Raw genomic sequence first — 57671 nt, 5'->3', positions numbered from 1 at the left:
GCCCATACGGCGCCGGAGGCCAGATGCAGGAAGTCGAACAGCACCGTCGCGTATTTCGGCGAGAAGACCGATGCGTGCCCGCTCCAGCTTTCGACGGCCAGCATCGCCGCCGCCCAGAGCGCCCGGAGCGCCGGGTGGAGCCGGACGAACAGGAACCCGAGCAGCGCCAGCGCCGCCAGCGCGATCCATTCCTTGCCCACGGCCGTATCGAGGAAGAGCTTGCCGTAGTCGCTCGACGGATAGCCCTTCAGAATCTCGCGCGCATGGACGAAAACGTACAGGAGCACCGCCACGAGCTGCGTGCGCAGCGCGATCGGCTCCCATTTCTTCCGGATGTCCGCCAGCGCCCCGCCGCGGTTCCCGGCGGCGAGCCACCAGAACATGAGTCCCGCCGTCCACAGCAGCGCCGCGTAATACAGCGAGCGGACCGCGTAAATAATGAATTGGTTCGTCGTCAGCCCCGTCGCCGCGCCGTGGCCTTCGTGCCCGAGCGCCTTGTGCGGGTCGAACGCGGAAGCGTCGACGCCCTGCGGCGGGTTGCCCACGACGAAGACGTACGAGCCGCTGACGGGATGGCCGTCCGCGGAAACGATCGCGTACGACACCGTGTAGACGCCCTCGCCCAGCTTGGGCAGCGCCAGCTTCAGCGTCCGATGGTCGGCGCTCGGCACGGGATCCGCCTGCGTCACCCGGCGCGACTTGTCGTCCAGCACCTCCAGCGAGCCGACCTTCGCTTCGATCGCTTCATTAAAGGCGAGCTCCGCTTCCTTGGGGCTCTGCTCGTATTTGGTATTCGGCTCCGGCACCGAGCGTTCCAGCTCGGCGTGCGCGAGCGCGGCCGAAGGCGCGCCGGCCAGCAGGATGCCGAGCCATAGCGCGAACACCGCCGCCGCGAAGGCGCGACGGATCGGTTTACGTCGTCCAATCATGCGTCCGAGCAACATCTCGTAACGTCACGTCCCTTCCTTCTGTTCCATGCGCCGGTTTCAAACCGGTCGCCAATATAAGCCTAGTGTACTAGAGCGAATCGCCGAGCACCAATCGTAAATTCAACTTTTGTTTGAACGAATCCGTTTCCGCCCTGCCGCGGCGAATCCCCGATCCGGATCCGCGTCGAAATCCCTATTATTGTCACGACACATCCGCGGCCCGAAATGCTATAATTGTTTTTTGCTCGCCGCCTTTTATTTTGCCTTCGGGGACGCCGGATCGACCGTTTGCGAAAAGGCGCCGCTGCGAGCTTTCATTGATTTTTCATGTAGAAAACGGGCTTTCCGGAGGGCCCGGATGTCGAATTGTTTAGCTTGACTATCACTATATCTCGGTGTAACGTAGGAAAGTACTTACAACATATTGTGTATTACGGGTTGTCGGACGACAACCTTCGACAAGGAGTGGCTCTGCCCGTGGATATTATTAAAAGGAATGGTCAGAAGGAAGAACTCATCTTTTCCAAGCTGAAGAAGGTCATCGATTTCGCTTGCCAGAGCTACAGCGACTGCGATCCTTTGGAGCTGGAAACGGCCTTGCTCCCCTATTTCCGCAACAACATCACGACCAAAGAAATCCAACGTACGCTGACGCAAGTTGCAGTCGAGAAAACGAGCATCGAAGAGCCGAACTGGCAATATGTCGCGGCCAAGCTTCTCGTGTACGATCTCTATAAAGAATCCGCCATCAACCGCAAATACGGCTACTTCGGCTACGGGGACTTCTACTCCCTCATCACGTACCTGACCGACAAGGGCTTATACGGCAGCTACATACTGGACCACTACACGCGCGACGAAATCCGCGAGCTCGGCAACTACATCGTGCCGGAACGCGACTACCTGTTCAATTACATCGGCCTGAAGACGCTGTCCGACCGCTACCTCATCAAGAGCTTCAACGGCGACGTGCTCGAGCTGCCGCAAGAGCTGTTCATGGGCGTTGCCATGCACCTGGCCATGAAGGAAGACGACAAGCTGGCTTGGGCCCGCAAGTTCTACGACGTGCTGAGCCGCCTGCAGATGACGGTGGCGACGCCGACGCTCGCGAACGCGCGCAAGCCGTTCCACCAGCTGTCGAGCTGCTTCATCGACACGGTGCCCGACAACCTGTGGGGCATCTACAACGTCGACTCCAGCTTCGCCCAAGTATCCAAATTCGGCGGCGGCATGGGCATCTACATCGGCAAGGTCCGCAGCCGCGGCTCCAACATCCGCGGGTTTAAAGGCGTCGCCGGCGGCGTCGTCCCTTGGATCAAAAACTATAACAACACGGCGGTCGCGGTCGACCAGCTCGGCGTGCGCTCCGGCGCCGTCGCCGTCTACCTCGACGTATGGCATAAGGACATTTTCGACTTCCTGAACCTGAAGACGAACAACGGCGACGACCGCATGAAGGCGCACGACATCTTCCCGGGCGTCTGCATCCCGGACTTGTTCATGCGCAAGGTGCAGGAGCGCGAGACGTGGTGCCTGTTCGATCCGCACGAAGTGCGCGGTTACATGGGCTTCTCCCTCGAAGACGCTTGGGGCGAAGAGTGGGAGCGCCGCTACGAGGAGTGCGTGAACCATCCGGAGCTGTCCCGCGAGGAAGTGCCGGCGATCGAGATCATGAAGCGCATCCTGGCAAGCTCCTTCGAGACGGGCACGCCGTTCGTGTTCTATCGCGACACGGTCAACCGCGCGAACCCGAACAAGCACAAGGGCATCATCTACTGCTCGAACCTGTGCACGGAGATCTGCCAGAACATGAGCCCGACGGAATACATCACGACGACGCACGAGGACGGCATCATCACGACGCAAATCAAGTCCGGCGATTACGTCGTCTGCAATCTCTCCTCCCTCAACCTCGGCCGCACGCGGTCCAAAGAAGAGATCGAGGAAGTCGTCAGCTGCCAAATGCGCATGATGGACAACGTCATCGACTTGAACCATTATCCGATTCCGCAGGCGGAAATCACGAACCAGAAATACCGCGCCGTCGGCCTCGGCACGAGCGGCTACCATCAGTGGCTGGCGCTGAACGGCATCGCGTGGGAATCCGACGAGCACTTGGATCGCGCCGACGAGCTGTACGAATGGATCAACTACTGCGCGGTCAAAGCGTCGATGGAGATCGCCAAGGAGAAAGGCGCGTTCCGCGTCTTCGAAGGCAGCGAATGGCAGACCGGCGCTTATTTCGAATCGCGCGGTTACGATGCCCCGCACTGGCAGAAGCTAAAGCAGGACGTCGCCGAGCACGGCGTGCGCAACGGCTGGATGTTCGCCATCGCGCCGACGGCTTCGACGTCGCTGATCGCCGGCTCCACGGCGGGCATCGACCCGATCTTCAGCAAGTTCTTCGTCGAAGAGAAGAAGAACGCGGTCATTCCGCAAACGGCGCCGAACCTGAGCGAAGAGACGTTTTGGCTCTATAAGGAAGCGCACCATATCGACCAGCACTGGAGCATCAAAGCGGCGGGCCGCCGTCAGCGCCACATCGACCAAGCGCAGTCGTTCAACCTCTACATCACGCCGAACTACACGGCGAAGGAGTTCATGGACCTGTACATGGCCGCGTGGGAGAACGGGCTCAAGACCGTGTACTACTGCCGCAACAAGAGCTTGGAAGTGGAAGATTGCGTCAGCTGCAGCTCGTAATCTTGCCTTGAACATAAGCGGCCCCGCGAACGGGATGGGTTCGGATCGGAGCTGGCTTGCGTGCCCTGTCGGATGACGGGGCACGCGGCATTCGCGGCTGCGGACACATAAGCCTCATACGGCCAGCGGGGCAAGCTATTCAATGGGATCATGGAAGCATTGCAGCACTCTTAGGTAGCAGGAACAGAAGGAGGCAGCCCATTTCATGGAACTGCAGAAGAAAAAACTGTTTAACGAGGAAGGCGACCGCGACTGGGGCAAGCGCCGCATGATCGGCGGCAACACGACCAACCTCATCGAGCTGAACAACGTCAAATACGACTGGGCCACGAAGATGTACCGGACGATGATGAACAACTTCTGGATTCCGGAAGAAATCCCGCTGTCCCAGGATGCCAAGGACTACAAGAACCTGTCGCTCTCCGAGCGCAACAGCTACGATAAAATCATCAGCTTCCTGATCTTCTTGGATTCGCTGCAGACGGCGAACCTGCCGAACATCAACGAGTACATCACCGCGCCGGAAGTCAACCTCGTGCTGACGGTGCACACGTTCCAGGAAGCGGTGCACAGCCAGTCGTACTCGTACATCCTGGACAGCGTCTGCTCGCCGGAAGTGCGCGACCAAATCTACAATCTGTGGCGCGAGGACAAGAACCTGCTCAAGCGCAACCGGTTTATTACGGATCTGTACGAGAACTTCATCGCGAACCCGTCTTCGCAAAACCTGATCAAGACGATCATGGCCAACTACATCCTGGAAGGCATCTACTTCTACAGCGGCTTCAGTTTCTTCTACGCGCTCGGCCGACAAGGAAAAATGCTCGGAACGGTATCCGAGATCAAATACATTCAGCGGGACGAACTGACGCATCTCGCGTTGTTCCAAGGCATCTTCCGCGAAGTCCGCAAGGAGAACGCGGAGCTGTTCACGCCGGTTCTCATCGAGGAGCTGCGCCAGATGATGCGCACGGCCGTCGAACACGAGATCGAGTGGGGCAAGTACATCACGAACAATCAGATCCCGGGCCTGACCGACGAGATCATCGATGCGTATATCAAGTTCCTGTCGAATGAGCGGCTGCGCAAGCTGAACCTCGACATCCTGTACCCGGAAATCACCGAGCACCCGATGAAATGGGTCGAGAGCTTCAGCAACATGAACGGCATGAAGACCGACTTCTTCGAGCAAAAGGTCACGAACTACAGCAAGTCGTCCAACCTGAACTGGGGCGACCTGTAGGACCGCTTCCTCCTCCGACGCCTCGTACGCGCCTGCCGCGCGTACGAGGCGTTTTTGCGCCGCGTGTCCTTCGGATGAGAAAAAAGCAAGCGTCAGGAGAGTTTTCTCCGTCCGCTTGCTTCGGTTTCCGGCTTGAGCCTCGGTATGCCGGTGTGCACCGCCAACGACATCCGCTCGATGATTTTCGTTTTGATTTTGACCGTGACCGGTTTCTTCCCGCCCTTGCCGTGCATTCGGTCGAGCAGCGTCTGCATCGCCCGGCGCGCGTGCTCGTCCGCCGGCTGAGCCACCGTCGTCAGCGGCACCGGCAGCATCTGGGCCAGCTCCGAATCCGAGAAGCCCGACAGCGACAGGTCCTCCGGCACGGTTTTGTTCATCCGAGCGGCCGTATAATAGACCGCCGCGGCCAAATAATCGTCTCCGCACGCCACGGCGGTCAATTTGCGGTTCGCCTTCAGGAAGCCTTCCATCTCGGGGTTGCCTTCCCAGTAATGCGTTTGGCTGTTCACCCGTTCGACCACCAGGATGTACTGGCTTTGTACCGGTATCTCGTGGTCGATCAGCGCCTTCAAATATCCCTTGTAGCGTTCGTCGATGCTGCTGACGCCATGAATCGGATTCGTGACGAAGCCGATCTCCCGGTGCCCCGCTTCAATGAACCGCTTGACCATGTCGTACATGCCCTGGAAGGAGTCGTGCACGACGAAATCCATGGCCGCGCCGGTAAACAACCGGTCGATCAGCACGATCGGAAAGCCCGTTTCGCGCAGCTCGAGCGCCGCGGGACTCATCGTTTCCCGGCCGCGGGCAAACAACAGGATGCCGTCGACTTCGCCCGCCAGCTGCTTCAAGGAAGCTTCCTCGTCGGCCGCATCCTTGCTCAGCCGTATCATGAGTTCGCTATCGAAAGCGCGCGCCGCCGTCTCTAACGCCGAAACGAGGCGCGACGTATACGAATCCAATACCGGCAGCACGAAGGCAATGCGTCTTCTCGCGTCCCCTCTTGCACCGCCTGCGCTTGCGTCCGCGGCGGAATCCGGGATCTCCGTTCCGTCTTCGTTCAATCGCGCCGACTCCGCCTCTGCCAGAAACGTCCCCCTCCGTTTAAGCCGGTAGACGCGTCCCTGCCGGGCCAGCAGGTCGAGCGCCAGCTTCGCGGTCATGCGGCTGATGCCGAACATGGCGGCCAGCTCCGCTTCCGAAGGCACGGGATCGTGGGGTTTCAGCATGCGCGTTTGAATAATCCGTTCGACTTTAGCTGCCGTTTCCCGATACAAATGCTGACGGTTCGTTCCTCTGACCAATCCCAATCACCTACATGTCCTTGCATGAATATTCAAATCGTACCCCCTCTCGCCGTCTTTCTCAAGCCACCGAGGGGTGAAGAATTTGTAAATCCGAAACAAACGATAAGGCAGTACGTCTATTCCGACCGGGGCACGTTTTCGGAAAAGCCGCTTCATGGTACAATAATAGAAACGAAACAGCGGACATGCCCAAGCCAATATGCAGCGGAACAGAGACGGCTTGTCTTCGTTCCGCCCCTGATCGCGCATTCCTTCGCGCGTTCGGGCATCATCTCGAGCGGAATGACGCAGACTATGCTCCAAGGCAGGCTGCATCGCATTCATCGCGGATCGTTCCGCCGCTTAGTCCGTTCATTCAATCGCGAGGCGGCATACCGCCTGGTTTTGGCGTCCCGTCTCCGCAGTATCGGAAAACGAACATCGCAGCATCCGTACGACCGCTCAGACTAAAGTCCAGCCGCAAAACTGGACTATGGCCGTTATCACGCTTTCCGGACATCCATGTACACTTGATGAAGAAAGAACGTGGAAATGAGGGGTACTACATATGTCTCAACAAATCTATGTCATTAACGCGGCGCTTGCCGTCTTGCTGCTGCTCCTCGCGTTATGCGCGGGATTTCTGTCGGGCAATCTCGCCTTGCGCAAAACCGTCGACTCGCTGCAGCGCGGCTCCATCGCCACGCTCGCGCTCCTCGGCGCCATGACGCTGATCGCGATCGGCAAAGTCACCATGCTGATCGCGACCTACTCGTACCGCAGCTGGTTCGTCCTGGATTCGGCGCTGCTGTTCCTGACGCTGATTATGGCGCCGACGGCCGCCATCGCGTTCTTCTCCCTGCCTCGCCTGCTGCAGCTGTCCAAGCTTCAGCCCCGGGAAGCCGGAACGGCGGTCAGCCGCACGAAACGCCGCGCCGCCTCCGAAGTCGGGCTCGTCGTGCCGATTCAGGTGCTCGTCATCGAAGCGCTGCTCTACGCCGCGATCAACGTCTTCCCGCTCGGCATGGCGCTGCGCAAGGAAGTGCTCGTCATCGGTCTGCTCGTGCTGATGTCGCCGGCGCTCCTCATCTGGCGGCAGTCCATTCGGCGCCGCCGCATCCACCGTGACGACGGGACGTCGACGATACATTTCATCAAACGGGTCGTCTTCATTACCATGGCATTCATGCTGCTGGCCTTCGGCATTATTCATACGATGAACAACGCCAAAACGCTCAGCGAACCCGCTGAGCGTGACGAAACGCTGCAATTATCCGTCTCTCCCGCCTTCACCGGCAGATAGCCTTAGGTTCGCTATCCCCGCCGGCTTGCGGCATAGTCCGGCCAATTGTCGTCTTGAATGGCCGGACAGCCCCGCGGCCCCTCCCAGACGTAGACCCAGCCGGACCTTGCCGGCGCTTCCGCATCCGCGGTCCACACGCGATCGTAATCGTTCTCCTCTTCGATCCCGTTATACTCCTCGAGCGCATCCATCGCTTGCAAGCCGCGGTCGCCGACCGTGATCCAGAGGCCCCTAACGCGAGATCCCTGCGCATGCGCCAAGCCGTCCCGGACGAGCGCGGGATACGCCCCGCAATCGACGAGCCTCCCGCGAACGACGCCGGACACGGCCTGCCGGATATGGGCCGCCGCGACGGCATGATTGGGCTGGCCCGGCAACAGCGACCCATAAATGAATACGCGGTGTTCCCGTTCGGCCATCGGCGGCGGCCCCCTTCCCGGACTCGGTTAAGCCGTTTGGCTGCGGTGGCGGAACCAATTTTCGAACAGATTGGCCGGTATCGGCTGCGTGTAGTAGTAGCCCTGCGCTTCCTCGCAGTCGCGTTCGCGGAGGAACTTGATCTGTTCGTCGTTTTCCACGCCTTCGGCGGTGACCTTCAGCTTTAGATTTTTGGCCATGGACGTGATCGTCGCCACGATCGCGGCGTCGCTGCCGCCCTGCGTCAGGTCGTTCACGAAGCAGCGGTCGATTTTGAGCTTGTCGATCGGGAACCGCTTAAGCGAGCTCAGCGAGCTATAGCCCGTGCCGAAATCGTCGATGCTGATCTGCACGCCCAGCTCCTTCAGGCTGGCCAGCGTGTCGGCCGCGAATTCCACGTCGCTCGTCATGCTCTCCGTGATCTCCAGTTCCAAGTAGTTCGGCGGCATGCCGCTCTGCTCCAGAATCGCCTTGATCCGCTCGGCCAGCTGATGCTGCCGGAATTGGCGCATCGACAGGTTGACCGACATCATCATCGGCGGCAGCCCGGCGTCCTGCCACGCTTTGTTTTGCCGGCAGGCGGCGCCGATCACCCATTCCCCGAGCTGGAGGATGAGCCCGTTCTCTTCCGTGAGCGGAATGAACTCGCCCGGCGGCAGCAGCCCCCGCTTCGGATGCTGCCAGCGCACCAGCGCCTCCACGCCGACGACCTGGTTGCTGCGCAAATTGACGAGCGGCTGGTAGGCCAGCGAGAACTGCTCTTCGTCGATCGCGCACCGCAGATCGCTCTCCAGGCGAAGGCGGTCATGCGCCTTGCGATTCATCTCCGGCGCGTAGCTGGAATACTCGTTGCGGTGCGCCTTGGCGGAATAGAGCGCCGTGTCCGCGTTCTTGAGCAGCGCCTCGACGCTGTCGCCGTCCTGCGGGTAGAAGCTGATGCCGAGGCTGATCGTGACGTGATACTCCGCTTCCCCCAGGACGAACGGCGCGTCGAACAGGCCCATGATCGACTTCGCCTGGCGCTCGACCGGTTCGCCGCCGGACTCGGCGCACGGCAGCAGCATGGCGAACTCGTCGCCGCCCATCCGGTAGACGCGCATCGCCGGCGCCGCGTGCCGCAGCCGCTCCGACACGGCTTGCAGCATCTGGTCGCCGAAAGAGTGGCCGAGCGCATCGTTGATCGTCTTGAACCGGTCGATGTCGAGCAGGAATACGGCGACCCGGCCGTTCGTCTGCTGCGCGCGCTGCAGCTCTTCGTGCAGCTGTTCCTTCAGCAGCCGGCGGTTGGACAGGCCGGTCAGCTCGTCGTGGTACGCGAGGAAGTGAATGCGGGATTCCGTCCGCTTGTATTGCCGGTACGGCTCCTCGACCGTGACGTAGTAGACGCCCTTCAACAGGAAGTAATAGCCCGCCAGCTTGTACGCATGGCCGATCAGCATATCGCTGTCGTACTGGCCGAAGCTCAGCATGAATTGCAGGTCCGAGAGGAGGAAAAACACGAGCGATTGAAGGATCGTGAGCACCGTCTGCGGCCGCTCCGCCCGGTTGCGGTACAGCACGAGGACGATCGTACCAAGATAGCCGAACGCGATGAGGCTCTGCGCGCCGATGCGGAGCGCCGTCGCCGAACGGCCGGCGAACAGCCCGGCCTGCCCGTCGAGGAGGAAATAGCTGCCCGACGCCATGCACGCGAGCGCCACGGCTGCGGCGAACGCCGGCAGCCGGCGGGCGGCCGGAACGAGCGCGTCGCTTCGGCGGAAGACGAGGCACAAGCCGGCGGCTCCGGCCAGCTGCGCGGACATCGTGAAGAGCTCCGAGAGCGTCAAGTCGCCGAGCGGCCGGAAGAACGGCATCCCCGGATAGGTCAGCACGTGCAGCAGATCGAATACGCCCACCGCGCCGAACAGGGCCGCCGTATAGAGCCGGTGCTTCGTGAGCGAATTGACGAAAAACAGCCAGCCGAGCACGAGCATCGAGAAGCAGACGGCGAAGCCGGACAATTCCATGCCGGAATGGAGAAAAAGGTACGCGCGCGGCGGCAGCGGCCCGTGCAGCCCGCCGTGCAGCGCGCGCAAGAGGACAAAGCTGAGTATGGCGGCGATCGAAGTCCCCATCGTGATTTTTTCCGCCCGGTTTAGTGACATGATGTCCTCCTTCGACAAGCAGCCGTAGATGAATGCAACGTTGAGCGCGGGGCACCGGCCGGCGCCCGAGCGGAGAATCGGTGAAGCGCGGATGCCCGGCCGCGGTCCGCCGGCGCGCGCCGGATCGGCGGCCGCAAGCCGGCGCGCAAGCGACGGGAGGCGCCGCCTCGAGGCCGGCGGAGTTTGGGCCAGCCGCAGCTCCCGAGCGGGGACGAGCGGCCTAGTTTATCGATGAACGCCCGTTATTCGACAAGTATGGCGATCAAGGGGAAATCTTGCTGGAATTCAGGTAATCCCTTCTAGTTTGTACCATTCCGTGTCACTTGTCCAGCTTGTTTCTAAAGCTTCGTTTCAACTATTTTTCGACATATCGCTCCCGTTACGAAGCGTAGCGATTGATGACTTCCACGAGCAGGTCGTTCAGCGCCTTGACCTCGTATTCGCCGACCGCAGGCTCCATATGATCGTTGCCGATGCCGCTGTGATCCGTCAAAAATAAATACGTGCCGCCCGTTGCCGACGCCATGAACCGCATGAGGTATTCCGTATGGGCGTCGACCCCGCTGGAGGCGACCGGAACGATCCGGATGCCTTCCGCCGCGGCGTCTTCGGTCAGCTCCTGCAGCCGCTTCACGATCTTGCGGTCGCGGTGCGGCGGCGCGTCCATGACGAGGAACAGCAGCCTCGCCCGCGCGTTCCCGCTCCACTCATGCTTGCCGATGGCGTTCGCCAGCGCCTCGTCCACCGCCTCCGGAAAATCGCCGCCGCCCCCGGCCTTCTGTTCGGACAGCTGGCCGACCGTCTTGTCGATATCGTCCGTGAACGGGTACGGCTTCACCACGTATTCGTCGCCGTGATCGCGGTAGAAGTTCGCGCTGACCCGAATGTCGAGCTGCTGCCCGTTGTCCCGGTCGACGCGCCGCACGACGTCCTTCAGCTCCGTCTTCAAGTAATTCAGTTCGTCCTCCATCGATCCCGTCGTGTCGACCAAGAGCAGCAGATCGAGCGCCTTCGGCGGCTGAACCGCCTCCCCGAGCTCGACCTTGAGCGCCTCACCCCGCGGGACCGGCACGTTCTCGTAGCGCTTCTGCCGCTGCCCCGCTTCGACGGCCACCCCGAATTCCGCCTGCCGGTCCTGCTCGTCGTACAAGCCCGCGTAGGCGTACGCGACGCCCTTGTTGTTCGTGCGCGCCTCCCAGACGATCTCCCCGTCCCGGCCGGTCAGCGTCACCTCCGCGTCCGCGACCGGCTTGCCGCCGGCCGTGACGTCGACCTCCAGGCGCCGCTCGGGAAACATCGACCAGAACGACTGGCTCTCCCGCGCTTCTTCGCCGTCCATCAGACGCAGCCAGGGTTTCCAAGCGAGCGCGTCATTCCACTCGCCCGCGGTCAGCTGCCCCGGCTTGGCATCGTCGTACTGGGACGCCCGCCCGCCGCCGCCTCGCTCCGGTTCCGCGGCCAAGTCGCCGCTGTCACCGTCCGATGCCGGCTCATCCGAACCGCTCGAATCGCCGACGGCGCCGTTCTTGCCCGAATCGCTCGGCGAGCTCGAGCCCTCGCCGGCGGACGAGTCCGCCGAAGAGCTGGTATTCGTCCCCGCGTTATCCGCGGCGGCGTTCCCCGAGTTCGCCCCGTCGTCGTCCGAACTCGAGCTGCAGCCGCCGAGCGCCAGCGCAAGCGCGAGCAGCGCCGCGGCGGACGCCCGCGACGCGCTTCCGCGGCCCGTTCCTTTTCCGTTCTTTTCTTCTTGCGCATGCCGATGGTTGACCATTGCCGATTCCCCCTTTATTTTGTTCGGACAGCCAATATCTGTAAAACGCCGATCGTTCTTTTGACGCGCCGGCCGGCCGATTTGTTGCAATGCCGGCGGACCGCCTTTACAATGGGGGAATACGTTTTTCGGCGGGGCCGGCCGGGCACGCGCGCACGCGCGGCGGCGCCGGTTCCCGCGAATCCGAACAAGGAGGCGGCCCTCGTCTTGGACACCTATCACGTGGCGGAATTATCCATCGCGCACGGCGGCGCGACGACGAAGCTGTCGTTCTCGGCGGCGCAGCTCGTCGTCGTCGCGGACGCCGGCTACAAGCTGTGGTACGTCGAGATCGACGGCATGACGCAGCACGCGCTGCTGCGCATGTTCGGCGAAACCGACGACATCGGCGTCGGCCTCAGCGGCGTTACCGCGGGCGGACGGCCGTTCCGGGGGAGCGGCTATTTCCACCCGAACGTACCGCATGGCGCGGCCGCGATCCGCGGCGACGGCGAATTGGCCGGCTTTTGAATTCGGGCCGCGGCGTCCGTCCGGCGAAGACGCGCGGCGCGAGAAACCCGGTTTCAGGCGCAGACGAAAAACAGCTCCGGCTCGTCCCGACATTCGGGAAGAGACCGGAGCTGTTTTCGCGTTGCCGTCCCGCTTCGGACCGCTGCTGCGCGGCAGGAGCCGTCTGCATCCGCCGCTGCGCCGCCGACGTATCCCGTTACTGCGGGGCGATGCCTTTGAAGAACAACTCGAAGGTCATCGTCATCCGGGTGGCGAGCGGCTCGTCCCCCGCCTCCATCGCCCAGATGACCAGCGTGCCGAAGTACGTCTGGAATGCTTGCTGCGCCAGCATCGCCGGCGGCATGTCCTTGCGGATCTCGCCGTTCTCCTGCGCCTGCAGCACGAGAGGCAGAAGCGCCTCCGACAAATCGGCGAGCAGCCGGTTGTGCAGATCGAGCGCGGCGTCGGTGGCGAGCATGCCCTGGAACAAGGCGCGCGTCAGCGGCTTGTTCATCTCGAAGCGCTTGACGAGCTCGAAGACGAGCAGCTGGAGCCGCGGGACGAGCGGCCCCGGCGTGCCCTTCAGCTTCCCGACCTCGTTCATGGCAAAAATACCCTGCAGATCGCATAGCAGATCGTCCTTGGACGAAAAATAGTTGAAAAAGGTGCCTTTGGCAACGCCCGCCTGCTTGGTGATGGCTTCGACCGTCGTCGTCTCGTAGCCTAGCTCGGAAAACAAAGCCAGCGCGGCTTCCTTGATGCGTGCCCGGGTCTGTTCTTTCTTCAGCTCGCGGTTCATGTCGGCGTCCTCCGTCGTCAGACGTTCTGTCTTCCCATTGTAGCATAGCCTTCCTTTGGCGTAAACTGGATATGACCGTCGGTCATTTTTTAATGCCGCACGATCTGACCTTCCGGGACCCTCTGCGTTTTCGCTATATGAATACTCCTTACCGATGCTCGGACGAAGCGAATGTGAATTAATTATGACCGACGGTATACTATTATTGACTTTAGGATTTTCCATGCGCTATAACTATGCATAGAGAAGGCCCAGACTCAAGGAGGTATACGTATGACTGAGAAGTTCGTCCGCGGCATTGCCCGCGCCAGATGGGCGGTCTTGCTTGGATGGCTTGCGATCACCGTCGCGTCGGTGCTGTTTCTGCCCAATTTGGCCGACATCGTGCGCCAGACCGAGCAGAAATTCGTCCCGTCCGATTCCGAATCCGTCATCGCCAAGCGCATGCTCGAGCAGATCAATCCCGAAGCGACGACCAAATCGAGCGCCATCCTGGTCTATTCAAGGGACGGCGGCCTGACCGGCCAAGACCGGGCATGGCTCAAAGCCAAAGCGGCCGAGCTCGGCGGCCTGAGCGGCAAGGACGGCTTCCAGTCCGTCCAGTCGGCGTACGAGACGCCCGAGTTGGCTTCCAAATTCCGCAGCAAGGACGGCACGACCGAGATGCTCATCGTCGGCTTCTCGGGCGCGGACAACGACGCGCTGACGCAAGACGCCGTCGACGAGCTCGACGGCCGGATCAAGGACGCGCCGTCGGGCGGCAAGGTCGAGCTGACGGGCAGCGCGCCGATCGGCAAAGATTTTCAGGAGAGCTCCGAGAACGGCCTGAAGCAGACGGAGCTGCTGACCGTGGCGCTCGTTCTCGTGATCCTGCTGATCGTCTTCCGCTCGCCGGTCGCGCCGTTCGTCCCGCTCATCACGATCGGCCTGTCGCTCGTCATCACGACCGGGCTCGTCGCGGCGGCGACGCATTGGGGCATGCCGGTCTCCTCGTTCACGCAATCGTTTCTGATCGCCGTCATGTTCGGGGCGGGCACGGATTACTGCATCCTGCTCATCCAGCGTTTCCGCGAAGAGCTGAGCCGCGACGGCGATAAGGTCGAGGCGCTCGTGCGCACGATCCGCACCGTCGGCAAGACGGTGGCGTTCTCCGCGAGCACCGTGTTCGTCGCGTTCTTCCTGATCGGCTTCGCCCAGTTCGGCCTGTACCAGTCCGCCGTCGGCGTCGCCATCGGGGTCGCCGTCACGCTGATCGCCGGCCTCACCTTGACGCCGGCGCTGCTGATGATCTTCGGCAAGGCGACGTTCTGGCCGTCCCGGATCGCCGCCGGCCAAGGCCACGGGGAATCCAAGCTGTGGGCGGGCATGGCGGCGTTCTCCGCGCGCCGTCCGGTCGCGATCATCCTCGTGGCGGTCATCGTGCTCGCGCCGGCGACGCTGCTGTTCCAGAACAAGCGCTCCTTCGACGACTTGGCGGAAATCGATCCGAAGCTCGGCTCCGTCCAAGGCTTCCGCCAGGTCGAGCGCACGTTCGGCTCCGGCGAGGTGTTCCCGCTGTCGATCGCGGTCTCGTCGCCCGACTCCATGCGCAATCCCGCCGCGCTGGCGGTCATGGAGACGGCCAGCGCGAACGTCGCGAAGCTGAACGGCGTCAAGGAAGTGCGCAGCGCCGTCCGGCCGCTCGGCGCGCAGCTCGCCGACCTGACCGTCTCCGATCAATTGACCAAGACGTCGGAGGCGATTCAACAGCTCAAGGACGGCGTGGACCAAGTCGCGGGCGGCTTGAAGGAAGCCGTGACGTCCGTCTCCGGCGGCCGGGGCGACGTCGACAAGCTGACGAGCGGCCTGCGGACGATGGCCGCGAAGACGAAGGACGCGCAGAGCGGCCTCAATCAAATCCGCGGCGGCCTGCAGCAGGCGTCCCAAGGCGCGGAGCAGCTCGAAGGCGGGCTGGCGCAAAGCGCCTCCGTCTCGTCGTCCATGAGCGCCGACCTTAACGCGCTGCTGAAGGCCCATCCCGAGCTGAAGGACGACGCCGCCATGCAGCGGCTGCTCGGCAAGCAGCAGGGGTTATCCGGCGGCTTGAACGAGCTGATGGGCGGCGCGAACCGGTTGTCGTCCAGCTTCTCGCGGCTGACTCCCGGCGTCTCGCAGGCCGCCAGCGGCCTCGGTCAGCTCGCGGCGGGCCAGACGGCAGCCGCCGACGGCGTCGCCAAGCTGGGCGGCGGCCTGACGGAGCTGACCGGCGGGCTTCAATCGGGCGCGAAAGGGCTCGGCGACGTCTCGGCCGGGCTGACGCAAGTGAAGGAAGCCCAACAATCGATCGGCGATAGCCAGATCCCGGGCTGGAACCTGCCGCAGTCGGCGCTCGACAGTCCGGAGCTGCGGCAAGCGCTGGACTACTACATCTCCAAGGACGGCAAGACCGCGAAGTTCGACGTCGTGCTGGCCGTCAATCCGTACTCGCCGGAAGCGCAGGACACCGTCGGCCAAGTCCGCGACGCGCTGACGCACAGCTTTGGCGGCACCGCCTTGAAGGACGCGAAGGTGTACGTCTCGGGCACCTCGGCGCAAATCACGGAGCTGAAGGCGATCTCGAAGAGCGACTTCATGCGGACGGGCGCGTTCGTCCTGATCGGCATCTTCATCGTTCTGGCGCTCATGCTGCGCTCGATCGTGGCGCCGCTGTACCTGCTGCTGTCGCTGGTCTTCAACTTCCTCGTCACGATGGGCATCGTGGAATTCGTCTTCGTCCGCCTGCTCGGCAAGGAAGGGCTGTCTTGGAGCGCGTCGTTCTTCATCTTCCTCATCATCGTGGCGCTCGGGGTCGACTACAGCATCTTCCTGATGGCGCGGTTCAAGGAGGAATACCGGCCGGGCGGGATCCGGGACGCGATGGCGAAAGCGATGTCCACGACCGGCGGGGTCATCGTCTCGGCCGCGGTCATCATGGGCGGCACGTTCGCCGCGCTCATGATGTCGGGCGTGAACACGCTGCTTCAGATCGGAGCGGGCATCGTCGTCGGGCTGATCCTGTACGCGTTCGTGTTCATGGGCCTTGTCGTGCCGGCCCTCGCGAATCTGTTCGGCGAAGCGAACTTCATCTCGGGCTTGGCCCGCAAGAAGGAAAAAGCGCCGAAGTTGAAAGAAATCGGCGATACGTAACGTGCCTACACAACGGGAGGGGCATCCCCTCCCGTTTGCCATGCCTATCCAACCGTGCCCTAAAAAACAGGGACGATCGTTACCGGTTGATCGGCAAAAAAGAAAGAAGCGTTTCAGTGTCCTACGCTTCGCGAAAGCCGGCCGGCGACGGCGCTAAACGGTTCGCCTCGCCTGTCGCAATCGCAGCCGCTAGCCATATGCAAAAAGGCCGTATCCTCCTATACCGGAAGATACGGCCTTTCGTTCGTTTAAAGCCTCGGCGCCATGCCGCAAGCTCAAGGACCCGCGGATTCTCTAACCCAGCGCGTGCTTCGCCGCCTGCCACGTATGCGCGAACAGCTCCGCCAGCTCCAGATGCTGCACGTATTCCAGCGCGCCTCGCGCGTCCTCCGCGGAACGGCCGCTCTCCTGCAGCTGCACGAGGCCCGTGAACGCGCTCGCGTTCCAGCGCGTGCGGCGGGCGATTTCGGCCAGGCCGTCGCGGATCGCGCCTTCCGGCACATCGCTTAGGACCGTGCCGTTCCGGACCCAATCCGCGGCGCGGTCCTGCAGCCGCTGCATGGCCGGATGGGCGCCCGCCATACGGAACCAATAGTTCGCGTTCGAGAAGTCCCCCTCCATGCGGTGCATGATGCCGTGCCAGTAGCAGCCCGTGGCGTCGTCCTCGATCTCTTGGGCATAAGCGTGGGAAGCCCCCAGGCTTTCGTTCAGCAGGTGCAAGCCCGCCTTCAGCGCGATCAGCGCCGGACGGTCGGCCTGAGGCGCGGTCGAGAGCGCGAGCGGCAGCTCCGCGATCCGCTCGTCCAGCGCGGCGTCCCAAACCCGCTTCGGCATGAGCGCCTGCAGCGATTGGCGGTTCTCCAGTCGTTCCGTGATCAGCAGCAATGCTTCGTTCATGGGCAGCCTCTCCTTTAGGACATATCGAGCCATCGAAAATCATCCCGAGCATACCGCGGATCGCGTCAAATGGCAATAAAAAACCGCGCGGTCCGGGACCGCGCGGCGCCTGTCGCCTCCGCTCATCCGTAGGGGCCGCGCGGGTGGCAGCCGAGCAGCCGGAGCAGGCGCGGATTGTCCTTGGCCGCCTCGAGAACCGACGGCGGCATGACGTAGTTGACGAACGGGTAGAACCGCTGCGAGACCCAGCGCCGGCCGTACGTCACCTGCTGCACCATCCGGACGCTGCCGCTCGCGTTCTTCGCGCCCCGGTGCCAGGTCTGGCCGTTGAAGATGAGCATGTCGCCCTTCTTCGCCAGAATCGATACCGGCCCTTGGCCCTTGTAGGACGGCGTCTCGGTCGGCGAAGCCGGATGGCGTCCGCTCCGGTGGCTGCCCGGCACGAGCTGCGTCGGCCCCATGTCTTCGGTCACGTCCTGCAGATAATACATGACGCTGAACATGAAGCAGGGCATCGGAATGCGCGGATCCAGCTCGGCCCCCTCCGGAATCGGGAAGAACAGGTCCTCGTCCACGTGCCACGCGTCGATGCCCGTCCCCGGCGTCGTGTACAGCCCGTTATTCGAGAACATGTGGCAGTTGCGGCCGAGCACCGCTTCCGCGAACGCGACCGCTTGCGGCCGGTCGATCATCCGCAGGAAGAGCTCGCCCCGCTCGAACATCTTGGTCCGCAAGTTCTCTCCGTATCCGTCCTGCGGCGTTTCCGCGAACTCCCGCTCGAACGCGGCGCGGTACTCGTCCGCGAACGCCTCGCCGAGCGCGCCGCGGACGAGCGTGAAGCCGTCGCGGTAGAACCGCTCCATGTGATAAGCCAAGTCGAACGCGTTCGGATCGGCCGGCGCCATGCTGCGTTCCATGCGTCATTCCCCCTTGTACGATGTCCGCCGCCCCCGCGATGCGGACCGCGCCGGGCGGATTCCCGGCGGACGGCGGTTCTGCTATAGTTAGCTTAACGCGTCTCGCGGCGCGCCGGATTGGGCGATTTGACGAAAGACCGGGACGATCTGACGGCGGGAGGGCCGAGCATGGACCATTACGTTAACGAGCAGTTCATGGATAACCCCGCCTTTCCGTTCCGGGCGTTCCGCGCGCCCGTCACGCAAGATTTCGAGCTGCACATCCACGACTTCGTCGAGATTATCTACGTGACGGAAGGCCGAGGCATCCATCTGTTTCAGGACCGGGCGTTCCCCGTCCGCGAAGGCGATATTTTCATCATTCACCGGCATGTCCCCCACGGCTACAAGCGTCTGCCGAACACGCCGTTCACGGTCAACAACGTCATCTTCGACCCCGGCTTTTTCGACCGGGAGCTCGCCCACATGGCGGGCGTGACGGCCTTCGTCGATTTCTACTACGTGGAGCCGTTTCTCCGCGAACGGTCGCGGTCCCCCGCCATCATGAACCTCGGCAAGCCCGAGCGCATCGAAGCGATATCGATCCTGGACCGGCTCGTCCGGGAAGACGCGGAGCGCGAGGCCCATTACGAGCTCATGGCGCGCACGCACCTGCTCCAGCTGTTCGTCTACTTGAGCCGCTGCTGCGACCGCTGGGCGAAGAAGCCGGCGGCGCCCGTCCGCGATGAAGAAGAGCTGTTACGCATGGCATGCGCGTTTACCAAACGGCATTACGCCCAGCCGATCGGACTCGAGCAGATCAGCCGGATGTGCGGCCTCAGCCAGACCACGTTCACCACCAAATTCAAGCGGCATCTCGGTCTCACGTTCATCGAATACCGCAACCGCGTTCGGCTGGAAGAGGCGAAGACGCTCCTGGAGACGTCCCCCGCCAAAATCATGGCCGTCGCCCTCGAAGTCGGCTTCGAGGATCTCAGCTTCTTCAACCGCCTCTTCAAGCGCGAATTCGGCCTCACGCCGAGCGAGCACCGCGAGCGATTCCGCCGCGCGGCGCGGCTGGGCGGCGGTTCTCCGGCCGATGCCGGCGGGACGGGCGCGCGAATCGCGGACGCCGACAACGAAGGCGGGTGAGCCGCGCCGCTTCCCGGCGGCAGGCGCGGGAAAGCGGCGCGGCCGACTCTCGGCGCCTGCGGTCGGGAACTGCCGCCCGCCGCGGGCCGCCCCTTCCTTCGCCGCGCGCAAAAAAGCTCCCGAACCGTTTCCGGCCCGGGAGCTTCGCTATGAGGGACGCCTATTTGCTGTGCAGCACTTCCGGCGTCGTGAGCTTGTCGTAGAAATCGACGACCTTGTCCTTGTCGTCGGACTCGCGCAGCGCCATCGCGGAGCGCGGATGCTCGTCCAGCATGCCCGTGATCATGTACGGGATGATGTAGCCCCACTCTTCCTTCTCGCGCAGCGGCACCATGTAGCGCTCAATCATGTCGAGCACCGGGCGCACGTTGTACTTCGTGTTCTTCAGATGCGCGACGAGCAGCTCCGTCGGGCAGTTGCCCGCCGCGCGGCCCATGCCGTACACGGACGCGTCGAGCAGTTCGACGCCATTGTCGACCGCGGTGAGCGTGTTCGCGAACGCGAGCTGCATGTTATTATGCGTATGCACCCCGAGGCGCTTGCTCGGCAGGTGCTTTTTGAATTTGGAGATCAGGTATTCGAAATCCTTCGGATCCAGGCTGCCGTAGGAATCCACCACGTACACGACGTCGACGACGCTCGCTTCGATCAGCTCGAACGCTTCCAGCAGCTGGTTCTCCATGACGTTCGAGAGGGCCATGATGTTCAGGGTCGTCTCGTATCCGCGGTCGTGAAACACTTGCACGAGCTCGAGCGCCTTCTCCACGTCCTGGACGTAGCACGCGACGCGGATCAAATCGAGCAGGCTCTCTTCGCGCGGGAGGATGTCGTTCTCGTCCACGCGGCCGATGTCGACCAGGGCGGACAGCTTCGTATTGAGCTTATGCGGAATGACCTTGCGCAGGAAGTCGTCGTCCAGGAAGCGCCACGGGCCTGCCGAATCCGCGCCTTTGAGCAGCTTCGGGGAGTTTTTGTAGCCGATTTCCATATAGTCCACGCCGGCGTCGTTCAACGTTTGATACAGGTGCTGAACGAAATCGATGCTGAAATCCCAATTGTTGACGAGTCCGCCGTCGCGGATCGTGCAGTCGACGATTTTGCAATTACTGTTCTTTGCGGTCATGTGCGTGTACTCCTTTAGCCCATACTTTTTTTCCATCATACTTGAAATTCGCCATGAACGCAAAACAATTTTTTACCGCTTTAAAGCGTATACGCGTTGCCGCGTTCCGTCAGATCATCGTATCCGCGCGCACGACCTCGTCGAACTTCTCGGCCGTGATCAGGCCGCTTCGGACGGCCGCTTCGCGCAGCGTCAGCCCTTCCTTGTGGGCCGCCTTGGCGATGGTCGCGGCATTCTCGTACCCGATATGCGGATTCAGCGCCGTCACGAGCATGAGCGATTCGTTCAAGTACCGTTCGATCGCCTCGCGGTTCGGCTCGATGCCGACGGCGCAGTGCTCGTCGAACGAGCGCATGGCGTCGCCCAGCAGCCGCGCGGACTGCAGGAAGTTGTGGATGATGACCGGCTTGAACACGTTCAGCTCGAAATTGCCCTGGCTCGCGGCGAAGCCGATCGCGGCGTCGTTGCCCATGACCTGGCAGACGACCATCGTCAGCGCCTCGCACTGGGTCGGGTTCACCTTGCCCGGCATGATGGAGCTGCCCGGCTCGTTCTCGGGAATGCGCAGCTCGCCGATGCCGCAGCGCGGGCCGCTCGCCAGCCAGCGGACGTCGTTGGCGATCTTCATGAGATCCGCCGCCAGCGCCTTGAACGCGCCGTGCACGAAGACGAGCTCGTCGTGGCTCGTCAGCGCCTGGAATTTGTTCGGCGCGCTGACGAAGCGCTTGCCCGCGTAGCCGCCGATCGCTTCGGCGACCTTCTCGCCGAACCCCGCCGGCGCGTTCAGCCCCGTGCCGACGGCCGTGCCGCCGATGGCCAGCTCGCGCAGCTCCTCGCGCGCCGCGCCGATGTTCCGCTCCGCCTTCTCCAGCATGCGGACCCAGCCGCCGATCTCTTGGCCGAGCGTGAGCGGCGTCGCGTCCTGCAGATGGGTGCGGCCGATCTTGATGATGCCGGCGAACGCGTCGCGCTTGCGCTCGAGCGTCTCCTTGAGCTGCGCGATCGCCGGCAGCACCGTATCCTCGACCGCGATCAGAGCCGCGACGTGCATGGCGGTCGGGAACGTGTCGTTGGAGCTCTGCGAGCGGTTGACGTCGTCGTTCGGGTGCATCTTCGCGTCATGGCCGGCCTCGGCCAGCAGCTGGCCGGCCCGGCGCGCGATCACTTCGTTGACGTTCATGTTCGACTGCGTGCCGCTGCCGGTCTGCCAGACCGCGAGCGGGAACTCGCCGTCCCACCGGCCCGCGAGAATCTCGTCCGCCGCCGCCGCGATCGCGCCCGCCTTGGCTTCGTCGAGCTTGCCGAGCCCGCCGTTGACGGCCGCCGCCGCCTTCTTCAAATACGCGAACGCCCGAATGAGCTCGCGCGGCATTTTCTCCGTGCCGATCTTGAAATTATGGAGGCTTCGCTCCGTCTGCGCGCCCCACAGCCGATCCGCCTCGACCTTGATTTCGCCCATGGAATCCTTCTCGATCCGATACTCCATCGTCCTTGCCCCTTCCGCTTTATAATGGCCGCTTCGCTTCCCGGCCGCTTGTCTTGTCCGGGTCGCCCGCGCGGCATACATCCGTTATTTCAAGTAAAGAGGCGATGCATGAAACACCATGCGCCGCCTCTATCCATGATTGCCTATTTCAGGGTATGCGATACGGACGGCGTTTAGGGCTGCGCCGGGAAAAGCGCCCGCAGCGCGGCCGGCAGCGGCCGGCTCGTCCGCGAGGCCGCGTCCATCGTCACGCACGTGACGAGCGCGTCCGCGCACCGCTCTCCCGCCCGGTTGACGATTTCCTGCTTCAGGACGTAGCTCGTTCTCCCCGCCCGTTCCGCCTCCGTCGTCACCGTCAGCCGGTCGCCCTGCCGGCATTCCTTGCGGTAATTGATGTTGACGTTCACCGTCACCGTCTGGATGCCCAGGGCGCCGAACGCGTCGTAGTCCAAGCCCGCGCGCTCGTACCATTCCTCCCGGCCCCACTCCAGATACTCCAAGTACTTGGCGTTGTTCACGTGGCCGTTGACGTCGATTTCCGTCGAGCGGACCACGATTTCCAGGCTGACGCCCGCCATGCTTCCCACGCTCCTTCGCGGCCGGTCTTCTGTTCCGGCCCGATTGCCACCTATGTTAGCGCGAGGGGCGCCGGATGTCAAAGCCGGCTTAGGGCGAACGCGCCGGAGAGGACACGTGACGCCGGAAGGCGTGCGTTTCTGAGCGGGACGGGATGCCGGAAGACGTATAATCGGGCGGGACGGCGCATCGTGCCGCAAACGCAAAAAACGCCGCGGGCGGCGGCGTTTCGGGCGGACGGTTCAGTTATCGGCATCCATTTGGACGCCTTGCCGGAGCGGCAGGGAAGCTTGAACGCGCGCGAACAGCGCTTCCACGGCGTAGACCAATCCCATAACCGCGAGCAGGCCGGCGATCGAGACCGCGACGGAAGCGGGCGCGACCCACAGCTTATCGGGATGCCCGAAAAACGGGATGAGCGCCACGGCGATGATCGGCGGGGCGTTCAGCTTCAGCGCGCGAACGAGCCAAATCATGACGAGCGTGCTGCAAAATAGGGACACCATGCCGCCGTGAAGGGCGTAGGCAGCCGTACCGACCGCCGCCGACAGCACCGCGCCTCCGGCGATGCCGAACAGCTCCGGCATTCGCGGGGAACGGGTAATGAACAGAAACCCGAAGGCGCCGAGCGTCGGGAAGAACAGCATGTGCATCCCCGGGGAATGCGAGGAAAGCCAGTACACGAACATTATATACAAACCGAGGCCGACCGACCGAATGACCACTTGCGCAACAATCCTTTCCCCCGTTAAAAGTCACCGTGATAAACCTGACATGAAAATCACACTTTTACGAGCGTAAATCAGATTGTCCCCCGCGTCAATGGTAAATTCATCGGTGTTATCCAGACCCGCGAAGCGGCCTGCACGACCGAGCCGTGCGGACGGGAAATCCGCTAAAGCGGCGTTTGGACGTCGTTTCGGCGCCTAGCGGCCACAGACGCGGTTAGTTGCCGAACACGACGCCAACCTACGCGAGCGTTACTCCGACAGCGGAACCTAGGGCCGCTCAACCTTCCGATGCGCCGTTGGACGCCGAATAAACGGCTGCCGCGTCCGCCCGTTCCCGCGGTCGCCCCATCCTCGATTCCCCATCCTTGTCGCCCGGCTCTTCCGTTCATCGCCGCATACAACCTCAAGTCCCGCAGTACGTCCGGTACGGGCGGGCCGCGGGTTCCGGCGGCGCTGCGAAGGCCGCTTGCCCGGGCGCATGGGCGTACGGTTCCGCAAGCGCCGCGAGCAGCCGCTCCAGCACGCCGTAATCGCCCTGCTCGGCCGCCGCGAGCGCCTCCTCCACCCGGTGGTTGCGGGGGATGACCGCCGGATTGGCGGCGCGCATCGTCCGTTCGGCGTCCTCCGCCGATTCCGCCTGCCTGCCGCGCCTCGCCTGCCACGACTCGCGCCACTCGGCGAACGCCGCCGCTTCCAGCAGCGCCGAACCGGCCGTCCGCCCGTGCGTCAGCGCGAGGAACGTATCCGTGTAATCAGCGCGGTGCCGCTGCATCAGCGCGAGCAAATCCTGGACCAGCGCCTCGTCCTCCGCTTCTTCGCCGAACAGGCCGAGCTTCGCCCGCATGCCGGCCAGCCAGCGGCCGTGGTACAGCTCCGGGAACGCCGCGATCGCTTCCTCGGCCAGCTCCACGGCGCGCTCCTCGTCCTCGGCGAGCACGGGCAGCAGCGCTTCCGCCAGCCGCGCGAGATTCCACGCCGCGATCTGCGGCTGATTGCCGTAGGCGTAGCGCCCTTGGCGGTCGATCGAGCTGAACACCGTCGCCATGTCGAACGCGTCCATGAACGCGCACGGCCCGTAATCGATCGTCTCGCCGCTGATCGCCATGTTATCGGTGTTCATGACGCCGTGGACGAAGCCGACGAGCTGCCATTTCGCGATGAGCGCGGCCTGACGGGCGACGACCTCGCGCAGCAGCGCCAAGGCGCGGTTGTCTTCCCGGTCATGATCGGGATAGTGGCGCTCCAGCGCGTAATCGACCAGGATGCTGAGTTCCCCGGCCGGCCGCGCGGCGGAGACGTATTGGAACGTGCCGACGCGCAGATGGCTGGCAGCCACGCGGGTCAGCACCGCGCCGGTTAGCTCGCTCTCGCGGATGACGGCGTTGCCCGTCGTCGTCACGGCGAGGCTGCGCGTCGTCGGGATGCCGAGCGCGTGCATCGCCTCGCTGATCACGTACTCGCGCAGCATCGGGCCGAGCGCCGCGCGGCCGTCGCCGCCGCGGGAGTACGGCGTCCGGCCGGCGCCCTTCAGCTGAATGTCGAAGCGCGCTCCCCCCGGCGCGAGCTGCTCGCCGAGCAGCACGGCCCGCCCGTCCCCCAGCATCGTGAAATGCCCGAATTGATGGCCCGCGTAGGCCTGGGCGATCGGCTGCGCCCCTTCCGGAATCCGGTTGCCGGCGAAAATCTCGGCGCCTTCCCCGCCGCTCAGCGCCTCGGCATCAAGGCCGAGCTCCCCCGCCAGGCGCGCGTTGAACAGCGCGATCTTCGGCGCGCTGACACGCGCCGGCGCCTGCTCGGCGAAAAACGCGCGCGGCAGCCGCGCGTAGCTGTTGTCGAAATGCCATCCCGCCGCAGCGGTCGTTTGGTGTTCCTTCGTCATGCGATCTCCTTCTTCCTGCGTTCGTCGGTATCGTTCCCTTATTATACCCGTTCCTCGCCCGCAAGGCGCGCCCCGGCGCAAAACCGAAAAAGCGGCCCGGCCGGCTCTTGCGCCGGGCGAGATCGCGCTCGGCGGCTAACGCCTCTGCGCTCCTTTCGGGAAGGCCGCCGGAACGCGGCAAAAAGCCGTTCCCGGCGGGCCGGCCGCTTGGCGCCGCCCCCCCCCGGGAAAGGCTTATCGTCCATACGATGACGTCCTCGATTCTATCGCGGGTTACGTCCTCGTATTTATCGCATTTTACGTCCACCATGCTATCGCCGCGGTTTTGCTCTCGCCGAGATGTTCATCCATCCGGCGATGTCCGGCGCACGGCCGCCATTTCCCGCCGAAGCGCGGGCCGCGCCTACCACTCCGCGAACGAACCGTCCTCGTAGGCCAGCCGCGGCGTATCCCAATCGCCGGCGTAGCCGCGCTCGACCAGCGCTTCTTCGTTGATCTCGATGCCGAGGCCGGGACCTTGCGGCACGGCGATCGTGCCGTTCTCCACGACGAACGGGCGCTTCAGGTAGCCTTCGCCGAGATCCCATTTCTCCGCCATCGACGGATGCTCCTGGATGAGGAAATTCGGGGTGCAGGCGTCGAGCTGCAGGCAAGAAGCCAGCGAAATCGGCCCGAGCGGGTTGTGCGGCGCCACGGAGGCGTAGTGCATCTCGGCCATCGCGGCGATTTTGCGGCCCTCGAAGATGCCCCCCGCGTGGCACAGGTCCGGCTGGACGATGGCGACGGCGCCTTTCTCCAGCGCTTCGCGGAAGCCCCAGCGGGTGAAGAGCCGCTCTCCGGTCGCGATCGGAATGCTCGTCGACTGCGCGACGCGCACGAGCGCGTCGACGTTCTCCGGCAGCACCGGCTCCTCGATGAACATCGGATAATACGGCTCGAGCGCGGCCGCGAGCCGGATCGACATCGCGGGGCTGACGCGCCCGTGGAAGTCGATGGCGATGTCGAGGCCGCTGCCGGCCGCTTCGCGGATCGCCGCGAACTTCGCGACGACGCCTTCCACGAAGGCGAGCGAATCCACTTGGCGGACCGGCGCGTCGACGCCGATTTTGATCGCGTTAAAGCCCTGCTCCATGCGCTTCTTCGCGTTCGCCGCGATGGTCTCCGGCGTCTCGCCGCCGCAGTGGCTGTACATGCGGACCGTCTCGCGGACTTTGCCGCCGAGCATTTCGTAAACGGGCATGTTGTAGAACTTGCCCTTGATGTCCCACAGCGCCTGCTCGATGCCGCTGATCGCGCTCACCAACACCGGGCCGCCGCGGTAAAACGTGCCGCGGTACATGATTTGCCAATGGTGCTCGATGCGCAGCGGGTCCTGCCCGACCAGGTAGCGCTTCAGCTCCTCCACCGCGGTGGCGACGGTCAAGGCGCGGCCTTCGACGATCGGCTCGCCCCAGCCGGAGATGCCTTCGTCGGTCTCGATTTTCAAAAACAGCCAGCGCGGCTTCACGTGATACAGCTTCATGTCGGTGATTTTCATAACGGTTCTCTCCTCTTGCGAGTGTTGGATTCATCCTTCGTCGCCCGGCGTTCATCCGTTCGTCAACCGTTCGTCTGCCGATTCGTGCTGTTCGCCCGGCCGGTCCGGTCCGGTCCGATCCCGGACCGCCGCGCCTTACCCGCGCTCCGCCCAGACCGGCAGCAGCGCGCCGCCGTCCATGTACACCGTCGTCCCCGTCATGTACCCGGCCGCGTCGGAGGCCAGGAAGACGGCGGCCTCGCCGACTTCGCCGGTCGTCGCGAACCGGCCGAGCGGAATGCGCGAAGCGATGCTCGCGACCCGCGCGCGCTGCTCGTCGTCCTTCGGTTCGGCGAGCTGCGTGTAGCCCGGCGCGATGCCGACGACGCGAATGCCGCGGCCCGCCAGGTCGAGCGCCATGTTCTTCGTCAGCTTGTTGACCGCCGCCTTCGCCGCGGCGTACACCGTCGCGTTCGACCACGTGCCTTCCGCGTGGTTGGAGCTGATGTGGACGAGCACGCCCTTCGTGCCCTGCTCCGCCATGAGGCGCGCGGCCCGCTGCGAACAGAAATACAGGCCCTTCAAGTCCGTGTTCATCACCTCGTCGTACAGCTCCGGCGTCGTCTCCAAGAACGGCCGCATCCGCGTAATGCCGGAATTCGCCACGCTGACGTCCAGCCGTCCGAACCGCTCGCGGAAGCCGGCGAAGAGCCGGTCCACGCCGTCCACCGTCGAGATGTCCGCCTGCACCGACTCCGCCCGCGCGCCGAGCGCGCGGATGTCCCGCACGACGGCCTCCGCCAGCTCTGCGCTGCGGTTATAGTTGACGCACACGTCGTAGCCCGCGCGGGCGAACGCCAGCGCGATGCCTCGGCCGATGCCCCGGCCGGAGCCCGTTACCAATGCCACTTTCCGTTCCACACCCCATCCCACCCTTTCGAAGCGCTTTCATCGTGCCGTGTCCGGACTCGGCCGGACCCGCCGCTAGCCTTTCAAACCCGTGAACGGCACGCCCTTCCCGATGAGCCTTTGGCATGAGACGATGATGATCATGAGCGGAACGGTCGCGATGACGAGACTGGCCATGATGACGTTCGGTTCGCCTCATGCTTTGCCGCTGCCGGCTTCGCTTGTTTCGTCTTCGCCGCCTCCGCCGCCAGCCGGGTCGGCACGTTTTGCGGCCGGCCGATCGCGAAGCTGTGTGCGGGCATGTAGGCTCTATATACGACATGGCCGTCGGGGATTCCTGTCGCCCGCAGCAAGCCGGCGATCTCATATTGCAATTTTTCCATGCGGGTTAGAACGCCTCGTCGGTTTCCGGCGCGGGGCTAGATTGAGCTTGCTCGATCTAGCCCCCCTTCTTCTTGATCGGCGGGATTCCGGTCATGCCACTGCAGACGGGAGTGTCCATAGATAGAAGCATGCAAAAAAGGGACGCGCATCCGCAGATGGCGTCCCGTGTGAAGCTGCCGGCCGGCTCGCGGCCGGTTACCGGCTGCGCAGCTTCGAGAGCAGGCGGAGAATTTCGACGTACAGCCAGACCAGCGTCACGACGAGCCCGAACGCGCCGTACCACTCCATGTACTTCGGCGCGCCGCGTTCCGCCCCTTGCTCGATAAAATCGAAATCCAACACGAGGTTCAGCGCCGCGACGGCGACGATGACGAGCGAAATGCCGATGCCGATCAGGCTGTTGTCGTGCAGATACGGCACGTTGACGCCGAACAGCCCCAGCACGAAGCTGGCCAGGTACACGAGCGCGATCCCGGCCGTAGCCGCGAAGACGCCGAGCTTGAAGTTTTCGGTCGCCCGGATGATCCGCGTCTTGTACGCCGCGAGCAGCGCGAAGAACACGCAGACCGTTATCAGCGCCGCCTGCATCGTGATGCCGCCGTACGCATACTCGTATTGCGCGCTTAGCGCGCCGAGGAACGCGCCTTCGAGCGCCGCGTAGACCGGCACCAGGAACGGCGCCGTGCGCGGCGCGAAGCTGATGACGAGCGCGCAGATCAGACCGCCGATCGCCCCTCCGATCGCGTAGGGCACGACGTCGAGCCCTTTGAAATATTGGTTCCAGACGGCGAACGCCGCCCCCAGCAGCACCGCGAGCGTGATGAACGTTTTGTTCACGGTGCCGTTGATCGTCATGCGGCCGGATCCGGAATAGGACCCGTGCCGGTCGAACGTCTTGTCGTTCAAGGTTGGATTGCCGCTTCGGCCTAGCATAAAAGAACCACCCCATCGGTTAATTTTTCCTAATTATAGCATATGCCCGTCCCGGTAGGCGCTATACCTTTTTATAAAGACGAGCGTGCTGTTAGGCAGCGAGATGGCAGCTCGGGGCGAAATCGGCGCACTTACCCACCGTTGAAGGTTACTCCATCTCCCTCTTGCGCCCATTCGGTGCTTTAGGCGGACACGAGAGCCGTTATCTCCAACAAAAGCGGGAATTCGAAAGTTGGGCGGACACAGGAGCCTCTATTGATCCGCATCGGCGCGTCCCCGGCATCCAATCGGACGAATAGCGGAACGTATGGCCGTCAAACGTGAAAAAGAGCCTAAAACGCGCAAATAACGGATCTCTTGTCCGCTTGCCGGCCGGAGACGCCATCGTGCGCCGGTACCGGGTCGGAAGCGCTCGGCGCTTATCATGTCGGCAAGGACACCATCTTCGATGAGTCCCAGCCCCCGGCCTCTGACGCGCTCGCTCCAAGCCTGCCCCGTCCCCAAATTCACCGGCCTTTGGCAATCTCGCGCCAAGCCTGCCCCTCAGCGTCCAGCCTTAGCCGCCCCTTTCGATCCGCTCGTATTCCTCCATGAACGCGAGCTGCACCCCGGCGAACATATAATCGTACAGGAACAAGAGCAGGAAGAAGAAAAACGACACCCACAGCGCGTTGACCAGCAGTCCGAACAGGACGTTCAAGAGCACCGCCTTGACGATCAGGCTCGTCGTCGACCGCGTGCGCCGTTTGAACGACCCCAGCGCCAGGGGAAACGCTTCGCGAATGCCGCAGTTTTTGGCGACGAGCGTAAATTCCAGATAGACGAACCAGACCCGCAGGATAAGGAAGGCCAACAGGCTCACGACGGCGCCGACCCCGCGGAACAGCAGCACGGCCAAGGCGCCGCCGGCCAGGATGACCGCCAGCACGAGCAGATCGAGCAGCAAAAACCGCGTAAAGTACCGCGCGCCGTAAGCGCGGAACGCCGCCAGCGTCAGCGGCCGCCCCGATGCCGCGTCGCGCAGCAGGCCGATGTAGCCGCCTTGAACGAACGCCTGCACGAGCAGGAAGAGGAGCAGGACGAGCAGCGCGGTCGCCGCGCTTCCGGCGGGCAAGCCGCCGCCCGCGCCCAGCTGCACGGTGCCGGCCATGAATCGCTGCTCCGTCACGGCGCTCACCGACGGCATGCCCATTTGAAAGGCGAGCTTGAACGTCATGTGCGGACTGCCTTGAAAGCCGTTCATGAGAATGCCGGCAAGCACGGACAGCCCGTCGAGGGCCACCGGCAGACCGACCAGCAGCGGATAGCCCGGCAATTTGCGAATGTTGCCCAGCAGCAACGCGATCGCCTCCTTTAGGAAATCGTTTCATCGTTCCTACACCCGTTTTGGGCTTGCATGCCCGATATCGGGCGCTAGCGTTACGCGTCCACCCGGCGTTCATCCAGCGTTCATTGATTAGTATTCGACGAAAGCGCATGCAAATCCCTTTCTGCCGCGGCGGCAGGTTTATCGCGCCGCCCGCGTCGCACCCGCGCGCGGCGCGAACCGCGCGTGGCGCGAATCGTGCGGACACAACAGCCATCGGCGAAAAAACCGCCGGCATCCGCCGGCGGCTTTCCCGTTTACTGATCGTTGTTCAGCGCCAGCAGCGCCATGCGCACCGCGCCTTCGGACGCGTCGGCCGGGGCGGCCACGCACCGCATCCCGGGATACGCCTGCCCCAGCAGCGCCTCGAACGCGTCGCGCACGTACGCGTTCTTCAGCAGCACGCTGCCGGCCAGCACGAGCCGGCCGCCTTGCATCGCGAGCCGCTCCGCGACCGGCCCGACGAGCTCGAGCAGCGCCGCGGCGCTCTTCTTCACGATCGCGAGCGCGGCGGCGTCGCCGGCGTCGCATGCCGGCGCGAGCAGCGTCGCCAGCGCGGCGACGTCCTTCTTGTTCGTGCGCTTGTCGTGCACGAACCCGACGAGCTCGCGGACCGACGTTACCCCGAGCCGCTCGTACACGAGCCCGGTGACGACGGTCGGCGGAATCCGGCCGTCGCCGGCCTTCGCGGCCGCCGTCAGCAGCTCCCGGCCGATGCTGTAGCCGCTGCCTTCGTCGTCGATCAAGTAACCGCAGCCCCCGGTCCGGTGCGTATGGCCGGCCGCGTCGCGCCCGAAGCAGATCGACCCGGTGCCCGCGATCAGAATCATGCCGACGGGGCTGTCCAGCGCTCCGCAGAGCGCGGTCTCGTGATCGCCGGTGATGAGCAGGCCGCCGGCATAGCCGCATTCCCGGACGTCGGCGGTCAGCCGCTGCCGCACGGCGGGATTGCTCACGCCGGCCGCGCCGACGCAGACGTACGCGAGATGCCCGAGCCCGCCGCACGCTTGCGCGATCTCCGCCATGATCGCCCGAAAGCTCTGCCGGATGCTCGCCTCGTCCTGCCCGTTATAATTGATCGCGCCCGACGTAAACCGATGCACCGCGCGTCCGTGTTCATCCGCGACGGTCACCGCGGTCTTCGTTCCGCCGCCGTCCATTCCGGCCACGTATCTCATCCTGCCCACGTCCTTCCTTCCCGTCCGTTTACCGCGAAGCGCCTGCGAAGCCCGCGAGCGGAATCCGCCCCGTCGGTTCGGCGTCGCCGCCCAAGACGGTAATCAGCGAATCAAGCGCGAGCGGCGTGTACTCGAAAGCGGCGAGGCCGCATACGCCGGCGGGCAGCGTCTCGAGGTCGTACGGCTTGCCGAGCGCGACCGCCGTCACGGCCTTTCCGCCTGCGGCCAGCCGCTCCATCAGTCGCAGCTGCCCGGGATTCTCGCGCCCGTTGTACAGCCCGACGACGACATGCGCATAGCCAGCCGACAGCGCCAGCGTCCGCTCGATCTCCGCCTCGTCCGGATCGATCCCGATCTCGGCGTGCGGCGCCTCGAACGCCGCGCCCATCGCGGCCGGGAACGACAGCCCCGCCTTCGCCCGGCTCGACGCCTGGTCCGTCCGGTAGGGCAGGCTGCCGGCGAAGAACGCATCGCCGCCGCCTTTGCGCACGGTCCGAACCACGCCGGCGACGAGACAGATGCTTTCCCGGCTCATGGCCGCGACCGCGCGGCGGTGAACGTCGCTGCCGACGACGGCGAGCTCCGCTTCTCCGCCGGGCTCCCTGGCGGCGACATACTTCGCCTTAACCGCCAGCACCTTGGCGAGCGCGTCGTCGATGACGGACTCCGCCAGCTCGCCGGACGCCACCGCCTGCTCGATCAGCTCCGACGCTTCCATGACGAGCGCCGGCGTGTGGCTGACGAAGAGCAGATGCACGCCGGCCTTCAGCGCGCCGAGCGCGCCGCGGGCGGTGCCGTAATACCGCTTGATCGCGTCCATCTCGAGGCAATCGGAGACGACGAGTCCGTCGAAGCCCAGCTCCCGCTTCAGCAGGTCCGTGACGATCGTCCTAGACATCGTCGCCGGCACGCGTTCCGCCTCGATGCGCGGGAAAAGAATATGCGAGCTCATGATCGCCTCGGCGCCCGCCGCGATCGCCGCGCGGAACGGCTTCAGCTCCAGCTCCCGCAGTTCCGCGAGGGTCTTCTCGATGACCGGCAGCCCGAGATGCGAATCGACGGCCGTGTCGCCATGGCCCGGAAAATGCTTCACGGCCGCCAGCACGCCCTCGTCCCGCAGGCCGCGCATCATCGGCAGCGCGAACGCCTCGACCGTCTCCGCCGCGTCGCCGTAGGACCGCACGTTGATGACGGGGTTCGCCTTATTATTGTTGATGTCCAGCACCGGCGCAAGGTTGAAGTTGATGCCGAGCGCGCGCAGCTCGCGCGCCGTCAGCCGTCCCGCGGCGTACGCGTTCTCCGGACGGCCGGTCGCGGCGATCGCCATCGCGCCCGGCGCGTTCGACGCGTCGGCCGGCAGCCGCGCGACGCGCCCGCCCTCCTGGTCGATGGCGATGAGCGCCGGATGGCCCGTCGCCGCCGTGATCGTCCGCTGCAGTTCGGCGCACAGCGCGCCGAGCTGCGTTTTGTTCGCCGCGTTAGGCGAGAATAGAATGATGTTGCCGATCTTGTAGTCCGCAATGAGACGCTTCAGGTCGCCGGTCATCGCCGCCGCCGGAAATCCGGTGACGATCAGCTGGCCGATTTTCGCCCGCAACGGGATTGCCTCCATACCGCTTGCCTCCTCTTACTCCCTAATACAGATGGTACGCCCGCTTCCTGTCCGCGAATTCGCGGCTTTCCTCCCGGAACCGCTCCAGCATGGCCTGCAGGTCGACGGGCTCGTCGCGGTAGAGCTTGTCGCCGCCGAGCAGGTCGATGAACGGCCGGGACCCTTCCTTGAACGGCGGCAGCCAGGCGAATTCTTCATAGTTGTCCTTCATCGCGTACAGCAGCGTGACGCCGGTCTCCACCGGCCGTACCGCGCGCGCGTCGGTCACGTGCAGCTGCACGCCGCCGCACAGCTCGCCCTGATGCTTCGAGGCGGTCGGCTTGTAATAGACGGGCCGGAACCGGACGCCGGGCAGCCCTTTGGCGTTCATCTCGTCCGCCAGCCGCTGCGGCTCGACGAACGGCGCGCCGATGATCTCGAACGGGAACGTCGTTCCCCGGCCCTCGGACAGGTTCGTTCCCTCGAACAAACACGTGCCGCCGTACAGCAGCGCCGTCTCGTAGCGCGGAATGCCCATGGAGGGCTGCACCCAGACGCGGTTCAATTCCGGGAAGCGCATCTCCCGCGACCAGCCCTCGCACGGCACGACGTGCAGCTCGGCGTTCCAGCCCGTCTCGTCGTTGGCCATCCTCGCCAGCTCGCCGACGGTCAAGCCGTAGCGCACCGCGAGCGGATAGTTGCCGACGAAGGACCGGTACCCCGGCTTCAGCACGTTCCCTTCCACCGTCACGCCGTCCAGCGGATTGAAACGGTCGAGCACGATGAACGGCTTGCCCGCCTTCGCGCAATCCTCGAGCGCGTAGAGCATCGTATAAATAAACGTATAATAGCGGATGCCGACGTCCTGGATGTCGTACACGACCGCGTCGACCGCGTCCAGCATGTCCGGCGCGAGCCGCTTGGAGTCCTTGCGGTACAGACTGTACACGGGCACGCCCGTCTGCGGATCCGCGTACGCCTCCACGAGACCGCCCGCGTCTTGGTCGCCGCGCACGCCGTGCTCGGGCGAGAAGAGCGCCGTCAGGTTAAAGCGTTCGTGCAGGATGCCGATAGTGGGGACGAACCCGCTGCTCAGACCGGTCGGCGACGTGATGAGGCCGAGCCGCTTCCCCCGGAACAGCTCCGCATACCCGCCGATCCGGTCGATCCCGTTCAGCATCATGCGAGCGAATCCTGGCGCAGGCGCATCGTTTCCTCCGGCACCATGAACGTCTCGGCGTACTGCTTCCGCGCCTCGATGCCGCGCACGCGGGCGAGGTGCTTGTAATATTCCAGGTACGGAAACGACTTGCTGCCGGTCACGAACCAGTGCTGCGAGACGGCTTTAACCCACAGCTCGTAAGCTTCCTCGTCGAAATCGACGTAGACGTACGGCTTGTAGTCGACCGCGTCCTCCCAATTCTCCGCGTAGTAGAGCTTCGCGGCGAAGTGCGCCGGCAGCCCGCGCTCGAAGGACGCGAGCCCCGCGAAGAACCGCGCGTCATTGACGATCCGGTGCGTCGTCATATGGTCCTTGTGCATGCTGTTCTTGAAGTGCGTGATAATCACGTTCGGCTTCACGCGGCGAATGACGTCGCAGACGCGGTACCGCATCTCGTCGCTGTCTTCCAACTCGCCGTCCGGAATGTCGAATACGATCGCCTCTCCGCCCAGCATCGACGCGAATTGCTCCGCTTCCCGCACCTTCTGCGCCCGGTACTCCGCCATGTCGCGTCCCGCCGGCACGCCGCGTTCCCCGGCCGTCAGCGCCAAGGTCGCGATCTTGTCGCCCTTCAGGGAGTGGCTCGCCAGCACGCCCCCCGCCGTCAATTCCGCGTCGCCCACATGTCCGCCGATCGCCAATATCGTCAACCGCTGCTCGCTCATTCGTTAAAACTCCTTCCGCATGATCGCAAAATGTTTGACCGTCTTGAACCCGGCTTTCTCGTAGATTCGGACGGCCGGATTCTTGATTCCCGTATAGAGCGACATGTATTCCGTGCCGATCGCCTTGAACGCCTCGCACAGCCGGAAGAACAGCAGGCTTCCGAGCCCGTGCCCCTCATGGTCGGGATGCACCCCGATGCCGGCGAAATAACCCCGCCCGTTCGCCTGCCGGATGACCGGCCCGGCGAAGCCGGCGGCGATCCCGTCCCGCGCGGCGACGACGACGGGCACGCCGTCCGCCGCGCACCGCGCGATCTCGCGCCGCCAGAGCGGGTTGTCGAACCCGTCCAGCATCGCTTCGAGGCCCGTATGCCGCCGCGGGCCGAACAGCTCGACCGCATAGCCGGCCTCGGCGGCTTGCGCTTCCTTGGCGGTCATATCCGCGGTCCACGCGAATTCGGCCAAGTTCACGTACATCGCGCACTCCTGCGTCCGCTCCGCGTAGCCGTGCCGCAGCAAATAATCGTGCAGCGGACTGCCGACCGGCACGCCCGGCGCGTTGTTGTGCTCGTGCTTCGGCGTGCCGGGCACGTACCACGGCAGCATCATCGGATTGAAGAAGAGCACGTCCGCCTGCCGCTTGCCGAGCGCCCGGAAGCGCGACTCCACCGCGTCCAACAGGATGGTGTAAGCGCCATCATTCCGGTATGCGCCGGACAATACGATGCACGTGAGATACCCCGCCACGTCGCCTAGCGGCAGGTCGTCGCCCGCCGCGCCGCACGCGAAACCGGCGACTTCTTCGTCCGCGCCGAGCAGCACGAACGCCGCCTCCGGATCGAAGTGCGGATCGGACGCGAAGATCCGATCGAAGCTCGCCGCGTCCAACTCCTTGTAATCTTCCTTGACCGCTTCCCGGTTCCACAGCTTGACGATGCCATCGGCAAACCGATGCTCGAAAGAGGCGATCCTCATTCGCTATCCCTCCGCTTCGCTGGTAGTTGGCGATGCCTGCGTCTTCGCTTCGGGAAGCCCTGCGCCGTCCGCGCGCTTCGCGCCGCGCGCGGGCGCCGTTTACCGAAGACGCCGCAACCCTAATACGAAATCTTGCCCATGACGACGGGCCGCGCCGCGCCGGTCACGCTCGGCAGATTGTTCGTCCGCCGCGCGATTGCATAATCGGCCAGAAGCGCGAACGCCACCGCTTCCTTCGCGTCGCTGCTGCCCCCGACGTCCTCCTGAACGAGCACCCGCACGCCGTGCGGCGCCAGCTCTTCCTTCAGAAACCCGATCAGCGCCGGGTTATAGCTCCCTCCGCCGCCGACCAGCATGACGTCCGCCGCCCGCTTCGGCAGGACGAACCGCCGGTACGCGTCGCCGATGGACCACGCGGTCAGCATGGTCACGGTCGCGACGAGGTCCGCGTCGGCCATGCCGCGGCCGCGCGCATCCGCCAGCAGCTCCTCGACGTAGGCGGCGCCGAATCGCTCGCGGCCCGTCGACTTCGGCAAGGGCTGCGCGTAGTACGGCTCCCTCCGGAGCCGTTCGAGCAGCGCGCCGTCGACGCGTCCCGCGCGGGCGATCTCGCCGCCGGCGTCCATCGTCCGCGCTCCGCCGCTCAGCCGCGTCACGACGCCGTCGATCAGCATGTTGCCCGGCCCCGTGTCGAACGCGAACACGTCGTCCGCGCCGCCGCCCGCCGGCAGCACGGTCATGTTGCCGATGCCGCCGATGTTTTGCAGCAGCAGCGTCCGGTCCGGCTCGCGGTACAGCAAGTATTCCGTGAACGGCACGAGCGGCGCGCCTTGCCCGCCGACGGCCATGTCCGCCACGCGGAAATCGGAGACGCACGGGATGCCCGTCCGCGCCGCGATGACCGCGCCTTCGCCGATCTGCACCGTGAAGCGCAGGTCGCGGCCGTCCTCGATGTACGGCTCCGGCGCGTGGTAGATCGTCTGCCCGTGCGAGCCGACGACCGCGATGTCCGCCGGCGTCAAGCCCGCGTCCGCGATGACCGCGAGCGCCGCCTCGGCGTAGAGCTCCCCGAGCCGGACGTTCATCCGGCCGACCCGGTCGACCGTCGCGCGCGCCGGGTCGAACAGCGCGAAGATCTCCTCCCGCACCCGCGCCGGGAAGGGCGTATTCGCGAAGGCGACCAGCTCTGCGGCCGGCCCCCCGCTTCCTTGACCGTCTTCGCTCCGGCCGCCCGCGATCCGCACGACCGCGGCGTCGATGCCGTCCACCGACGTGCCCGACATCAGGCCGACGACGTATCTGGCTTGGCGCGTCTCCGCGCGTTCCGCCGCCATGTCAGCCTTTGACCGCGCCGACGGTCACGCCCTCGAGGAAGTACCGCTGCAGGCTGAAGAACAGAACGAACATCGGCAGGGCGGAGATCGTCGCGCCCGCCATCATCGGCGCGAAGTACGTCGTGTTCGCGAAGCGGAAGTTTTTGAGGCCGACCTGGATCGTCTGCATGTCCATCGTGTTCGTTACGAGGAACGGCCAGAAGAACGTGTTCCAGCTGTCCATGAACGTCAGGATCGCCATGACCGCGAGCACGGTCTTCGACAGCGGCAGGATGATCCGCAGGTAGATTTGGAACTGGCTGCAGCCTTCGATCTTGGCGCTCTCGATGATCTCCTTCGGAATCGAGGACATGAACTGCTTCGCGAGGAAGATGTTGTAGACCGTCACGAGCCCCGGCACGATCAGCGCGGTATACGTGTTCTGCAGCTCGAAGACGTTGACGATCAGAATGTAGAGCGGCACCTGCGTCACCTGGTACGGAATCATCATGGCGATCAGCAGCAGCGTGAACAGGAACGCCCGGCCGCGGAATTTGACCTTGGAGAACGCGTAGCCCGCCATGCTGGCGAAGATGACGTTCGAGATCATGACGCTGCCGGCGACGAGCAGCGAATTGACCAGCCACCGGAGGGAATACTCGCTGTAATCGAAGAAAAATTTATAGGACGCGAACGAGATCTTGGTCGGCCACAGCGAGTAGCTCATGGCGCCCGCTTCGACGGGATCGCCGAGCGACGAGATGATCATGAAGTAAATCGGGAAAATCGTGGCCAGCGCGAACAGCAGGAGCAGCACCACGATCGTGCCGTTGCGGAACCGCTTGGGCATGCTGCGGTCCGGGTAGTTTTTGTACAGCGACATCGGCGTTGCCTCCTTCCTCAATACTCCACTTCTTTGCCGAAAAATTTAAATTGGATGAGCGCGACGACGGCGATGAGCGCCGCCAGGATCAGCGACTGCGCGGCCGCCTTGCCGAACTCGAAATATTTGAACGCGTTGTTGAAGATCAGCAGGCCGACCATCGTGGTCGCGTTGTCCGGGCCGCCGCCGGTCATCAGGTACGCGTTCTGGAACACCTGGAAGGAACCGATGACGCCCGTCACGAGCAGGAACAAGGTCGTCGGCTTCAGGCACGGCACGACGATGTAGCGCAGCTTCTGCAGGAACGTCGCGCCGTCGAGATCCGCGGCTTCGTAGTAGCTCGTATCGATGCCGAGCAGCGCGGCCAAGTAGATGATGATGCTCGTGCCGTGGCTCGACAGCCACGCCATGAGCACGAGGGAGAACATCGCCGTGCTGCTGGAGCCGAGCCAATTCTGGTTGTGAACGCCGAACAGGCCGAGCAGCCGGTTGAAAATTCCGGATTCCATCGGGTCGAACATCCAGAGCCAGACGACCGACAGGGCGACGCCGGACGCGACCGCGGGGAGATAATAGACGGCTTTGAACGTCGTTTGGAGCCACTTCTTGAGCGGCAATATGAGAATCGCCACCGCGAACGACAGCAGCAGCGCGACGGGCACGGTCAGGACGGTATACACGATCGTGTTGCGGATCGATTTCCAGAACAAGGCGTCTTTGAACGTTTCGGTGTAATTGTCGAAGCCGGTGAACGCGGAGCCGAGCGGCTTGTAGTCCTGAAAGCTGATGATGAAGGCGCTGGCGACCGGATAGGCGGTGAACAGCGCGAAGACGACGAGCGCGACGGCGATGAAGGCGTAACCCCAGCCGTTGTCGCTTTCCAGCCGGCGTTTGAAGAACGTTCTCTTGGTTGGTTGGTTCATAAGGCAGCACCTCTTTTCGGCGATCGGATCAATGAATGCGGGATAAAAAGAGTTCGGATAGCCGCCTTGGACGCAAGGGGGCTATCCGAGGGGCTATCCGAAGAGGACGATCAATCCTTCACGACGCCGTCATCGCCGAACGCGTCGACGGCCGCTTTCTTCACGGCATCGTACATGTCTTCGGGCGAAAGCTCGCCGGCCAGCAGCGCCTGCAGCTTCGGAACGATGACTTCGTCTTCGAGCTTGATCGCTTTCGCGCCGAGCTCGACCGGGATGTCCGGACGGGCCGGAGCCGCGTGGGACAGCAGCGTCGTGACCGCGGCGACGTTGTCCGGATTGCGGTTGACGGTCATGCTTTCGGCTGCCGTACGGCCGGTTTTGGTAATATGCGCGACGAACAGGTCGTTGTTCGTGGTCGCCGCGACTTTGCCGCTCGCGAGGAAGTACGCCGCTTTGACGACGTTCGCTTTATGCTCGGCGGACGGCTCTTTCTTGCCGCGGAACGTTACGTAACCGTCGACGGCGACCGACGTGACCGGCGGCTGGCCGAGGAAGGACGGAACCGGGAGCACGATGTAGTCCGTTTTGATGCTGCCTTTGACCGCGCTGCCGTCGTTCGCGTCGATCTTGGCGTTGTTTTGGTTCGCGGAGTTCTCGAAGGTCGCGAGGCCCTTGCCCGTGATCATCGTTTGGCCCGTCAGGAACATGTTCCAGCGCTTGCCCGCGTCCACGGAGCTGAGCTCCTTCGGCATGGAGCCGTCGTCGATCAGCTGGCGGATGTCCTTCAGCACTTCCAGGTAGTTTTTGCTCGTGTACGCGTATTTGTTGTCCGTCGTGAACGCGTTCGGCATGCCGGCGTTCTTGACGAGAATGTTCAGATAGTCCTTGGACGCGACGCCCGCGGTCGCGAACACGAAGCCGTAGCGGGACGTCTTGTCCCCTTCCTTCACGACGCCCTTCTTGATGGCTTCGCGGAACTCGTCGTAGGTCCAGCCGTTCTTCTGCACCGCCTTGTAGTCGATGCCGGCTTTCTCCAGGAATTCCTTGTTGCCGCCGAGCGCATGCGCTTCCATGTAAGCCGGGAAGCCGTAGACGCCGTCGCCGTTCTTCATGTATTCCATCGGCGCCGGATCGAAGTCCGCGAGCATGTCGGCCGTCGCGGCGTCCTTGATGTCCATCAGCATGCCCTGCTGCACGTACTTGGAAATGCCGTCGGAGCCGATGAACGCGATGTCCGGCGGGCTGCCCGCGTTGACCTGCGTGTCGAGCTTCTGGGTCATGTCCTCCCAGCTTGCCGGTTCGATCTTCAGCGTCAGGTTCGGATATTGCGCGTTGAAGTCCTTCGCCATCTGCTCGAAGTTGTCCTGGTACTTCGGCGAAACCGGCGGCAGGAGCGCGGTGATCGTGTCCTTCGCTTCGGCCGCGTTGCCGGAGCCCGCGTTGCCGCCGGCGTTGCCCGCGCTGCCTTCGTTGCCGCCGTTATTGGAGCCGCAAGCCGCCAGCGTCGTCACGGATAAACCCAAAGCCAATACGGATGCCAACACACGGGATTTCGTCTTCATAGGAATAATCCTCCTTAAGGATTCAGCTTTAGAATGTCCTGATCAAATCTCGTTAACCGACCTTCGTGCAATTCCGGATGGCGGCCTTGAGGCTGCCTTCGCTGCGGGCCAGCTCCCGCTCCGCGTCCGCGGCGTCCAAACCGGTGACGATCATCATAATGGCGAGCTTGCAATTCATGGACGCTTGGCGAAGCGCTCGTTCGGCCGTTTCCGAATCGGCTCCGGTCGCGGTCTGAATGATCCGCACCGAGCGGTCGTTCAGCTTGATGTTGCTGGCCTTCAGATCCACCATCAGGTTGTTGTAGGTCTTGCCCAATTTCACCATTGTACAGGTCGTCAGCATGTTGAGCACCAATTTCGTCGCTGTACCCGCTTTCAAACGGGTCGAGCCCATGATGACCTCCGGGCCGACGACCGGCGCGATGCAGACGTCGCACGCCGCTTCGAGCCTGGAGTCCTTGTTGTTCACGACGCCGATCGTCTTCGCGCCGAGCTCCGCCGCCCGCTTCAGGCCGGCGATGACGAACCTGGCGCTCCCGCTGGCCGAGATGCCGATCACCGCGTCTTTCTCTGTAATGCCGCAGCGATCGATTAAGGCTACCCCCTCCTCCGCATTGTCTTCAAACCCTTCCACGGCGACACGCAGCGCGATATCCCCGCCGGCAATATATCCTTGCACCAGCGATGGGTCCGTCCCGAACGTCGGCGGAATCTCCGATGCGTCGAGCACCCCTAATCTGCCGGAAGTGCCCGCACCGATGTAAAACATCCGTCCGCCGTTCTTCAGCAGCCCATGAAGAATATCGACCGCCTTCGCGATCCGCGGAATTTCTGCGGCGACCGCGGCCGGCACCTTGGCGTCCTCTTGGTTGAGCAGCCGGACCATCTCCTCGGTCGTGCATTCGTCGATCATCAGCGTGTCCTGGTTAATCTTCTCCGTAGTCAATCCCGCTAGATATTCGTTCATAACCATTCTCCTACCTTAAGTCGTGATGTTAGTTTATCTAACACACTTTCTGTTTCTCAAGTCCCATATTACGTCGAGTTGCCATATCCGTCAATAGATTCTGAAATAAAATTTTACTCTAAAATTATTATTTGATTTAAAATTTTGGACAAGGCCGAAAAAAAGACATGTCCAGCGCTAGCTTTCCCATGTCGTTTTCCCGTTATTTCCGGTGTTCGGCGCCTATTTGCGGTGCTTGCCCGATAGAATGTTGTGCGTCTTGGCGAGGTACTTCTTCACGTGCTGGTATTCGGCGCTGGCTACGCCCGCGAACAGCATGTCGACGACCGTCAGCATCGCGATTCGCGATCCCATGGCGCCGCTGCGCATCGTCAGCTCCGGCGTCGAGATGCTGAGCAGAATGTCCGACTTGTCCGCCAGCTCGCTCTTGTTGTACTTGGTGATCGCGATCGTCGTCGCCCCGTTCTTCCGGGCCAGCTCCAGCGCGTCGAGAATTTCGACCGTGTCGCCGGAGTTCGAGACGAAAAACGCGACGTCGCCTTTGCCGAGCAGCGTGGCCGCGGTCAGTTGGCTATGGCTGTCGGTGTAGGCGTGGCACATCTTGTTGATGCGGCTGAACTTCTGCTCCGCGTCCTGGCAGACGATGCCCGACGCGCCGACGCCGAAGAAGACGATCCGGTTGCTCTCGCGCAGCACCTTCACGGCCTTCGTCACCTGGTCGCGGTCGATGACGCTGAGCGTATCCTCGATGGACTTGATGTTGTTCCGGGCGATATTGGAGATGATGATGGGCAGGTCGTCGCCGGGCTGAATATCGGTATATTGGTCCTTCTGTTCCTCGTCCCTGGAGCCGAGCGAAGCCGAGATGCTGACGATGAAGCTTCGGTAGCCGCTGTAACCCAGCGTTTTGCAAAAGCGAAGCACGGAGGCATCGCTCGTCTTGCTCATTTGGGCAAGGCTCTTGATGGAGAGATGAGGCACTTCGTCCGTATTCTCCAAGATGAAATCGGCAACCAGCCTCTCAACGGGCGTCATGCTGTCCTTCATGTCCCGAATCTTGATCAATATGTTGTCGTTTATCGCCATGTCCTGTCCCTACCCGCCTAGTTTGTCCTCTCGAATTCCCTCTTATCTTAAGCGGATTCATGGCAAAACACAAGGGAGAAACGACGCGCGGCGTCACCTTTCGGCGCGTTCCGGGTTTGCCTTATTAGAAATTTTATTTCAAAACAAAAATTCATAGTGAAATTTTAAATCTATTTTTTATTGTTGGCGCGGAGGCTGCGTGCTATAATGGCCTCAGATCGGCGCCGCGCTTTCGCGGCCGTCAACAGGATGCGAACAGGAGTGGATTTCATGACGCAAGCAAGCCTCAAAATCGCCATTATCGGTTCCGGCAGCACGTACACCCCCGAACTCATCGAAGGCATGATCAAACGCAAGGACGTTCTCCCCATCGGCGAGCTCGTCCTGATGGACATCGACGAGCGCAAGCTGCGCATCGTCGGCGAGCTGTGCGAACGGATGATAGCTGCCGCAGACATGCCATGCCGCGTCAGTAGGACGCAAGATCTCGACGAGGCGCTGCGCGGCGCCGACTTCGTGCTCGGCCAGATCCGCGTCGGCAAGCTGCCCGCGCGCGTGCTCGACGAGAAGATCCCGCTCAAGTACGGCCTCATCGGCCAAGAGACGTGCGGCATCGGCGGCTTCTTCAAAGCCATGCGCACCATTCCGGTCATGCTGCATGTCGCGGAGCGCATGAAGGCGCTCTGCCCGGACGCGTGGCTGATCAACTTCTCCAACCCGGCCGGCATCATCACGGAGGCGATCCTGAATCATACGGACGTGAAGATGCTCGGCCTTTGCAACGTGCCGTACAACATGTTCAAGAGCATCCGCGAATCGCTCGGCCTCGACCGTCCGAACATCGAATACATCGGCCTGAATCACCTCAGCTGGATCACCGGCATCGAGCAGGACGGCAAGGATTACTTGAAATCCGCGCTGGAGATGGGCCTGAACGGCGAGACGATGAAGAACATCCCGGCCAGCGGCTTCGGCAAGGAGCTGATCCGGATGGCGGGCGCGATCCCGTCCTCCTACCTGGAATATTACTATTTCAAAGACAAGAAGCTGCAAATCGTCAAGGACATGGAGCTGTCCCGCGGCGAGAAATGCATTCGAATCGAAGAAGAGCTGCTCGGCATCTATGCCGACGCCGAGCTTCATTCCAAGCCGGAGCTGCTCGCCTCCCGCGGCGGCGCCAACTATTCCGAGGTCGCCATCAGCCTCGTCGACGCCATTCATAACGACAAGCAGGAAGTGCACGTCGTCAACCTGCTGAATAACGGCGCGCTCGGCTTCATGCGCGACGACGACGCGGTCGAAGTCTGCGCGGTCGTCGGCAAGGACGGCGCGAAGCCGATCCGGATCGAAGGCTTCGACAATCCGCACATCATCGACTACATGCGGATGGTGAAGGCGTACGAGCGCGAGACCGTCGCCGCCGCCGTCTCGGGCGACGAGGACGCGGCGATGCGCGCGCTGCTGATGAACCCGCTGGTCGGCGACTACAACGCGGCCCGCGGCGCCTTCGACGAACTGAAAGAAGCGCATAGGGCGTACCTGCCGCAATTCTTCAAGGAAGAAGCGAACGTCTGATGGACGCCCGGTACGTCATCGGGGTCGACGGCGGCAACAGCAAGACCGATTATTTCCTGTTCGGCCTGGACGGCCGGTTCGTCGATCATCTGAACGCCGGCACGTGCAGCCACGAGCGGTTCCCGGACGGCTACGACGGCGCCTACCGGGTCATGGCCGAACAGCTCGGGAAGCTGCTCGGGCGCAACGGGCTGACGATGGCGGACGTCGCCGCGGGCGCGTTCGGCCTCGCCGGCGCGGATGTTCCGTCGCAGAAGGAGCGGCTCGGCCGCGTCGTCGAGCGCCTCGGGTTCGCGCGGTACGCCGTGGACAACGACTCGTTCCTCGGCGTGAAGGCCGGCAGCGAGCGCGGGTACGGCGTTTGCTCGATCAACGGCTCCGGCACCGTGGCCGGCGGCATCGCTCCGGACGGCAGCCGCCTGCAGATCGGCGGTATCGGCAGCGAGCTCGCCGGCGACGAAGCCGGCGGCTTCTACCTCGCGCGGCGGGTGCTGCGGGCCGTGTACGACGCGCTGTACCGGCTCGGGCCGGCGACGTCGATGACGGAGCCGGTCCTGGCGCTGCTCGAGGTTCCGGCGCGCGAGCGGTTCATGGAGTGCGCCGCGGAAGGGTCCGTCAAACGCACGCTGCCGAACACGGCGCTCATGCGGATTCTGTTCGCCGCCGCGGACGCGGGCGACGAAGCCGCCGTCGCGATCGTCGCGCATTCGGCGAAGCAGCTCGCCCATTCCGTCGCCGGCTGCCTCGCGCATCTGGACTTCGGCGACGAGCCGGTCGACGTCGTGCTGGCCGGCTCCGTCTGGGTCAAGGCGGAGAGCCCGCTCCTGCTCGAGCGGTTCAAGCGGCATGTCGCCGAGCTGTCGCCGCAGCGCTGCAGCTACACCGTGCTGCAGGTGCCGCCGGCGACCGGCGCCGTGCTGTGGGCGCTGGAGCTCGCGCACGGCCGCCCGGCGGGCGCGGACATGCGCCGGGCCGTCATCGCGAGCGTGACGGGACGGCCGTGATGCTGCGCGCGAGGCGCCCGCGGGTCGTTGCGGGCCAGTCGAGCGCAAGCCCCGTCGTCTCCGCTTGAATGGAGGCGGCGGGGCTTGTTGTTTTTGGCGGCGGCGGCGGGCGACTCGCGAACCTCCGGCGCAGCGGGCAAGACGCGCTGCGATCCCGAGCCTGCGAAGGAATATAAGCCCCGGCCACATTGCGATCGCCCCATAGCCCGCCGCCGCTTTGCGGACAAGAAAGCCGCTATTTTGAAGAATGGGCGGTATTTTCGCGTTTGGCGGTCACAGGCGCCGCTATTTGCCGATTTCCCGTCAGAACGGAGCCGTTTTCGGTTGAATAACGGAACGTGCGTACGCTCGATTCGAATAACGGGTAATTAGCGCGGAATAACGGCTTCTGTGTCCGCAACCCCCCCACGCTTCCTTGCCGAACCGACTCCTCGAGCCGGAAAGCCGCGCTTCCCCTCCATACTCACCGGGCAGCGCCCCACAGATACCCCGCCCCGCAGCGTTATTCGCCAGCCTATCCAGTCGTCCCGTGCTTACTGCCGTCATGCGTGCGCAACTGCCGTCACACTTGCCCGACTGCCGTTCCTTCGCTCGCTGCTTCCCGGCGCGGCGGCCGGCGATTTTACCCCGGCGCGAAAAGGCGGTAAAATGTAGGTTGCGGATCGGAATGACGGCAGAAGGTATGTTGACGCGCCGACGGGCGCGTAATTTTAGACGATTGCGAGGAATGCGGGATGAATCAAGAAACGATGGAGCTGTTCCGGACGCTGACGGATTTCCAGGCGGCGCCGGGATTCGAGCGGGAGCTGCGGCGCTTCGTGCGCGGCGAGATGGAGAAGTACACGAACGAGATCGCGCAGGACCGGCTGGGCAGCATTTTCGGCGTGCTGCGCGGCGACGAGAGCGGTCCGGTCATCATGGCCGCGGGCCACATGGACGAGGTCGGATTCCTCATTAACGGCATTACCGAAAACGGGATGCTGAAATTCCAGACGCTCGGCGGCTGGTTCAGCCAAGTGCTGCCGGCGCAGCGGGTCCAGGTGATGACGGACAACGGGCCGCTCGCCGGCATCATCGGCACGACGCCGGTCCATCTGCTCGACGAGGCCTCGCGCGGCAAGCCGCTCGACGTGAAGGGGATGTACATCGACATCGGCGCCGACAGCAAGGCGCACGCGCAGGAGCTTGGCATCCGCATCGGCCTTCAGGCGGTGCCCCACTGCCCGTTCACGCCGCTCGCGAACCCGAAGAAAATCATGGCCAAAGCGTGGGATAACCGCTACGGCGTCGGCCTCGCCATCGAGCTGCTGAAGGAGCTGCAGGGCAAGCAGCTGCCGAACGTGCTGTATGCGGGAGCGACGGTTCAGGAGGAGCTCGGCCTGCGCGGCGCCCGGACCAGCTCGAACATGATCAAGCCGGACCTGTTCTTCGCCATGGACGCCAGCGCCGCCAACGACATGAACGGCGACAAGTCGGCTTTCGGGCAAATCGGCCAAGGCGCGCTGCTGCGCATCTACGACCCGACGATGCTGACGCACCGCGGCATGGTGGAGTTCGTGCTCGATACGGCGGAAACCCATAAGATCCCGTACCAATATTTCGTCTCGCCGGGCGGCACGGACGCCGGCGCCGTCCACACGCAGGGCAGCGGCATCCCGTCGACGGTCATCGGCGTCTGCGCGCGCTACATCCACACGTCCGCTTCCGTGCTCCACACGGACGATTACGACGCCGCCAAGGAGCTGCTCGTGAAGCTCGTGGAAAAATGCGACCGCACGACGTACCAGACGATTCTCGACCGCGCCTAACGCGCGCTTCGGCAGCGAAGCGCCTCCGCCAAACGGCGGAGGCGCTTTTCTGCTTTTCGGCTTGCCGGCGCGGCACCGGCGGCGGCGTCTTCCTCCGCCGTTAATACGCCCCGCAAGCTCGTCGCGCCTATCGAATTCGGAGCCGGCCGAAAGGGCGTTTTTCCGGGCTCCGTCCGTAGTCCGCGCGGCTTCGGAACGCGCGTCCAAAGGGCGGTGCGTCGTCCGGCTCGCCTAGGCCTATCCCACTATTTTCATACAAGGAACCTCGAAACATTATTCCCCCTCCCTTCGTCCATAAAGTGAAAGCCCAAGGGAGAAGAGGAAGGTGTTGCACTATGAACGAGTTTCCCGCCAAACATCGAAATGTATCCCGTTCCCGGTCACGATCACGGCTCTTTGCGGCCGTTTTGATAAGCATGGCGCTGATGATGGCGGCAGGCTGCGGCAGCGCGCCGAATCGCGATGACGCGGCGGCGAACTCCGGCTCGGCAGCCGGGGCGGAATCGCCCGTTCCGGCCAAATTCGAAATGGGCCAAGATCCGCTCGCGGCGGCCGGCATCGAGGACCGGCAGGCGTTCCTCGAGGTCTTCCGGACGGTCAAAGCCGCCATCGCCAAGGACGACATGACGGAGGTCGCGAACCACATCCTGTACCCGCTCAAGGTGAACGGCGCCGACGGCAAGCATCGGATCCAGACGAGACGCGACTTCATCGACCAGTACAAATCGATCATGACGAAAGAAGTGCGCGACGCCATCGCGAACCAGGACGAGGAGAGCCTATTCGCCTACAAGCAGGGCGTCATGATCGGCAGCGGCGAGCTGTGGTTCGGCGCAAGCGCCGATTCGGAGCAGGTCATCGGCTTGATCGCCGTGAATCACGACATCGGCCGCAAATAGCCCCGGCAGCGCGGCATTCCGCGCCAGCAGCGCGGCATTCCGCGCCGGCGCGTCCGCCCCGAGCGACAAGCAGCAGCCTTCGGCCGAAGGCTGCTGCTTGTTTGCGTTTCGAGGTTGGAAGTCTATGCCTGATCCCTCGCAAGCGAAGCCACGGCGCTTCGCCTGCGGCAAGGGCCGGATCCGCCTGATCCGGCGGCCTCCGGCCCTTTTTTCGTTTGCGTTATCCGTTACGCCGTTGACCCTCTTTCGTTCGTACGCCTTGTTCGGATCGCGCGCCCTATTCCGTTCATGCGCCGAGTGCCCGTTGATAGGCCAATCTCATAGAGAAGCCAATCTCATAGAGAAGCCAATCTCGCATAAGTCGCCCGCTCCCCCGTCAGCGCGCGCGCTCCAGCACGAGCACCCAATCGTGGAAGACCGGCAGCGAACCGGTCGGCCACGTGCCGCCGGCTTCCGGCACGATGCGCCCAAGGTCGTATTCCTCGCCCGTCGCCGGATCGAACAGGAACGCGCGGTACGGAACGTCCGGCTCCAGCTCCCGCACGGTCAGCCCCGGAAACACCGTATGAATCGGCGCGTAGACGATCCGCACCTCGCCCGGAATGCCCGCCGCGTACGGGCGCGCGTAGACGTCGGCGTCGTCCGGCACGGGATTCAGCCATTCCGGATGCCGCTCGAACCGCCACCAATCGTAGCGCGCGAGCAGCCGCTTGTTGAGGCCGACCTGCTTCGAGCCCGGCAGCGCGGCCGCTTCCTTCCAGAAGACGTGCCCCCACGCGATGCCCGTCGGCGAAGCGCCGTACGGCTGCTCCTCGTCGTTCACCTGCCAGATGCCGTTCGCCCCGTACGTATGGCCGCAGGCGCCGTTCAGCACGCAGTTCCAGAACAGCATCCGCTGCACGTCCGCCAGGCTCGTCCCGCCGATGCCTTCGTAGCAGGCTTCCGCGTTGATGACCGGCGTCTTCGGCTCCCGGGCGACGGCGGCTTGGATGCGGGCGGTCGTGCGCTCGACGGTCAGCATCCCGGAATGGCCGGTCTGGAGCATGTCCAGATCGAGCACCGACGCGTCCTCGACCATCTCGTGGCCGTATTCCGTCGGATGAATCGTCAGCCCGCGCCCGAACGGATCGATCGACCGGATATAGGCCGCCATTTCCGTCCACTCGGCTTTATGCCGCGCCATGTACGCCGCTTTTTTCCCCGCGTCCTTGAACACGTCCCATTGGTAATACGGCATGTTCGCCTCGCCCGCGACGCACCACATGAGCGGATACGCCCCATAGCGGGCCACGAGGTATTCCCAGTGCCGGCGGAGCTTGTCCTTCCCGGCGAAATCCAAATAATAGCCCCAGCAGCCGACGAGGCACGGCATTAGGCCCTGCTCGACCAGGTAGGCGAGCTTGCGGTCCGCCGCGTCGAAGAACGCCGGATTGATCCGCGCGAAGTCCGCTTCCCACGACTGGCCGCCTTCGTTGGCGCCGCGCGCGTCGAACGGCCCCATGTCGGGGTAGAGGCCCGCCACGACCTGCACGGCGGTGAAGCCCTTCGCGACCCGGTCCTCCGCGAGCCACCGAAAATCGTCCGGCCACCGCAGCCGGTCCGTCAGCGACATCCACCACGTGTCCGCCAGCCAGAAGAACGGCGTGCCGTCGGCGTGTTCCAGGCAGGAGCGGCCTTCGGCGGCCCGCACGGCGCCGTGCTTATAGAGCGGATTGTCGCCTTCGTACGCCTCGACGACGACCGTCGCGGCCCGCGCGTCCAAGCCCTCGTCGCGGCGGATCGAGCACTTCGTGATGACGCGGTGCTCGCTGGTCTCGGGCGACGCGTAGCGAATCTTCCACGCGCTGTCGCCGGCCCAGTAGCCGGGCACCCGCAGCGTCTCGCCGCCCGGCGTCGAGACGAACGCTTCGAGCCGGACGTGATTGAACGGATCTTCGTACGCGACGGCGGCTTCGAACGTCAGCTCCGCCACTTCGTTTTGCCGGACTTGCACGGTTGTCATGGGTAATCCTCCCTTTCGGATCGGCCGATCGGCCCGCCTTTACACACGCTTTAATCTCCCGGCGCGCGGATTGAATCAGCGCGGCGCGCCGGCAAGCGAAAAGAGAAGCCCCGGGCGGGCTTCTCTTTTCCCCCGGCCGCGAACGGCCGCCGGCGGCCATGCGCCTTCCGTCATGCGGGCAGGCTTGCCGTCAGTTCGTGTTGCGGACGTTCTTGACCGAGATGCTCAGCACGCCGGCGTCATCGTCGTCCTCGTCCGTATTCGTGATCGTCAACGTCGCGCCCGTCGTCTGCCCGACGCCGGCCTGGAAGGTCAGGCCGCCTTGGCCGTCGAGATCGTGGTTGTCTTCGCTCGTGCCCTCGTACAACGTGCCCTGCACCTCGACGTCGATGGTATTGTTCAGCAGCAGGCGCACGGTGAATTTGTACTCCAGGCGCACCTCGCCGCCCCATTTGTACGTCCGCGTCGCGGTATTGACGAGCTTATCCGGTCCCAGCTCGAGCTCGAAATATTCCGGGCCGGGGTCTTTGATTTCGTCGGATCCGAAGTTCTCCTCGTCGCGGCCCCAAAAGTCGATGAATACCTGCGCGAGCCGGAACCGGTCCGACGGCGGCTGCAGCTGCACGTCCGCGACGAGGTCCTCGGCGTGCAAACCGATATGGACCTGCGCGGCATACAGGTTGCCGTCGATCGTCTTCGACGCGCGAAGCTGATAATCGCCGAGCGGCACGTCCTTGAGCGAATAGCCGCCGTCGCCTCCCGTGAACGCGGATTTGCCGTCGAACACCTGGACCAGCGCCCCGGCGACCGGGGCGCCGTCCGCGTACACATGGCCATGCACGGTTCCGCGGCTCAGCACCTTCTTCCACCGGCTGACCGTGTAGCTCTCGACCCGCGGCTCGCGGTAAATCGCCGGCTCCGCGAAGCCGTACAGCCCGCCGAGCGCCGGACCGTCCCACCACAGCATGTCGTCCGGCGAGACGGCGTCCGCGTCGGTGACGTTTTGCCAGGCCGTGCTGTCTTTGCCGTCGGCGTCGTCGTTGGCGAACGCGTTCAGGAATTGGTTGGCGACGTCGTCCGCGCCGTCGGTCAGAATCTCGCCGAACCAGCCGGCCAGCTCGTACGCCTGGTTGTAGACGGTGTCGTACAGCCAATACGCCGCGTCCGACCGCTCCTGCGCGGAATACGTGTACAGGCCGTCGGGCGTCGTCGGCCGGACCGTCGCCTCGGTCGCGATATCTTCCGGCTCCAGGTCGGTCGGCGTGACCAGCGCCTGGCTCGTTTCGAGATGCGCGCCCCGCGCCTTGGCGTGCATCCAGATGTAGGACGAGCACACGGACGGGTGCGTGCCGGCTGCCCAGCCGGCGTCCGGCCCTTCCGGCTCGCCTTGGCCGATCGTCGGATCGGTGTAGCAGTACCAGCGATAATGATATTTCGGCTTCACGCCCGGCCGTCCCGCGTCGTTGCGCGCGTCCGTCGCGATCGCGTGCAGCGCCGTGCGCACGGCCGGCGTCTCCTGCATCGGGTCCGGCTTCAGGACGAGCGGCGGGATCATGACGAGCTTGTCGTTATGCGTGACCCCGACGGTATGCGGCCCGAACGCGGAGACGGAATACGTCTTGTCGTACTCGGGGTCCGGGAAATCCTCGCCTTCGATGGCATGCTGGACGGTCTGCGTGATCGCCCCGGGCCAGATGTATTTGAGCACGTGCGGGTCGAACCCGTCCGAGCCGGACACGATGCCGACCAGATGGTCCATGAGGCGTTTCTGGCTGCCCGTGCTGTGCGTGATCTCGTCGTAGTTGCGCGTCATGATGCCGGAATGGCTGTACCACTGCGCCGGTCTCACGTTGAGCATCAAGCCGCCGATGATGCCGTCGCCGCCCGGGGACAGGATCACGTCGCCTTTGCGCGCGTTCATCCAGCGGGCCGGCATCGTGACGTCCGTCGTTTCGCTCGTCAGCTGGCAGACCAGCTGGCCCTTCTCGGCTTTCGCCAATTCGTCCTCGGTCAAATTATCCGGATCGCAGATCTGCCCTTCGGCGATCATGCCCGGGAGCGGCGGACCCGAGAGCGCGTGGACGCCGCCCAGGCCGTTCAGCGCGTTGCGCACCGGCGCGTTCGGCAGCGGGCGGACCGCGATGTCCTTCGGCGCGAGCTGCTCCGGCTGCAGCTTGCGGAGTCGGAGGGGCGCCGCTGCCGGCGCTGCGTCCCGCTTTGTCTCGAGCGCCGCTTCGGCCGGCGCGAACACGCTCTGCATGACCTGCATCGCTTTGTCCCGCGACAGCGCGCCGCCGCCGCCGTTCAACGTCCCGAGCGATACGGCGAGCGTGCCCGTCTTCGCGTCGAGCATGGCATGGCCCGCCTGCGAGGCGTCCAGAATCGGATTCGCCGCGGCGTCCAGCTTGCCTTGGACGATCTCCCACGGCCACGGCTTCCGCTCCTGGTTCGGCACCTCCGGCAGCCGGAGGAGCGGCTCCGGCTTCTTGTTCCACTCCGGCACGGGCACGTCGAACGCGACGCCGCAGCGCACGGGATGCGCGCCGGACGTTCCCGCGTACAGCACCGAGAAGCCCTTGACGTCGTAGCGCAGCTCGCCGGCCTGCGGATTGTCCGCGACGAACGGCACGTTGACGCCGATCATCGACTTGGAACGCGGCGCGACGGTGACGGGCTGGCGCAGCGCGACGAACGGGCGCGGCAGCGCGACCCCTTCCGCGTCGTCGGCGTTCGGCGTGACGGAGAAGCGATCCAGCACGATCGGTTCGTCTTCGACGTTATGTACGGTGAACGTGCCGCTCAGCATGTTGTAGCGCTTCCGGGCGAAGAGCTCGGCGGACGTATGCGGGACGACGGTGCCGCCGCGCTTGCAGATGGCGTAGGCGGAATGGATCGTCAGCGTCCGCTTGACGAGGATGCCCGAGGCTTTGGCCCAGCAGCTGACCGTGAATTGGCCGACGCCCGCCGCGTGATCGATGGCGGCGAAATAATCGTGGCTGACCATCGGCGTGCGCGTCGTCGCCTTCGTGCCGTCGCCGAAGTCCCATTCGTATTCCAACGGCGTTGTCGTCGCGGCGCGCTTCAGCGCGTCCTTCACGTCGATCGCCGTCAGGTCGTACACCGCGCCGACCATCCGCCGGGTCGTCGCCTGAGGCGGACGCCGGAGCGGCAGACGCTCCGCCGGCGCGGTCGCGGGCTTGAGACGCGTGTTGACCAGACGCTTCGTTTCCACCTGGCGCAGGGCCTGCGAGTTGGCGAGCATGACGCGGCTCAGCGCGCCTTTGCCGGCGAGCTGCACGGCTGTCGAATCGAGCGCGAACGGTTTGTCGGGACGAGGGGAGACGGTAGGGGCGGTGCCGAGCAGATGAGGCGAGCGGGTGTCGACGGAGGAACCAAGGAAGAGGACGGCGGTGTAGGGGTTCGTCGGCAGCTGGGTGACGCCGATCATGGCGATGTCCTTGCCGTTCTGATAGGAGGCGAACGTAAGCGGTTCGCCGATGACGTCGAGCAGCGCGACCTCGCGGTCCGACTCGCCGTTCGCGGCGCGCGCCCGCACGACGAGCCTGCGCTGGCCGGAAGTCGGGAACTGCAGGTACTGGACCGCCCCCGGCGTCCCGTTGATCGACACCTCGTACGCCCCGCCGATTAATGAATTGTCATGCGTGTCGAAAACTTCGATCTTCACGGATTCCCCGGGTCGGGCGACTGCAGGCTGAAGGGAAACGCGACCGATAATAGTGCCCATAAACGGCCTCCTCTTTTCGTTATCCTTCCTGTCGTGTGCCTGTTGCAGCTTACGCGTGACTGAGCATGGAGAACGACTTCATTATCCGGCAAATGGTGAAAATTACCAATCAGACTTAATGACTATTTGGAGGGTAAGCATTCCGGCTCGGTTCTGTAGCAATTTGTCAGTTCGGCCACGGTGTCGGATCGGCGCGTTCGCGCGGCTTGCCGGGGCGGCGGGACCCGTACGGGCCGCCGCGCTTCGATAGGACGAAGGCGCCCCGCGCCGCAAGACAAAAAGACCGCCCGGACGGCTGTCGCCCGGACGGTCTTCTTCGCGCGCTTCGTGTAATTCAATCCCAATCGTAGCGCTGCTCTTTCCACGGATCGCCGTACATGTTGTACCCGTTCCGCTCCCAGAAGCCCGGCTTGTCGGCCGCCATGAATTCGACGCCCCGCAGCCACTTGGCGCTCTTCCAGAAGTACAGATGCGGCACGACCATGCGCACGGGATAGCCGTGCTCCGGCGAGAGGATCTCGCCGTTATGCTTGATCGCGAAGAACGACGTCTCGCGCAGAAAATCCGCGATCGGCAGGTTCGTCGTCCAGCCGTGTTCCGCGTGCAGCATGACGTATTTCGCTTCCGGCTTCGGCTTCACGTGCGCCGTCACCGCGGCGACGGCGACGCCCTCCCATTCGTTGTCCAGCTTGGACCAGGTCGTCACGCAATGGATGTCGTTCGCGAACGTTCGGCGCGGCAGCTTCATGAACGCGTTGTAGGAGATGCGCGCTTCTTCCTCGACCAGGCCGAACAGGCGCAAATCCCATTTGCTCATATCGCGGTAATACGGAACTTCTCCATGATGAAGGACGGGAAATCCGTTCGTCAGCCGTTGTCCCGGCGGAACTCTCGTCGCGTCCGATGCGTTATTCATCGCCATCACGCTCCTCTAGGGTTAGTGGTTTCCCTTAGATTATTAACCGCCCGGCGTCTTCGTAGTCGCCTTTGCCGCCGGCTTGCCGCTCGCGGCCGCGCTCCGCGCGCTTGCCTCCCCGCTTCCCGCCTTCAGCACGAACGGCCCCGCCGTCAGCGTAAGCGCGAGCAGCGCCGCCCCGACGATGAGCGAGACGCCGTAGCTCTGCAGCCAGAACGGGCCGTCTTCGATCCGCCGGTAGATCCAGCCGCCGAGCAGCGGGCCGACGAAGCCCGTCGCCCCCGTCAGCGCGGAGAACACCGCGACGTACATCGGCCGGTCCGCCTTCGGCGTGTCGCCGATGATGAAGTTGAAGATGAGCAGGTTGTAGCCGCCGAGCCCGACGCCGAGCGCGGCGTTCACGACGATCAGCACGAGCAGCACCGGCAGCAGCTCGATTCCCGTCCACAGGACGCACGACGCGGCGATGATCGGCAGCGCCCACAGCAGCAGCGTCCGCGTCTCGTACCTGGCGTTCAGGTTGCCCCAATAATAATAGCTGAACATCGTCACGATCATCTGCACCGTCGTAATGACCGTGATCCACCACTTGCTCAGGTCCAGCGTCTCGAGCATGACGTAGGAGAACAGCGGAACGGCGATGTTTTGCAGCAGGATGAAGGCCGAGACGAACACCGTCGCTTTCATGTACGCGGCATCCCGCAGCGGCTTCGCGAACAGCGCGGCGGAGCTGGGCGCGGCCGATCGTTCGAACGGCAGATCGGGGTACCGCCACAGCTCGACGGCATTCCAGACGGCGCAGGCCGCGCTTGCGGCGTACAGGATGACGAATCCGGTCCGCTCTTCCAGCTGCTGCAAAATTTGCCCGCCGATCAACAGCGCGACGCTGGCCACCGCCCAATGGATCGTGTTGCGAATGCCGAAGTACCGTCCCCGGATCCGGGCCGGCACCATGTCCGCGACGATGGACGTCCAGAACACCGAGCTCGTCGAGGCGCACGCGAAGGACGTCAGGAACAGGCCGATGAAGACGTCGACCTGCAGCGGCTTCGGCACGAGGAACGGAATGAGGCCCGTCGCCGCCCAGAGCGCCCGGTGCGCGACGGCGAAGCCGAACAGGAGGAGCCTCCGGTTCGTGAAGCGCTGAATGTAGAACGCCGCGACGAGCTGGACGAGATTGGCGAGCGCGGGGATCGCGACGACCAGCCCGACGTCCGACGCCGTCCCGCCCAGATAAACGACGTAGATGGTTAAAATCGGACCGCCCAGCAGGTTGGCGATGATGTTGGCCGGAATGCCTTCGAGGATTAACGTCAGCAATCCCCTCCGCTGATCCGACAGCTTTTTTCGGCGAAAAACCGAGATGACGTGACTCCAAAATGACATGACCGCGAATGACAGCTCCCCGTTGGTTCTCCCGGATGTGGCGTTTCCAAACTTGCGCTTGCGTCGTTAGCCTTGCGTTTCGAAGGCGAGCCGTTTCGACCGTGTTCGAATCCCGCGGCGACGTTTCGAATCTTCCGGTTCAAATCTTGCGGTTAAATCTTGCATTTCGAATCTCGCAGCCTGGAATCTCGCGGCTCAAGTCATTCTTCTCAAGTCTCGCAGCCCGTGGTTTTCCTTCCGAAACCGCGATTATTCAAGCGCTGCCGGCTTCAATCCGCTTCGCCCGCGAGCAGCTCGCCGAGCGTCCTCACCATGACGCCGGTTCCGCCCTTCGTCTCCCAGGCGCGTTCCCGCTCCAGCCAAGCCGTTCCCGCGATGTCGAGGTGCACCCACGGCCGATCTTCGGCGAACGCGCCGATGAACAAGCCGCCGATGCTCGCCGCGCCGTACCGGCTGCCGCCGTTCTTCATGTCCGCCGCCTCGCTGTCGAGCTGCCGGCGGAATTCCGGATACGGCGGCAGCGGCCAGATCCGCTCGCCCGCCTTCTTCGCCGCTTCGATGACCTGCGCCTGCAGCGGCTCGTCGTTCGTGACCGAACCGGTCGCGGTATCGCCGAGCACGACGAGCACGGCGCCCGTCAGCGTCGCCAAGTCGATCAGCTTCGTCGCGCCCTCGCGGATCGCCGTCGTCAGCCCGTCGGCCAGCACGAGCCGGCCCTCGGCGTCCGTGTTGACGATCTCGACCGTCGTGCCGTTCATCATCGTCAGCACGTCCCCGGGCTTGAACGCCCGGTCAGACGGCATGTTCTCCGCCGTCGGCACGACGAAGACGGCGTTGCGCTTCGGCTTCAGCTCCCCGAACAGGCGGACGAGGCCGAGCACGGCGGCCGCGCCGCCCATGTCGGAGATCATCTCTTCCATCCCCGGTCCCTTCTTCAGCGAGATGCCGCCGGTGTCGAACGTGATGCCTTTGCCGACGATGCCCCAACGCTCCGCATCGTCCGGATCGCCGTCGTAACGGATGACGATCATCCGCGGCGGGTTGACGCTGCCCTTGCCGACGGCGATCAAGCCGCCCATTCCCTGAGCCGCCGCGGCCGCCTCGTCGATGATCTCGCAGGCGAAGCCGTACGCGGCCGCGAGCCGCGCCGCTTCGTCGGCCAGCCCGGCCGGGACGAGCGCGTCGCCGGGCAGGTTCGTCAGATCCCGGGCGTACGCCGCGGCTTCGGCGAAGACGAGGCCGCGGCGAATGCCGGCCCCCCACGCCGCGGCCGCGGAAGCGGCGTCCGGCTCGGCGTCCGCCGCGTTCGGAACGAACGCGACGTCCGTAACGGCCGGCTTCCGCTTCGCATCGTCCCGCTTGGCGGTCGTGCGCGCGTACGAGCCGAGCGCGTACCCCTCGGTCAGCGCCTGCGCCGCCCGCGCCGCGGGCACGGCCGGACGGTCCGCTGTCGCTTCCGCCCGCTCCGCGGACGGCGCGCCAAGCTCCGCCGCCGGCAAGCGCCACGGCAGCAGCAGCTCGACCGTGGCCGCCTTCAGCCGCTTCGCCGCTTTCGCCGCGGCCGCCGCCGCGTCGCGCAGGCCGTCCGCCGTCAGGCTCTCCGGCGGCGCGATGCCGACATACACGACGTGCGGCGACGGATACAATCCGAGCGTCGGCAGCGCGAGCGTCTCCTTCGGCTCGGCCTTGAACAGCTCCTTCGCGGCATGCTCCCGCACCGCCTCGTCGAGCGCGGGATGAACCCAGCGGACGCTCCCGTCCGTTCCTTCCTGCAACCGCAGTCCCCGCTTATCGACGAACGCGACGACGACGTCGGCCGGCGCGGCGGCCGCGCCGCGCCCATATGTAAACCGAATGCTCATGGTAATGTACAT

General features: G+C 64.1%; 44 protein-coding genes (1 of these 44 only partly in view). 10 read left to right on the top strand and 34 right to left on the bottom strand.

The window, feature by feature from the left end:
* Positions 1-929 carry the 5' portion of a copper resistance CopC/CopD family protein gene (locus tag BMZ79_RS14955; protein WP_090641579.1) on the bottom strand. 718 nt of this gene lie to the left of the window's left edge, so the window shows 929 of its 1647 coding nt (coding positions 1-929); its start codon is at positions 927-929; its stop codon lies off the left edge, out of view.
* A gap of 477 nt (positions 930-1406) precedes the next feature.
* Between BMZ79_RS14955 and BMZ79_RS14950 the strand changes: the two genes are divergently transcribed.
* Together BMZ79_RS14950 and BMZ79_RS14945 are read left to right on the top strand one after the other, a co-directional pair.
* Positions 1407-3632: a ribonucleoside-diphosphate reductase subunit alpha gene (locus tag BMZ79_RS14950; protein WP_090641332.1), complete on the top strand. Its 2226-nt coding sequence runs from the start codon at positions 1407-1409 to the stop codon at positions 3630-3632.
* 205 nt (positions 3633-3837) lie between these two features.
* Positions 3838-4875 (top strand): ribonucleotide-diphosphate reductase subunit beta, encoded by a 1038-nt coding sequence (locus BMZ79_RS14945; RefSeq protein ID WP_090641331.1) that lies wholly within the window; start codon positions 3838-3840, stop codon positions 4873-4875.
* A 92-nt stretch (positions 4876-4967) separates the two neighbouring features.
* Here the strand turns inward: BMZ79_RS14945 and BMZ79_RS14940 are convergent, their stop codons facing one another.
* Positions 4968-6152 (bottom strand): GntR family transcriptional regulator, encoded by a 1185-nt coding sequence (locus tag BMZ79_RS14940; protein ID WP_256252769.1) that lies wholly within the window; start codon positions 6150-6152, stop codon positions 4968-4970.
* A gap of 577 nt (positions 6153-6729) precedes the next feature.
* On the opposite strand from BMZ79_RS14940, the gene BMZ79_RS14935 reads away from it, so the two are divergent.
* Positions 6730-7464 carry a hypothetical protein gene (locus tag BMZ79_RS14935; protein ID WP_090641329.1) on the top strand — a complete coding sequence of 245 codons (735 nt, stop codon included), beginning with the start codon at positions 6730-6732 and terminating at the stop codon, positions 7462-7464.
* 11 nt (positions 7465-7475) lie between these two features.
* Here BMZ79_RS14935 and BMZ79_RS14930 read toward each other — a convergent pair whose 3' ends face one another.
* The 3 genes from BMZ79_RS14930 to BMZ79_RS14920 all read right to left on the bottom strand — a co-directional run bounded on the left by BMZ79_RS14930 (position 7476) and on the right by BMZ79_RS14920 (position 11796).
* Positions 7476-7883, bottom strand: a complete 408-nt coding sequence (locus BMZ79_RS14930) for a gamma-glutamylcyclotransferase family protein (RefSeq protein ID WP_090641328.1) — start codon at positions 7881-7883, stop codon at positions 7476-7478.
* A gap of 27 nt (positions 7884-7910) precedes the next feature.
* Positions 7911-10025 carry a putative bifunctional diguanylate cyclase/phosphodiesterase gene (locus tag BMZ79_RS14925; RefSeq protein ID WP_090641327.1) on the bottom strand — a complete coding sequence of 705 codons (2115 nt, stop codon included), beginning with the start codon at positions 10023-10025 and terminating at the stop codon, positions 7911-7913.
* 379 nt (positions 10026-10404) lie between these two features.
* Entirely contained in the window at positions 10405-11796 is a 1392-nt protein-coding gene (locus BMZ79_RS14920; protein WP_090641326.1) for a VWA domain-containing protein, read from the bottom strand.
* Between the two features lie 207 nt (positions 11797-12003).
* On the opposite strand from BMZ79_RS14920, the gene BMZ79_RS14915 reads away from it, so the two are divergent.
* Positions 12004-12306 (top strand): hypothetical protein, encoded by a 303-nt coding sequence (locus BMZ79_RS14915; RefSeq protein ID WP_090641577.1) that lies wholly within the window; start codon positions 12004-12006, stop codon positions 12304-12306.
* Positions 12307-12502: 196 nt separating this feature from the next.
* Here the strand turns inward: BMZ79_RS14915 and BMZ79_RS14910 are convergent, their stop codons facing one another.
* Positions 12503-13084, bottom strand: a complete 582-nt coding sequence (locus tag BMZ79_RS14910; RefSeq protein ID WP_177222149.1) for a TetR/AcrR family transcriptional regulator — start codon at positions 13082-13084, stop codon at positions 12503-12505.
* A gap of 273 nt (positions 13085-13357) precedes the next feature.
* Between BMZ79_RS14910 and BMZ79_RS14905 the strand changes: the two genes are divergently transcribed.
* Positions 13358-16249, top strand: coding sequence for an MMPL family transporter (locus BMZ79_RS14905; RefSeq protein ID WP_090641323.1), 2892 nt, complete (start codon positions 13358-13360; stop codon positions 16247-16249).
* A gap of 294 nt (positions 16250-16543) precedes the next feature.
* Here the strand turns inward: BMZ79_RS14905 and BMZ79_RS14900 are convergent, their stop codons facing one another.
* Together BMZ79_RS14900 and BMZ79_RS14895 are read right to left on the bottom strand one after the other, a co-directional pair.
* Positions 16544-17146 (bottom strand): hypothetical protein, encoded by a 603-nt coding sequence (locus tag BMZ79_RS14900; protein WP_090641322.1) that lies wholly within the window; start codon positions 17144-17146, stop codon positions 16544-16546.
* 122 nt (positions 17147-17268) lie between these two features.
* Positions 17269-18063: a phytanoyl-CoA dioxygenase family protein gene (locus tag BMZ79_RS14895; RefSeq protein WP_090641321.1), complete on the bottom strand. Its 795-nt coding sequence runs from the start codon at positions 18061-18063 to the stop codon at positions 17269-17271.
* A 168-nt stretch (positions 18064-18231) separates the two neighbouring features.
* Between BMZ79_RS14895 and BMZ79_RS14890 the strand changes: the two genes are divergently transcribed.
* Positions 18232-19194 (top strand): AraC family transcriptional regulator, encoded by a 963-nt coding sequence (locus tag BMZ79_RS14890; RefSeq protein ID WP_143088960.1) that lies wholly within the window; start codon positions 18232-18234, stop codon positions 19192-19194.
* A gap of 160 nt (positions 19195-19354) precedes the next feature.
* On the opposite strand, the gene BMZ79_RS14885 is transcribed toward BMZ79_RS14890, so the two are convergent.
* From BMZ79_RS14885 to BMZ79_RS14790, 21 genes are all read right to left on the bottom strand, one after another.
* Positions 19355-20317, bottom strand: a complete 963-nt coding sequence (locus BMZ79_RS14885) for an aldolase catalytic domain-containing protein (protein WP_090641319.1) — start codon at positions 20315-20317, stop codon at positions 19355-19357.
* Between the two features lie 109 nt (positions 20318-20426).
* On the bottom strand, positions 20427-21803 hold the full coding sequence (gene fumC / locus BMZ79_RS14880; RefSeq protein ID WP_090641317.1) for a class II fumarate hydratase: 1377 nt from the start codon (positions 21801-21803) through the stop codon (positions 20427-20429).
* Positions 21804-21976: 173 nt separating this feature from the next.
* Positions 21977-22381 carry an acyl-CoA thioesterase gene (locus BMZ79_RS14875; protein ID WP_090641316.1) on the bottom strand — a complete coding sequence of 135 codons (405 nt, stop codon included), beginning with the start codon at positions 22379-22381 and terminating at the stop codon, positions 21977-21979.
* 240 nt (positions 22382-22621) lie between these two features.
* Positions 22622-23068: an HPP family protein gene (locus BMZ79_RS14870; RefSeq protein WP_256252750.1), complete on the bottom strand. Its 447-nt coding sequence runs from the start codon at positions 23066-23068 to the stop codon at positions 22622-22624.
* Between the two features lie 445 nt (positions 23069-23513).
* The gene (locus tag BMZ79_RS14865) at positions 23514-24989 is read right to left on the bottom strand and encodes a protein adenylyltransferase SelO (RefSeq protein ID WP_090641314.1); all 1476 of its coding nucleotides are present in this window, start codon (positions 24987-24989) and stop codon (positions 23514-23516) included.
* A 403-nt stretch (positions 24990-25392) separates the two neighbouring features.
* Entirely contained in the window at positions 25393-26526 is a 1134-nt protein-coding gene (gene dgoD / locus BMZ79_RS14860; RefSeq protein WP_090641312.1) for a galactonate dehydratase, read from the bottom strand.
* Between the two features lie 135 nt (positions 26527-26661).
* Positions 26662-27426, bottom strand: a complete 765-nt coding sequence (locus BMZ79_RS14855; protein WP_177222148.1) for an SDR family NAD(P)-dependent oxidoreductase — start codon at positions 27424-27426, stop codon at positions 26662-26664.
* Between the two features lie 128 nt (positions 27427-27554).
* Positions 27555-27797 carry a hypothetical protein gene (locus tag BMZ79_RS33615; RefSeq protein ID WP_143088959.1) on the bottom strand — a complete coding sequence of 81 codons (243 nt, stop codon included), beginning with the start codon at positions 27795-27797 and terminating at the stop codon, positions 27555-27557.
* A 196-nt stretch (positions 27798-27993) separates the two neighbouring features.
* Entirely contained in the window at positions 27994-28731 is a 738-nt protein-coding gene (locus tag BMZ79_RS14850) for a Bax inhibitor-1/YccA family protein (protein WP_090641310.1), read from the bottom strand.
* 556 nt (positions 28732-29287) lie between these two features.
* On the bottom strand, positions 29288-30070 hold the full coding sequence (locus BMZ79_RS14845) for a hypothetical protein (protein WP_090641309.1): 783 nt from the start codon (positions 30068-30070) through the stop codon (positions 29288-29290).
* Between the two features lie 284 nt (positions 30071-30354).
* Positions 30355-31275 (bottom strand): N-acetylglucosamine kinase, encoded by a 921-nt coding sequence (locus BMZ79_RS14840; RefSeq protein WP_090641308.1) that lies wholly within the window; start codon positions 31273-31275, stop codon positions 30355-30357.
* A 28-nt stretch (positions 31276-31303) separates the two neighbouring features.
* Positions 31304-32887: a glycoside hydrolase family 3 protein gene (locus BMZ79_RS14835; protein WP_090641307.1), complete on the bottom strand. Its 1584-nt coding sequence runs from the start codon at positions 32885-32887 to the stop codon at positions 31304-31306.
* 22 nt (positions 32888-32909) lie between these two features.
* Complete coding sequence (locus BMZ79_RS14830) at positions 32910-34049, bottom strand: exo-beta-N-acetylmuramidase NamZ family protein (RefSeq protein ID WP_090641305.1); 1140 nt, start codon at positions 34047-34049, stop codon at positions 32910-32912.
* Positions 34046-34753, bottom strand: a complete 708-nt coding sequence (locus BMZ79_RS14825) for a PIG-L deacetylase family protein (protein WP_090641304.1) — start codon at positions 34751-34753, stop codon at positions 34046-34048. Before BMZ79_RS14825 ends, BMZ79_RS14830 begins: the two co-directional genes overlap by 4 nt.
* Before the next feature lie 3 nt (positions 34754-34756).
* Positions 34757-35728 carry a GNAT family N-acetyltransferase gene (locus BMZ79_RS14820; protein WP_090641303.1) on the bottom strand — a complete coding sequence of 324 codons (972 nt, stop codon included), beginning with the start codon at positions 35726-35728 and terminating at the stop codon, positions 34757-34759.
* Between the two features lie 119 nt (positions 35729-35847).
* Positions 35848-37062 carry an anhydro-N-acetylmuramic acid kinase gene (locus tag BMZ79_RS14815; RefSeq protein ID WP_090641301.1) on the bottom strand — a complete coding sequence of 405 codons (1215 nt, stop codon included), beginning with the start codon at positions 37060-37062 and terminating at the stop codon, positions 35848-35850.
* A gap of 1 nt (position 37063) precedes the next feature.
* Positions 37064-37924, bottom strand: a complete 861-nt coding sequence (locus BMZ79_RS14810; protein ID WP_090641300.1) for a carbohydrate ABC transporter permease — start codon at positions 37922-37924, stop codon at positions 37064-37066.
* A gap of 17 nt (positions 37925-37941) precedes the next feature.
* Positions 37942-38847, bottom strand: a complete 906-nt coding sequence (locus BMZ79_RS14805; protein WP_090641299.1) for a carbohydrate ABC transporter permease — start codon at positions 38845-38847, stop codon at positions 37942-37944.
* A gap of 110 nt (positions 38848-38957) precedes the next feature.
* Entirely contained in the window at positions 38958-40409 is a 1452-nt protein-coding gene (locus BMZ79_RS14800) for an ABC transporter substrate-binding protein (protein WP_090641297.1), read from the bottom strand.
* Positions 40410-40461: 52 nt separating this feature from the next.
* Positions 40462-41376 (bottom strand): N-acetylmuramic acid 6-phosphate etherase, encoded by a 915-nt coding sequence (murQ, locus tag BMZ79_RS14795; protein WP_090641296.1) that lies wholly within the window; start codon positions 41374-41376, stop codon positions 40462-40464.
* Between the two features lie 222 nt (positions 41377-41598).
* Positions 41599-42462: a MurR/RpiR family transcriptional regulator gene (locus BMZ79_RS14790; protein WP_090641295.1), complete on the bottom strand. Its 864-nt coding sequence runs from the start codon at positions 42460-42462 to the stop codon at positions 41599-41601.
* A 270-nt stretch (positions 42463-42732) separates the two neighbouring features.
* Here BMZ79_RS14790 and BMZ79_RS14785 point away from each other — a divergent pair, with 270 nt between their 5' ends.
* The 4 genes from BMZ79_RS14785 to BMZ79_RS14770 all read left to right on the top strand — a co-directional run bounded on the left by BMZ79_RS14785 (position 42733) and on the right by BMZ79_RS14770 (position 47748).
* Positions 42733-44037 (top strand): 6-phospho-beta-glucosidase, encoded by a 1305-nt coding sequence (locus tag BMZ79_RS14785; RefSeq protein WP_090641293.1) that lies wholly within the window; start codon positions 42733-42735, stop codon positions 44035-44037.
* Complete coding sequence (locus BMZ79_RS14780; RefSeq protein ID WP_090641292.1) at positions 44037-45041, top strand: N-acetylglucosamine kinase; 1005 nt, start codon at positions 44037-44039, stop codon at positions 45039-45041. The genes BMZ79_RS14785 and BMZ79_RS14780 overlap by 1 nt, the downstream gene beginning before the upstream one ends.
* Positions 45042-45775: 734 nt before the next feature.
* On the top strand, positions 45776-46849 hold the full coding sequence (locus BMZ79_RS14775; protein WP_090641291.1) for a M42 family metallopeptidase: 1074 nt from the start codon (positions 45776-45778) through the stop codon (positions 46847-46849).
* 416 nt (positions 46850-47265) lie between these two features.
* Positions 47266-47748, top strand: coding sequence for a hypothetical protein (locus tag BMZ79_RS14770; RefSeq protein WP_090641290.1), 483 nt, complete (start codon positions 47266-47268; stop codon positions 47746-47748).
* A gap of 376 nt (positions 47749-48124) precedes the next feature.
* Here the strand turns inward: BMZ79_RS14770 and BMZ79_RS14765 are convergent, their stop codons facing one another.
* The 5 genes from BMZ79_RS14765 to BMZ79_RS14745 all read right to left on the bottom strand — a co-directional run bounded on the left by BMZ79_RS14765 (position 48125) and on the right by BMZ79_RS14745 (position 57659).
* Positions 48125-49750, bottom strand: coding sequence for a glycoside hydrolase family 140 protein (locus BMZ79_RS14765; RefSeq protein WP_090641289.1), 1626 nt, complete (start codon positions 49748-49750; stop codon positions 48125-48127).
* A 190-nt stretch (positions 49751-49940) separates the two neighbouring features.
* On the bottom strand, positions 49941-53435 hold the full coding sequence (locus tag BMZ79_RS14760) for a carboxypeptidase regulatory-like domain-containing protein (RefSeq protein ID WP_090641287.1): 3495 nt from the start codon (positions 53433-53435) through the stop codon (positions 49941-49943).
* Between the two features lie 394 nt (positions 53436-53829).
* Positions 53830-54417 (bottom strand): sulfite oxidase-like oxidoreductase, encoded by a 588-nt coding sequence (locus tag BMZ79_RS14755; protein WP_090641286.1) that lies wholly within the window; start codon positions 54415-54417, stop codon positions 53830-53832.
* Between the two features lie 36 nt (positions 54418-54453).
* Entirely contained in the window at positions 54454-55731 is a 1278-nt protein-coding gene (locus tag BMZ79_RS14750) for an MFS transporter (RefSeq protein ID WP_256252748.1), read from the bottom strand.
* Between the two features lie 335 nt (positions 55732-56066).
* Positions 56067-57659 carry a leucyl aminopeptidase gene (locus tag BMZ79_RS14745; RefSeq protein WP_090641576.1) on the bottom strand — a complete coding sequence of 531 codons (1593 nt, stop codon included), beginning with the start codon at positions 57657-57659 and terminating at the stop codon, positions 56067-56069.
* Between the last annotated feature and the right edge of the window lie 12 nt (positions 57660-57671).

The sequence above is a fragment of the Paenibacillus sp. UNC496MF genome (assembly GCF_900113915.1).
Classification (GTDB): domain Bacteria; phylum Bacillota; class Bacilli; order Paenibacillales; family Paenibacillaceae; genus Paenibacillus_Z; species Paenibacillus_Z artemisiicola.
Note: the sequence above shows the minus strand (reverse complement) of the source record. Positions and strands in the feature narration are given on the sequence as shown.

Bases quoted from the DNA above. Each gene is read 5' to 3' on its own strand.
- BMZ79_RS14945 (WP_090641331.1), top strand. From the start codon at position 3,838: ATGGAACTGCAGAAGAAAAAACTGTTTAACGAGGAAGGCGACCGCGAC.
- BMZ79_RS14935 (WP_090641329.1), top strand. From the start codon at position 6,730: ATGTCTCAACAAATCTATGTCATTAACGCGGCGCTTGCCGTCTTGCTG.
- BMZ79_RS14930 (WP_090641328.1), bottom strand. From the start codon at position 7,883: ATGGCCGAACGGGAACACCGCGTATTCATTTATGGGTCGCTGTTGCCG.
- BMZ79_RS14925 (WP_090641327.1), bottom strand. From the start codon at position 10,025: ATGTCACTAAACCGGGCGGAAAAAATCACGATGGGGACTTCGATCGCC.
- BMZ79_RS14920 (WP_090641326.1), bottom strand. From the start codon at position 11,796: ATGGTCAACCATCGGCATGCGCAAGAAGAAAAGAACGGAAAAGGAACG.
- BMZ79_RS14910 (WP_177222149.1), bottom strand. From the start codon at position 13,084: ATGAACCGCGAGCTGAAGAAAGAACAGACCCGGGCACGCATCAAGGAA.
- BMZ79_RS14905 (WP_090641323.1), top strand. From the start codon at position 13,358: ATGACTGAGAAGTTCGTCCGCGGCATTGCCCGCGCCAGATGGGCGGTC.
- BMZ79_RS14900 (WP_090641322.1), bottom strand. From the start codon at position 17,146: ATGAACGAAGCATTGCTGCTGATCACGGAACGACTGGAGAACCGCCAA.
- BMZ79_RS14895 (WP_090641321.1), bottom strand. From the start codon at position 18,063: ATGGAACGCAGCATGGCGCCGGCCGATCCGAACGCGTTCGACTTGGCT.
- BMZ79_RS14890 (WP_143088960.1), top strand. From the start codon at position 18,232: ATGGACCATTACGTTAACGAGCAGTTCATGGATAACCCCGCCTTTCCG.
- BMZ79_RS14885 (WP_090641319.1), bottom strand. From the start codon at position 20,317: ATGACCGCAAAGAACAGTAATTGCAAAATCGTCGACTGCACGATCCGC.
- fumC (WP_090641317.1), bottom strand. From the start codon at position 21,803: ATGGAGTATCGGATCGAGAAGGATTCCATGGGCGAAATCAAGGTCGAG.
- BMZ79_RS14875 (WP_090641316.1), bottom strand. From the start codon at position 22,381: ATGGCGGGCGTCAGCCTGGAAATCGTGGTCCGCTCGACGGAAATCGAC.
- BMZ79_RS14870 (WP_256252750.1), bottom strand. From the start codon at position 23,068: ATGTTCGTGTACTGGCTTTCCTCGCATTCCCCGGGGATGCACATGCTG.
- BMZ79_RS14865 (WP_090641314.1), bottom strand. From the start codon at position 24,989: ATGACGAAGGAACACCAAACGACCGCTGCGGCGGGATGGCATTTCGAC.
- dgoD (WP_090641312.1), bottom strand. From the start codon at position 26,526: ATGAAAATCACCGACATGAAGCTGTATCACGTGAAGCCGCGCTGGCTG.
- BMZ79_RS33615 (WP_143088959.1), bottom strand. From the start codon at position 27,797: ATGGAAAAATTGCAATATGAGATCGCCGGCTTGCTGCGGGCGACAGGA.
- BMZ79_RS14850 (WP_090641310.1), bottom strand. From the start codon at position 28,731: ATGCTAGGCCGAAGCGGCAATCCAACCTTGAACGACAAGACGTTCGAC.
- BMZ79_RS14840 (WP_090641308.1), bottom strand. From the start codon at position 31,275: ATGAGATACGTGGCCGGAATGGACGGCGGCGGAACGAAGACCGCGGTG.
- BMZ79_RS14835 (WP_090641307.1), bottom strand. From the start codon at position 32,887: ATGGAGGCAATCCCGTTGCGGGCGAAAATCGGCCAGCTGATCGTCACC.
- BMZ79_RS14830 (WP_090641305.1), bottom strand. From the start codon at position 34,049: ATGATGCTGAACGGGATCGACCGGATCGGCGGGTATGCGGAGCTGTTC.
- BMZ79_RS14825 (WP_090641304.1), bottom strand. From the start codon at position 34,753: ATGAGCGAGCAGCGGTTGACGATATTGGCGATCGGCGGACATGTGGGC.
- BMZ79_RS14820 (WP_090641303.1), bottom strand. From the start codon at position 35,728: ATGAGGATCGCCTCTTTCGAGCATCGGTTTGCCGATGGCATCGTCAAG.
- BMZ79_RS14815 (WP_090641301.1), bottom strand. From the start codon at position 37,062: ATGGCGGCGGAACGCGCGGAGACGCGCCAAGCCAGATACGTCGTCGGC.
- BMZ79_RS14810 (WP_090641300.1), bottom strand. From the start codon at position 37,924: ATGTCGCTGTACAAAAACTACCCGGACCGCAGCATGCCCAAGCGGTTC.
- BMZ79_RS14805 (WP_090641299.1), bottom strand. From the start codon at position 38,847: ATGAACCAACCAACCAAGAGAACGTTCTTCAAACGCCGGCTGGAAAGC.
- BMZ79_RS14800 (WP_090641297.1), bottom strand. From the start codon at position 40,409: ATGAAGACGAAATCCCGTGTGTTGGCATCCGTATTGGCTTTGGGTTTA.
- murQ (WP_090641296.1), bottom strand. From the start codon at position 41,376: ATGAACGAATATCTAGCGGGATTGACTACGGAGAAGATTAACCAGGAC.
- BMZ79_RS14790 (WP_090641295.1), bottom strand. From the start codon at position 42,462: ATGGCGATAAACGACAACATATTGATCAAGATTCGGGACATGAAGGAC.
- BMZ79_RS14785 (WP_090641293.1), top strand. From the start codon at position 42,733: ATGACGCAAGCAAGCCTCAAAATCGCCATTATCGGTTCCGGCAGCACG.
- BMZ79_RS14780 (WP_090641292.1), top strand. From the start codon at position 44,037: ATGGACGCCCGGTACGTCATCGGGGTCGACGGCGGCAACAGCAAGACC.
- BMZ79_RS14775 (WP_090641291.1), top strand. From the start codon at position 45,776: ATGAATCAAGAAACGATGGAGCTGTTCCGGACGCTGACGGATTTCCAG.
- BMZ79_RS14770 (WP_090641290.1), top strand. From the start codon at position 47,266: ATGGCGCTGATGATGGCGGCAGGCTGCGGCAGCGCGCCGAATCGCGAT.
- BMZ79_RS14765 (WP_090641289.1), bottom strand. From the start codon at position 49,750: ATGACAACCGTGCAAGTCCGGCAAAACGAAGTGGCGGAGCTGACGTTC.
- BMZ79_RS14755 (WP_090641286.1), bottom strand. From the start codon at position 54,417: ATGGCGATGAATAACGCATCGGACGCGACGAGAGTTCCGCCGGGACAA.
- BMZ79_RS14745 (WP_090641576.1), bottom strand. From the start codon at position 57,659: ATGAGCATTCGGTTTACATATGGGCGCGGCGCGGCCGCCGCGCCGGCC.